We start from the raw sequence: 56327 nt of genomic DNA, 5'->3' as shown, positions 1-56327 counted from the left end.
AAATCGACACCAGCACGGGTCGTATCGTCGACCACAAAAAGACCGCCGGGCCCTACAAGGGTGTCCGTGAGGTCGCGACAAAGAAGAAGTAGCCTTGGCGCTGGTCTTCTCCCCCATTTCCGACGATGTGTTGCTGACGACCCCCCGCGCTTTGTTCCCTCAATGCGCCTTCGTCATGCGTCAACTAGGGAACCCGCCAGCGCTCGATGAAGCGATGAACAAACTGGTGGGAGAGGTTTTCGAGCATCGTGGGGTTGGTATCAAAGATGCAGATGGTTCCACCGGAGGAAAAGACTTTCTCGAACGCATCCTAGGTCTAATACGTGGCACGGCGTTTACGGTCGCCATCTTCTCAGAAGATACTCGACCAACAGCCATGGCAAATATTGCTTTGGAGCTCGGCTTCGCCTCGATGTGCGGCAAGCCGCTCATCATCGTGAAGTCCAAACTTGCGCCTCCTCCCTCAGACCTGACACGTACTGACTGGATTGAGTACGACGATGGGGACGAGGCGCGATTTCGACGGAAGCTCAATCAAGCGCTGGACGAACTGGACGCGCTCGCCGGTTTCAATGAGTCGCTCTTGGAGGTGGCGCTAGAGGCACCGGCGATGGACTGCGCTGTAGCGTTTGAGCGAGCAAGCAAAGCGTTCCTCTTGACCAAAGAACCGCGCTTTCTAGACAGCGCCGAGCAGATCGCCAGGCGTCTCGACGAGTCGGCCCGAGACGATCAAGTCGCTGACTTGGCCCGTGTGCGAGACGAAATCCTTATGTTTGTGAAGCAGGGGCGTCGCGCTTTGGCTGGCCCGGTAGGGGGAGCGGCCGCATGAAGGTCGCTACTTTAAGCTCGAGGAGATCAGGGTCTGATCGCCGAACCAGCATTGAACGGGGGTCATGATGAGCTGGAACAACGAGCAGGCCGAGCAGTATTTCCAGAGCATCCGAGTGCTAGTGACCGATCATGCGGTCGAGGTCCGCGGCGAACTGTGGGACTACGGCGCCAAAGTGCGCATGAAGGCCTTCTGGCCGGGCGGAGACTGGGAATTCGCGAAGGAGTGGTCAGTGGACACGGCACCGCCGCCAGCGGCTGTAGCTGCAGAGGTTCTTCGCGAAATCAAAGCGCGGAGCGAGCGCGCGGAATTGCTCGCTACCCTTACCGAAATTGAGCGCCGCGCCTTCGAGTTCGGCCCCTGGATCCGGCGCGTCGCCGAAGCGGAATATGCAGGCCAGCTGCCGCATGCAATCACCCACCGGAGTACCTTGGAACGTTGGGAGCAGCACTTGGCTGACCTATCTCAGATTCGCCCGCAGTATCGCCTGGCATATGTGGACGCCATCCACGCAGCTGGCGGGAGCAGTGAGGATCTTCCCGGCATTGCCTAATGGTAGAGCACCCGATCTCAACGGGTCAGAAATGCCAACCCCTTCCCCCACCGCCCCTCATCCGCTATAGCCCGCCCCACCATGACCCGTACGCCGCACCATCACGGCCGCCACCACCATCCGACCTCGCCTCGCGGGATCGGCCGGGTCCGTTCGCTCTAGCGACACCCAGCCCGAGCCCCCGCCCAAGGCGGATGGGGCTTGAGCAAAAGCGCCATCCGTCGAGACCTACGACCAGGACCCGACGCGCGCATGACCGACCAGACCGACGCTCCCGAAGCGACCACCTTCCGTCCCGAGGCCCGCGCGCCGCGCGGCTTCGCCGACAAGCGCGCCCGCGACTTGCGGGCCGAGCGGGCGATCCTGGAGGCGGTGTCGGCGGTCTATGAGCGCTACGGCTTCGAGGCGCTGGACACCGGGGCGTTCGAATATGCCGACGCCCTGGGCAAGTTCCTGCCCGACAGCGACCGTCCCAACGAGGGGGTGTTCGCCCTGCAGGACGATGACGACCAGTGGATGGCGCTGCGCTACGACCTGACCGCGCCCCTGGCCCGCTTCGCCGCCCAGAACTGGGAGACCCTGCCCAAGCCGTTCCGCCGCTACGCGTTCGGGCCGGTGTGGCGCAACGAGAAGCCGGGTCCGGGCCGGTTCCGCGAGTTCATCCAGTGCGACGCCGACACCGTCGGCTCGGCCCGTCCCGAGGCCGACGCCGAGATCATCGCCATGGCCGTGGCCGGTCTCGAGGCCGCCGGCCTGCCGCGCGGCGCGGCGGTGCTGAAGATCAACAATCGCAAGCTTCTCAACGGCCTGCTGACCGCGGCCGGGGTCGAGACCAACGGCCAGAAGCTGGGCGTGCTGCGGGCCGTCGACAAGCTGGACCGCCTGGGCGTCGAGGGCGTGCGCCTGCTGCTGGGCGAGGGCCGCCTGGACGAGAGCGGCGCCTTCACCAAGGGCGCGGGCCTGGCGGGCAAGGCGATCGACTCGGTGCTGGACTTCGTCCAGGCCGGGCCCCAAGGCGGGATTGGCGGCCGGTCCGAGACGCTGGCCAAGATCGCCAAGGTGATCGGCGGCTCGGCCGAGGGCGACGAGGGGCTGGAGGAGCTGGCCAAGATCGACGCGGCCCTGAAGAGCCTGGGCGTGGCCGACGACCAGGCGCTGTTCGAGCCGTCGATCGTCCGGGGGCTTGAGTACTACACCGGCGCGGTGTTCGAGGCCGAGCTCTTGCTGTCGACCACGGACGACAAGGGCGCCAAGGTCAGCTTCGGCTCGATCGGCGGCGGCGGGCGCTATGACGACCTAGTGGCGCGGTTCACCGGCCAGCAGACGCCGGCGACCGGCTTCTCGTTCGGCGTCTCGCGCCTGGCGGCGGCCCTGCGGGCGGCGGGGCGCGAGCCCGGCGGCCAGGCGCGCGGCCCGGTGGTGATCATCAATTTCGACCAGGCCCACATGGGCGAGTATTTCGCCGTGGTCGGCGAGCTGCGCAACGCCGGGATCGCGGCCGAGGTCTATCTGGGGACCTCGGGCATGCGGCCGCAGATGAAATACGCCGACCGCCGCATGGCGCCGGCGGCCGTCATGCTGGGCGGCGACGAGATCGCGGCCGGCACGATCACGATCAAGGACCTGGACCTGGGCCGCGAGCTGGCCGCCGGGGTGGCCGACAACGCCGCCTGGAAGGCCGAGCGTCCCGGCCAGCAGACGATCCCGCGCGGCGAGCTGGTCGCGGCGGTTAAAACGATTATTGGCCGCAAGATCATCGGGGGCTAGGTTCATGAGGCTCGAGCGTTCCATTCCGGCGGAGGCGCTCGACGCCATCCGCGCCCCGTTCCTGACGGCCGGAGCCGCCCCGACCGACGCGCCCGTGCTGCAGCCCCTGGGCCTGCTGCTGGACCTGGCCGGCGAGGCCATGCGCTCGCGGCTGTTCGTGGTCTCCGGCGACGCGGGCGAGGAGGCCTGCCTGCGCCCCGACTTCACCGTCGCCATCGCCCGCCAGCACCTGGCGGCCGGAGACGGGGAGGGCCGCTACCTCTACGAAGGCAAGGCGTTCCGCGTCGCGCCGCGCGGCAGCGACCGGGCCGAGGAGTTCCTGCAGATCGGGGTCGAGGCCTTCGAAGCCGGCGATCCCGTGGCCGCCGACGCCGAGATCGCCGCCCTGGCCTGGGCCAGCTCGGCGGCGGGCGGGCGCGACGACCTGACCCTGCTGCTGGGCGATGTGAGCCTGTTCGGGGCCTTCGTCGACAGCCTGGGCCTGACCCCGCCGCTGGGCGCGCGGCTGAAGCGGGCCTTCGCCAAGCCGCGCCAGCTGAAGATCGAGCTGGAGGGCGGCTCGTCGGCCCTCGGACAAGGCGCGGGCGAAGAGAAAAGCCGCATCGCCGCCCTGCTGGCCGGCCTGCCCGAGGCCGAGGCCTCGGCGGTGCTGCAGGAGCTGTGGTCGCTGGCCGGCATCGAGCCGGTGGGCGGCCGCCGCCCCGCCGAGATCGCCCACCGCCTGGTCGAGCGGGCCCAGGCCGCGCAGGCCGGCGCCCTGTCGGCCGGCGAGGCGCAGGCCGTGCGGGCCTTCCTGGCGGTCAGCGACCGTCCGGGCGCGGCCCTGGACGCCATCTCGGCCCTGGCCGGTCCGCGGCGCGCGACGCTGGACGCGGCCCTGGACGGCTGGCGCAAGCGCCTGGCCGGCCTGGTCGCGCGCGGCGTTCCGGAGGACCGCATGCGCCTGACCGCCGCCTTCGGGCGCGCGTTCGGCTATTACGACGGCTTCCTGTTCGAGGTGCGCAGCGCCGCCCTGGACGAGGAGCGGCCGGTGGCCGCCGGCGGCCGCTACGACGGCCTGCCCGCCCGGCTTGATACCTCAAGAGGGGGATCCGAGACGAAAACCGGCGCCGTGGGCTGCATGGTGCGCCCGGCGCGAGCCTATGCGGGGGGTGGCGAATGAGCGCTCAAATGATCTTCGCCATTCCGTCAAAGGGCCGGCTGAAGGAGCAGGTCGAGGCCTGGCTGGCCGAGTGCGGCTTCCGGCTGGAGATGTCGGGCGGCTCGCGCGGCTATAGCGCCGAACTGTCGGGCCTGCCGGGCGTGTCGGTGCGGCTGCTGTCGGCCGGCGACATCGCCGCGGGCCTGGACAGCGGCGAGCTGCACCTGGGCGTCACCGGCGAGGACCTGCTGCGCGAGCGCGGCGACGACATGGACGCGCGGGTCATGCTGCTGCGGGCCCTGGGCTTCGGCCGCGCCGACCTGGTGGTCACCGCTCCCAAGAGCTGGCTGGACGTCGACACCATGGCCGACATCGACGAGGTCGGTCACGCCCATCTCGCCAAGACCGGCCGGCGCCTGCGGGTGGCCACCAAGTACGTCACCCAGACCCGGGCCTTCTTCGCCCGCCACGGCGTGGCCGACTACCGGATCGTCGAGAGCAGCGGGGCCACCGAGGGGGCCCCGGCGGCCGGCGCGGCCGAGCTGGTGGTCGACATCACCACCACCGGGGCCACCCTGGCGGCCAACGGGCTGAAGGTGCTGAGCGACGGGGTGATCCTCAAGAGCCAGGCCCAGCTGACCGCCTCGCTGATCACGCCGTGGACGCCGGGCCAGATCGAGTCGCTGGCCCGCCTGCTGTCGGTGGTCGAGGCCAAGGGCCGGGCCCGCAACATGGCCACCCTGGTCTGGCCGGCCGAGCAGGACGCGGCGGGCCAGGCCGCCGTGGCCCCGTTCGTCGGCCAGGGCGCGCGCCGGGCCAACGGCGCCCTGCTGGCCGCCGCCGACCTGTTCGAAGCCGCCGCGGCCTTGGGCGCGGCCGGGGTCGAGCCGGTCACCGTCTCGCGTCCCGACTATGTCTTCGAGTCGCGGTCGGCGGTTCTGGACGCGCTTCGGGATCGGCTGGTTCGGTAAGTTTTGACTGACTTGTCAAAAAATCGCTAGGAGATCGGCGATAAGTTTGACCCGACGGTCCAATCTAACGGTTTTATGTCAAAAATATTCCTTGGCCGTCGTGGAATCCGGATCGTTGCCGTTGACACCATCTCGGATTTGCCGTTTCTACCCCTTGCAAGGAAGAAACGAGCCCAAAGAGAGCTCCCTTCCTTCGGCGTTTCGGGGAGGAAACGCCCACCTAGATCGAATGATCGAGAAATAGCTGGACCCGTCGCGATTATCCCCCGCGACGGGTTTGGTGTATCTGGGTCTGATTTCGGTTTTTGACAGACCCGATAAAAACGGCGGCTCCGCGATGCGGGCCGCCGTTTTTGCGTTCGGGGACATGCCCTTGCGGCGTGTCCCCACCCGACGCACGGAGGCTAAATGGCCCGCGCGGTCTGATGCTGATGGGGACACGCCGCGAGGGCGTGTCCCCGTTCGATCACCAGATTCGAACCCGGTCCTCCGGCGCCACGTACAGCTTGTCGCCGGGCTTGATGTCGAAGGCGCCGTACCAGCCGTCCTGGTTCCGGATCGTGCCGTTGACGCGGTAATAGGCCGGCGAGTGCGGGTCGCTGACCACCTGCTGGCGCAGGGCGTCGTCGCGCTGCTTGGCCCGCCAGACCTGGGCCCAGCCCAGATAGACGCGCTGGTTGCCGGTGAAGCCGTCGATCACCGGGGCCGGCTTGCCGCCCAGCGAGACGTGATAGGCCTGCAGGGCGAAGGCCAGGCCGCCCATGTCGCCGATGTTCTCGCCCATGGTCAGCTGGCCGTTGACGTGCGCGCCCGGCAGGGGTTCGAAGGCCGAATACTGGGCGCCCAGCCGGTCGGCCTGGGCCTTGAACTTGGCGGCGTCCTCGGCGGTCCACCAGTCGCGCAGCACGCCCTTGCCGTCCGACTTGCGGCCCTGGTCGTCGAAGCCGTGGCTGATCTCGTGGCCGATCACCCCGCCGATGCCGCCGTAATTGACGGCCGGGTCGGCGTCCGGATGGAAGAACGGGGCCTGCAGGATGGCGGCCGGGAAGACGATCTCGTTATTGACCGAGCTGTAGTAGGCGTTGACCGTCTGCGGGGTCATGCCCCACTCGCTCTTGTCGACCGGGCCGTTCAGGCGCTCGACGTCGTGGCGCCATTCGAAGGCGGCCGAGCGCAGGGCGTTGCCGTAGACGTCGTCGGCCTTGATCGTCAGCTTGGAATAGTCGCGCCACTTGTCGGGATAGCCGATCTTGACGGTGAACTGCGCCAGCTTCTCCTCGGCCTGGGCCTTGGTCTCCGGCGACATCCAGTCCAGCGTCTCCAGGCGGGCCTTCAGCACGCCGCGGATGTTGCCGACCAGGTCGATCATCTTGGCCTTGGATTCCGGCGGGAAGTAGCGGGCCACGTAGACGCGGCCGACCGACTCGCCCAGCTCGCCGTTGACCGCCGCGACGGCGCGCTTCCAGCGGGGCTTCTGCTCGGGCTGGCCGGCCAGGGTCTTGCTGCGGAACTCGAAGTTGGCGTCGACGAAGCGCTTGGACAGCATCGGGGCCGCGCCGTCGGCCACCTTGAACGCCTGCCAGGCCTTCAGCGTGTCCAGCGGCGTGTCGGCGTAGATCTTGGCGAACTGGGGGAAGGCGGTGTTGGTGGTCACCACCACGCGGTCGAACGGCGGCAGCTCGGTCCCGACCAGATAGCGGTTCCAGGCGAAGCCCGGGGTCAGGGCCTGAAGTTCGGCCAGGCTCATGGGGTTGTAGGTCTTGTCGCGGTCGCGGCGCGCGGCGCGGGTCCACGAGGCCTCGGCCAGCTGGGTCTCGAAGGCCACGATCGCCTTGGCGTTCTCGGCCGGCTTGTCCCAGCCGATCAGGGTCAGCATCTGGGCGACATAGGCCTCGTAGGCGGTCTTCTTCTCGGCGAACTTGGCGTCGAGATAATAGTCGCGGTCGGGCAGGCTGAGGCCGCCGGTCGAGGCGTAGACGGCGTAGCGCGTCGGGTTCTTGGCGTCGGGATTGATGCCCAGGCCCAGGATCGCCGAGAAGCCGGTGGTGGGATTGCGGCCCATCAGGGCGGTGAAGTCGTCCCTGGTCCCGACCTTGCGGATGTCGGTCAGCTCGGGGGCGATCGGCTTGGCGTCCAGCTTCTCGGCCAGGGCCTCGTCCATGAACGCCTTGTAGGCGGCGCCGATCTTGACCGTGTCGGCGTCGGGCGCGGCGCTGGCCGCGGCCTCGGTGATGATCGCCCTGGTGCGGGCTTCCGACAGTTCCGACAGCTTGTCGAAATTGCCGTAGCGCGAGCGGTCGCTGGGGATGGTGGTGTTGGCGTCCCAGGTCCCGTTGGCGAACTTATAGAAGTCGTCGCCCGGCTTGACCGAGCGGTCCATGCCCGCCGCGTCGAAGCCCCAGGTCCCGTAGCGCGGCGAGTCCAGCGACATCGTCGCCGGGCCGGCCGCCGGGGTGTCGGCGGCGACGAACAGCGATTGCAGGGTGCAGGCGTCGTTCAGGCAGGCGTGGTCGTGGTCTTCACGCGCCTGCGCGCCGAAGGCCGACAGGGACAGGGCGGCCATGGCGGCGGCGGCGAACCAGACTCGTTTCATGAAGCAGCGATCCGTTGGAAAATCCGAACCGTGACTTGGCCATCCCCGGAACGTTTTCGCCCCTTACTTTTTTGTCATGTTTGGGTGGCGGCGTTCAAACCCCTCCCTCTCTCTAAGAGAGAGGGATTCACGCCCCCCGCCCTCAGTGGTCCATGTGCATCCCGGCCATCGGGTCCGCTCCCGCCTTCGGGGCGCCGGTTTCCACCGACAGGTCGATGCGCAGCTTGCGGCCGCCGTCGAACACCAGGGTCAGCGGCACCTTGCCGCCCAGGGCCTGGGCCTTGGTCAGGCCCATCAGCATCAGGTGATAGCCGCCCGGCGCGAAGACGACGCTCGCGCCGGGCGCGATCGTCAGGCCGCCGGTCACCGGCCGCATCGAGGACACGCCGCCCGCCATGCTGGACTGGTGGATCGTCGCCGACTTGGCCGCCGGGCTCTCGACGGCGACCAGCTTGACCGGCTTGGCGCCGACATTGGCCAGGGTCAGGTAGCCGACGCCGTTCATGCCGGCCTGGGCGGGGCGGGTCCACGGGCGGCGGACCTCGATCCCGCCGGCCCGATAGTCGCCGGCGAGAGCGGGCGCGACGAAGGCGGGAAGGGCGACGGCGGCGAGGGCCGCGAGGGCGAAGCGGTTCATGGCGTTTCTCGACATCAGTGTTTCATGCCCGGCATGTCAGGCATCGGAGGCGTTTGTTCGGCGGCGGGGATCAGGCGCACGGTCGGGGCCGGGCGGGTCAGCTTCTCGCCGGGACGGTCGGGATCGGGGATCTCGGTCCACTGGCTCTCGCCCTTCTCGCAGGACTGGATGACCGGGAAGACCAAGTTTCCAGGTTGGCTCGGCAGCTTCATCAGCAAAGCGAAGTCGTCGAACTGGTCGTCGGGCAGGCGGCCGGTCCAGGTGACCGCTGTGGCCTTTTCGCCGTCCTTCTCGATGTCGATGGTCCAGCCCGGCTTGGGCTGGGGCCGGGCCGAGACCACGGTGTCGGGGATCTCGACCCGCAGCTTCAGCGTGGTGTCGCCGGCCGCGCAGGCGTGGCCCACGCGGAAGGCGATGGCGGAATAGGATCCGGCCTTGGCCTCGCCGGGCGCGGCGACCACGTGGGCCAGGGCGGGGACGGGGGCGGCCAGCAGGGCCAGCAAGATGATCAGCGGAGCTTTCATGGCTTCCTCCTCCCTCAGAAATCGACCGTGACGCCGCCGAACACCGACCGGCCGTCACCCGGCCAGAGCGTGGCGGTCGCGGGGGTCCAGGTCACGGCGGCCTGGGTGTTGGACACATAGGCCTTGTCGGCCAGGTTCCGCGCGTCGAGGAACAGCGACACCTGGTCGCTGACCTTCCAGCCGGCGTTGAAGTTCAGGATCGCATAGCCCGGCGCCTTTTTGGTGTTGGCGTAGTCGATCCACGGATCGGTGGCCGACCATTCGACCGACGGGGCGACGAACCAGCCGCGCGGATCGTCGTAGCGGACTTCCGAACGGTAGACGTTCCTGGGCACGATCGGCAGGCGGTTGTCGCCGTACTGGACGTCGCCGTCGAAGCGGAAGTCGGAATAGGTCCAGGTCTGGCGGATGCGCCAGCGCGGGGCCGCCGCCCAGTCGAGCGCCGCCTCGACGCCCTGGTGGATCGTCTTGTCGGCGTTGAAGGTCGAGGCCGGGATCGACGCGTTCACCGTGTACTGCAGCATCTCCTTGTTCAGGTCGGCGCGGTACAGGGTGACGTCGTAGGTGAACGGGCCGCGATGGCCGCGTGCGCCGACCTCGCCGGTCCAGGCGTCCTGGGCCGCGACCGGCGTGAAGCCGGTGTTGGTCGGCGACATCGAGCCCAGGTTCGGCGGCTCGACCGAGCGGGTGATGTTGGCGAACACCTGAGAGCCGTTGTCGTCCTGCCACAGCAGGCCGATGCGCGGGGAGACCCAGTTGTAGGTCTTGGAGGCGGTCAGGTTGAAGGTCGTGGAGACGCCCGGCGTCGCGAAGCTGACATAGTCGCGGTCGGCCTGGCCCCAGGTGGCGCCGGCCACCAGGGCCAGGTGCTCGGTGACGAAGACGCGGCCCTCGCCGAAGACCTCGAAAGCGTCCGCGTTCTGCTGGGTGCGCGAGGTCGGCGCGCCGCGGGCCCCGCGAACATTGACGTAGAAGTTGGAGTCCAGATCGCCGGTTCGGCGCCAGGCGCCGAAGAAGGCGTCAGCCTTCTTGCCACCGACTTGACCGTCCCAGTCGAAGCGGCCGAAGGCGCCGTAGTTACGGCTCTGCTGGTCGATGACCTGGAAGATCGGGTGGTCCAGGTCCTTCCACACCGCATAGACCGAACCCTGGAAGACGAGATCGTCGCTCAGCCGCCATGTCGCGCCCAGCGACCCGCGCACGCCGCGCTGGTTGCGGCCCTGGTCGCCGTTGGCGTTGGCGGCGGCGGTCTGGTGGGGATCGGTTTGGAACTGGGCCAGGGTCAGGGCGCCCGGGATCTCCTGGTTGATGTTGGATCCGTTGACGATGAACCGCACCTCACGGTCCTGGCCGAAGGAGCGCCCGATGTTCAGGCTTCCGAACTGGATGTTCTGCTGGCTCTGCGAGCGCCAGCCCTGGCTGGTCTGGTTGGTGGCGGCGGCGTAGACGTCCCAGTCGCCGGACCGGCGGGCCAGGGCGAGATGCTCACGCAGCAGGCCGAACGCGCCGCCGTCGATGCGGACCTGGTTCTCGAACCCGGCGTCCTTGCCCGTGGGGGTGACCATGTTGATCGCCCCGCCCAGCAGGGCCCCGCCGAAGCGCAGGGCGTTGCCGCCGCGATAGACCTCGGCGTAGCGGGTGTTCAGCGGGTCGGCGATCTGGCTGTCGCCGTAGCCGTCGGCCTCGTTCAGCGGCACGCCGTCCTGGGCCAGCAGCAGGCCGCGATTGTGGTTGGCGTTGCCGATCCCCGAGCCGCGAATGGAGATGCGCACATCCCCGCCCCACTTGCGCTGGGCGTAGACGCCCGGGGCGTCGCGCAGCATGTCGTCCAGGGCCAGGGCCTCGCGGCTGATGTAGCTCTCCTGGGAGATCACCGAGACGCCGCCGGGGGTTTCCGACAGACGCTTGCGGGCGGCCGCCACGACCGGCGGATCCTCGGGATCGGGGCGGGCGGTGACGATGACCGAGTCGACGGTGGCGCGCTGGTCGGTATCGACGGCCTCTGGCGCGGCGAAGGCGGCGGAGGACGACAGGCAGAAGGCGGCGCCGGCCATCAGGCCCCGGCGGAAGGATTTTGACATGGAGATAGCCCCGAAAGCATGACGACGCGCGTCGGCCGGCGGCCGGGCGCGCGGATGAAGGTGTCAGGCGATCAGGCGGTCGGCGGTCCCTGTCCGGGCGGGCGCGGCGGGGCGCGGGCCAGGGCGACGCCGGTCAGGGCGGCGCGGGGCGCGGTCTCGATGCGGGCGCTGTAGAGCACCGGGGCGACGGCGATGTCGGGCGGGGTGGTGACCGCCAGGCTGACGGCCACGCACTGGGCGCAGGGCAGTCCGGCGAAGCCCTTGGCGGGTTTCGGCTTGCCGATCACGTCTCCGGCCACCTGCACGGCCTTGGCGCCGTCGGCGGTGCAGATCACCACCGACTGGCCGGCGGCGTCGTGGGCCATGGCCGCGGCCGGGATCAGGGCCTGGACCAGCAGAGCCAGCATCGCCAGCAGGGCGATGGGCCAGGTCGTCCGGGTCTGGGCGCGGCGGGGGCTCATGATTTTCGGGGAGTAGGCGCTGGCGGGCGTTTGGTCAATGCGGCGCCGGGGACATGCACTTGTGCGTGTCCCCACCGAAACCTCCGTGCCTGAAATGGGGACACGCACACGTGCATGTCCCCGACCCTAGTGCACCGAAACCGCCGGCGCCGCCCGCTTCGGCGCCAGGGCCAGCATGCCGCGCGCGATCTCCTGCTCGCCGATCAGGGCGTGGGTGGCGCCCATCTGGGTCAGCAGAGCGACGTCGGCGTCGGTATAGGCGCGGGCGATGATCTTGACCGCCGGGTTGGCGGCGCGGGCCTGCTCGATGATCCGGGCGGCCTCGAACGGGCTGGGCACGGCGACGAACAGGTGGGTGGCCTCGGCCAGGCCGGCCTTGAGCAGCACCTCGGGGCGCACGGCGTTGCCTTGCAGCACGTCAAAGCCGCCGGCCCGCAGTTCGTCGGCGCGTTCGCTTTCGTCTTCGATCACGACGAGCGGCATGCGGCCTTTCAGGCCCTCGGCCACGGCCTTGCCGACCCGGCCGTAGCCGACCAGCACGCCGTGGGGCTGGGCGGCGATCGCCGGGGCCACGGGCTCGCCCGTCCGACCGATCAGCTTGGGCAGGATCTTGTCCAGCACCACGAACAGCAGCGGGTTGATCAGGATCGACAGGATGGCCCCCGCCAGGATCAGGTCCTGGCCGTCCTTGGGCAGCAGCTTCAGCGACACGCCCAGCCCCGCCAGGATGAACGAGAACTCGCCGATCTGGGCCAGGCTGGCCGAGATGGTCAGGGCCACGCTCTGCGGGCGCTTGAAGGCCACGACGATCAGCCAGGCCGCCACCGACTTGCCGATCACGATGATGGCCAGGGTGGCCAGCACGGCCAGGGGCTCGCGCAGGATCACCGACCAGTTGAACAGCATGCCGATCGACACGAAGAACAGCACGGCGAAGGCGTCGCGCAGCGGCAGGGTCTCGTTGGCGGCCTGCTGGCTGAGCTCGCTCTCGGCCATGATCATGCCGGCGAAGAAGGCCCCCAGGGCGAACGACACGCCGAACAGCGCCGCCGAGCCGAACGCGACACCCAGAGCAATGGCCAGCACCGCCAGGCGGAACAGCTCGCGCGAGCCGGTGTGGGCGATGCGGTGCAGGATCCACGGGATCACCCGCCGCCCGACGATCAGCATCAGGGCCACGAAGGCGCCGACCTTGCCGATGGTGATCGCGAAGGCGCCGGCGACGCCGCCGGGGCCGGGCGGCGGGGCCTCGCCGCCGAGCATGCCCGACAGGGCCGGCAGCAGCACCAGGGCCAGCACCATGGCCAGGTCCTCGACGATCAGCCAGCCGACGGCGATGCGGCCGCGGTCGGTCTCGATCAGCCGCCGCTCCTGCAGGGCCCGCAGCAGCACCACGGTCGAGGCCACCGACAGCGCCAGGCCGAACACGACCCCCGCCCCCAGCGTCCAGCCCAGCAGGTGGGCCAGGCCCACGCCCATGGCGGTGGCCGCCAGGATCTGGACCACGGCGCCGGGGATGGCGATCTTGCGCACCGCCAGCAGGTCCTTGACCGAGAAGTGCAGCCCCACCCCGAACATCAGCAGGATCACCCCGATCTCGGCCAGCTGCGGCGCCAGCTCCTGATCGGCCACGTAGCCGGGCGTGAACGGCCCGACGACCACGCCGGCCACCAGGTAGCCGACCAGCACGGGCAGCTTCAGGCGGTTGGCGACGGCGCCGAACACGAAGGCCAGGCCCAGGCCGGCGACGATGGTGGCGATCAACGAGGTGTGGTGCAAAGGCTCTCCTTGACGGTCAACATTTTCGGGCGTACTCAACCAATATGGGTGACGATGCCCGGGAGCGCCAGATGCCCCACGCAAAAATTCTCCTGCCGGCCCAGTGCCGGGGCGCGCGCGGCCTGCTGGGCTGGTCGCAAGGCGATTTGGCTGACCGGGCCGGGGTCTCGCGCAGCACGGTCAAGGATTTCGAGACCGAGCGCCACGCCCTGCACCATAGCACCGAACGCCTGCTGATCGACGCGCTGGAGACCGGCGGCGTGGCGTTGATCCCGCCCGGAAACGATCATGGCGCCGAGGCCGGCGCCGGTGTGAGACTGAAACAGGCCAGTTAGCCCCTTCCTGGCTGGCGTCCTTCAAAGGAGACCCGACCACGTGGACCATGCGATGTCGCCCGCGGACTACAAGGATCTGGTGCTGTTCCTGGCCACGGCGGGCATCGTCGCGCCGCTGTTCAAGCGGCTGAAGCTGAACCCCATTCTCGGCTTCCTGATCGCCGGCGTGATCCTGGGGCCGTTCGGCCTGGGCGCGCTGAGCCACAGGCTTCCCTGGCTCGACTACGTCACGGTCGACAACCCCCAGGAAATCGCCCAGCTGGCCGAGTTCGGGGTGGTGTTCCTGCTGTTCATGATCGGGCTGGAGCTGTCGTGGGAGCGGCTGCGGCTGATGCGCAAGCTGGTCTTCGGCCTGGGCGCCCTGCAGATGATCGGCTGCTCGCTGGCCCTGGGCGGCGTCGCCATGGCCCTGGGCCAGCAGCCGGTCGCGGCCCTGGCCATCGGCGCGGCCCTGACCCTGTCGTCAACCGCCATCGCCGTGCCGGTGCTGGTCGAGCGCAAGCGTCTGCACGCCGAGGGCGGGCGGGCGACCTTCTCGGTGCTGCTGTTCCAGGACCTGGCGGTGGCCCCGATCCTGATCACCCTGGCGATCCTGGGCCGGGGCGACGGGGTGTTCAACCTGAGCGACCTGCTGGCCCTGGGCCCGGCGGTGGTCGGCCTGGGGATCATCGTGCTGTTCGGCCGCCTGGCCCTGCGGCCGATGATGCGCTCGGTCGCCAAGGCCAAGAGCGAAGAGATGTTCATGGCCGCCTGCCTGCTGGTGATCATCGGCGCGGGGCTGGTGGCGTCGCTGTCGGGCCTGTCGATGGCCCTGGGCGCCTTCGTGGCCGGCATCCTGCTGGCCGAGACCGAGTATCGCCACGAGGTCGAGGTCAAGATCGAGCCGTTCAAGGGTCTGCTGCTCAGCCTGTTCTTCGTCTCGCTGGGCATCCGGCTGGATCTTTCGCTGTTGGTCGCCGCGCCGGGCCTGGTGCTGGGCGTCGCCGTCGGACTGCTGGTGGTGAAGGGCGTGATGGTCATGGGCTTGGGCCGGCTTTTCGGCCTGTCGAACCGCGCGTCGATCGAGGCCGCCCTGACCCTGGCGGCGGGCGGTGAGTTCGCCTTCGTGATCCTGGACAACGCCATGGCCGCCAGCGTGGTCTCCGACCAGATCGGCCAGGCCGTGCTGGTGGCCGCGACCCTGACCATGTTCCTGATCCCGACGCTGTCGGGGATCGGCGGGCGCCTGGCCAAGAAGGCGGCGCCGCCGCTCGAGGAAGCGCCCGATCTGGTGGGCCTCCACAGCGAGGAGCCGGCGGGCCGGGTGCTGGTGGTCGGCTACGGCCGGGTCGGCCGGCTGGTCGGCGACATGCTGGACCGCCACGATCTGCCCTGGATCGCCATCGACCGCGACCCCAGCTTCGTCCAGCAGGGCCGCCGCGCCGGCCACCGGGTCTATTTCGGCGACGCCGCGCGGGTGGAGCTGCTCGAGCGCTGCGGCCTGGATCACGCCCGCGCCGTGGTCGTGACCATGGACTCGCCGGAAGCCGCCGAGGCGGTGGTGGCCACCGCTCGCGGCCATCGTCCCGACCTGACCATCGTCGCCCGGGCCCGCGACGCCCGCCACGCCGCCCGCCTCTACGAGCTGGGCGCCACCGACGCCGTGCCCGAGACCATCGAGGCCTCGCTGCAGCTGTCGGAAGCGGTGCTGGTCGACATCGGCGTGCCCATGGGCCTGGTCATCGCCTCGATCCACGAACGCCGCGACGAATACCGCAAGGTGCTGAACCGGCCGGACGCGCTGGGCGGCAAGCGGAAGCGGCTTAGGGACGCGGGAAGGGGCTAACCCGCGAACACCTTCTCCCGGAGGGGAGAAGGAGGGGCCCGCGCCGTAGGCGTGGGAGGATGAGGGGTTACGCTCCTCGCCGTCGTGCCGGCACGCCGTTAGCCGCCTTCACCCCTCACCCTCCCAACCGCTTCGCGGTCGGGTCCCTCCCTCTCCCCTCCGGGAGAGGGTTGCGCGCTCCGTGGATAAGTATATAACTGACCCGTCAGTTATATATCGAGAGACCCCGTGCAGCCCGGCCAGCCCAAGTGGCGACGACGCAGCGAGGCCCGGCCCGGCGAGATCATCGCCGCGGCGCTGGTCGTGTTTTCCGAGAAGGGCTTCGCGGCCGCGCGGCTGGACGACATCGCCGCCCGGGCCGGGGTCTCCAAGGGCGCGCTCTATCTCTATTTCGAAACCAAGCAGGACCTGTTCCGGGCGGTGGTGCGCGAGACCATCGCCCCGAACCTGCAGGCCGTCGCCGGCTTCATCGGCCAGAGCCCGCTGCCGTTCGCCGACCTGATCCGCCTGGTCTTCGCCCGCATCGCCGAGGTGATGACCGAGGGCCGGCTAGGGGCGGTGGCCAAGATGGTGATCGGCGAGTCGCGCAACTTCCCGGAGCTGGCCAAGGTCTGGCACGAGGACGTGGTCTCGGTGATGCTGGGCGCGATGAGCGGGGCGGTGGCGGCCGCCCAGGCGCGCGGCGAGGTGCGACCCGGCGATCCCCAGCTCTATGTGTTCAGCCTGGCGGGGCCGCTGCTGCTGGGCGTGCTGTGGCGCGAGGTGTTCGTGCCGATCGGGGTCAAGCCGGTCGATCTGAAGGCCTTGCTGGCCCAACACGCCGAGGTGGCGCTCCGGGGGATGCTGGTCGAAACGGGGGAGGGGCGCGCATGAAGCCTCAGGTTCGCATCGTGCTGGCCGTCGCGGCGGCCCTTCTGGTCGGGTTCGTCGCCTGGCGGATCTGGGGGCCGGGCTCGGCCCATCCCCGGCGGCTGTCGGGCTATGTCGAGGGCGAGACGCTTTATGTCGGGGCGTCCGTGGCCGGCCCGGTCAGCACGGTGTCGGTGCGGCGCGGCCAGCGCGTGGCCGTCGGCCAGCCGCTGTTCGCCCTGGACGCCGCCCAGCTGGTGGCCGCCCGCGACCAGGCCGCGTCCCAGGCCGCCGCCGCCCAGAGCCAGGCGCGGGACGCCGCCAAGGGCCAGCGGCCGGACGAGCTGGCGGTCTACGACGCCCAGCGCGCCGCCGCCGCCGCCGCCCTGGCCGAGGCCCAGGCCGACTACAACCGCATCGCGCCCTTGGCCGCCAAGGGCATCTACGCGCCCGCCCGCCTCGACCAGGCCCGGGCCGCGCTGAAGACCGCCCAGGCCAATGTCCGGACCGTCGAGCAGCAGCGCCGGGTCGGCACGCTGGGCGCGCGGCCGGACGCGATCCGCGCCGCCGAGAGCCAGGCCGCCGCGGCCCGCGACCAGTTGACGGTCGCCCAGGACCGCCTGGATCAGATCAGCCCCAGGGCTCCGGCGGCCGCCCGGGTGCAGGACGTCTTCTACCAGCCCGGCGAATGGGTGGCGGCCAACCAGCCGGTGGTGGCCCTGCTGGCCGACGACCGGGTGCGGCTGCGCTTCTACGTGCCCCAGGCCGAGGTCGCGCTCTACCGGCCGGGCGCCCGGATCGCGTTCAGCTGCGACGGCTGCGAGAGCGGCCTCGGCGCGCGGATCAATTTCGTCAGCCCACGGGCCGAGTTCACCCCGCCGGTGATCTACAGCCGCGACGCCCGCGACCGGCTGGTGTTCCTGGTCGAGGCCCTGCCGGACCATCCGGCCGACCTGCCGCCCGGCCTGCCGGTCGACGTGGTCCCGCTGAGGGGCGCGGCCAAGTGAGCGCGGTCCTCGCCAAGCCCGTTGACGACGCGGCCGGCGAGCTGGCCGTCGACGTGCACGGCCTGAACAAGTCGTACGGCGACAAGCACGTGGTCCAGGATCTGTCGATCCAGGTGGGCGTGGGCAAGATCACCGGCTTCCTGGGCCCCAACGGCTCGGGCAAGACCACCACCCTGCGCATGCTGTGCGGCCTGTTGACCCCCGACGCCGGCGAGGGAACCGTGCTGGGGCTGGACTTCCGGCGCCACGCCAACGAGATCAAGCGCCAGACCGGCTACATGACCCAGAAGTTCTCGCTCTACGAGGACCTGTCGATCCGCGAGAATCTCGACTTCACGGCCCGGATCTACGGCCTGGACCGGCGGCGCGCGCGGGTGGACGAGGCCCTGGAGCGGCTGGGCCTGGCCAATCGCCAGAAGCAGTTGGCCGGGAGCCTCTCGGGCGGCTGGAAGCAGCGCCTGGCCCTGGCGTCCTGCGTGCTGCACGCGCCGCGCCTGCTGCTGCTGGACGAGCCCACCGCCGGGGTCGACCCCCAGGCGCGGCGCGAGTTCTGGGACGAGATCCACGCCCTGTCGGCCGAGGGCCTGACCGTGATGGTCTCGACCCACTACATGGACGAGGCCGAGCGCTGCCACGACATCGCCTACATCGCCTACGGCAAGCTGATGGCGCGCGGGACCCTGGACGCGGTGATCGGCCAGTCGGGCCTGACGACCTTCCGCGCCGAGGGGCCCGGCGCCGACCGCCTGGGCCGCGAGCTGGCCAAGGCCCCGGGCGTGGCCATGGCCGCGCCGTTCGGCGCCGCCCTGCACGTCAGCGGCCAGGACCGCGCGGCGCTGGAGGCCGCCATCGCCCCCTACCGCAAGCCGCCGTTCGTCTGGACCGAGGTCTCGCCGACCCTGGAGGACGTGTTCATCCAGCTGATGGCGACGTCGCGGGACAACTTTCAATGAGCGCCGCCTCCTCCGATCGGGGTCTGTCCCTGAACCGCATCCTGGCGGTGCTGACCAAGGAGTTCATCCAGCTCACCCGCGACCGGCTGACCTATGCGATGATCCTGGTCATGCCGATCGTCCAGCTGATGCTGTTCGGCTACGCCATCAACAGCGATCCGCGCGATCTGCCCACGGCGGTGCTGGTCCAGGATCACGGACCGATGGCCCGCTCCGCGCTCTCGGCCCTGGCGCACAACGGCTATTTCAAGATCGTCCACGAGGCCGCCTCTCCCGAGGAGCTGGACCAGGCGATCGCCCGGGGCGAGGTGCAGTTCGCCCTGACGATCCCCGCCGACTTCACCCGGCGGGTGGTGCGCGGCGACCAGGCCCAGATCCTGGTCGAGGCCGACGCCTCCGACCCGGCCGCCACCGGCGGGGCGATCGCGGCCCTGGCCAATCTTCCGCGTACGGCGCTGTCGCGCGACCTGGTCGGGGCGGTGGCCCCGTCTTCCAGCATAGGGGCCGGCCGGGATCCGTTCGAGGTGGTGATCCACCGGCGCTACAATCCCGAGGCCATCACCGCCTACAACATCGTGCCCGGCCTGCTGGGCGTGGTGCTGTCGCTGACCCTGGTGATGATGACCTCGCTGGGCATGACCCGTGAATACGAGCGCGGCACCATGGAGAGCCTGCTGGCCACCCCCGCCAAGCCGATCGAGGTGATGATCGGCAAGCTGTCGCCCTATGTGGTGGTCGGCCTGATTCAGACCCTGGTCATCCTGATTCTGGCCCGGGTGCTGTTCTCGGTGCCCATGGCCGGCGGCTGGGACGCCCTGGCGGTGGGGGTGGTGCTGTTCATCCTCGGGTCGCTGTCGCTGGGCTTCCTGATCTCGACCGTGGCCCGCAACCAGCTGCAGGCCGTGCAGATGTCGTTCTTCTACATCCTGCCGTCGATCCTGCTGTCGGGCTTCATGTTCCCGTTCCGGGGCATGCCGGCCTGGGCCCAGGCGCTGGGCAGCGTGATTCCCGTGACCCACTTCCTGCGGGTGGTGCGCGGCTCATTACTCAAAGGGCTGGGTGTTGAGGACCTGTGGGCCAGTCTTGCCGCCCTGGCGGTATTTGTCGTGGCGATCGCCGCCGCCGCTATGTCGCGCTACCGACGGACCCTGGACTGAGGTAGCCGGCGCCCGCCGCCGTTTACTGTGGAGTTCCTGCACGGCTGCGACATTTTTACACGTTCGCGGGTCGCAAAACGCTCGCAAGGCCTTGCGCCGCGCGGATTCACGTGCGAACCGGTACTATGCTGGCGCTTTTTCCGGGACAGTCAGCCGATACGCTCGGAAGTTGATTTTGCGGGGGGCGGTCATGTGTTCGCGGCGTCTTCTCTAAGGGGACGCCGAAACCTGACGGGTGTTGCTCAGCTGACACTTTCGCGGATCGTGCGCCTTGGTATAACAATGCTCGGTCGGTCTCGGCCGGTGCAGGGCAATAGAGGGCTCTTGATATGAAACTCCAACTCCTGGCGGGAGTGGCTTTGGCCGCGGTATTCGCCGCTGGCGCCGCTTCGGCCCAAGAGACCGGCTGGTACGGCGCGGTCGATCTTGGCTACCACTGGCCCGAGGGCATCACCACCGAATCGGATCTGAACGCTCCGGACGGCGCGCGCTATCACTGGACCTGGTCGACCGATGAAGACTGGGCCGGTTTCGTTCGCCTCGGCTACCAGTTCAACCCGAACTGGCGCGCCGAAGTCGAAGGCGGCTACCGCCCCGGCGACCTGACCACCGTTCGCGGCAACCCGGTTCGCCAGCAGCCGATCGCGCTCTGCACGCCCGGCGTGACCCGCACCGTGGCCGCTCCGACCTGCGGCGGCCCGTCGGGCTCGATCGACTCCTGGTCGCTGATGGTCAACGTCCTGTATGATTTCATGCCGGACTCGTGGATCAATCCGTACGTGGGCGCCGGTCTCGGCATCAACCGTCTGGACGTCAGCGCGCTGGGTCAGTTCAGCGGCGTGCCGACCAGCCCCGCCATCCAGAACCTGACCGCCGACGACGATGACATCGCCGTCGCGTGGCAAGCCATCGCCGGCGCCTCGATCAAGGCGACCGACAAGCTGAAGGTCGACGTGACCTATCGCTGGTTCGCCACCCAGGAGCACACCTGGCAGACCTCGGGTTCGTCGACGCTGAACGCCGGCGCGTTCTCCGGCCAGTACAAGGATCAATCGCTGACCGTCGGTCTGCGGTACTCCTTCGCTTCGCCGCCGCCGCCGCCGCCCCCGCCGCCGCCGCCGCCTCCTCCGCCCCCGCCGCCTCCGCCCCCGCCGCCTCCCCCGCCGCCTCCGCCGGCGTATGAGGCTCGCGAGTTCATCGTCTACTTCCCGTTCGATCAGTACGTCCTGACGCCGGAAGCCCAGTCGGTGGTTTCGGAAGCCGCGAACTACGCGACCTCGGGTCACGCCACCAAGCTGGTGGTTGTCGGTCACACCGACACCTCGGGTTCGCCGAAGTACAACGCCAAGCTCTCGGAGCGTCGTGCGAAGGCCGTGGCTGACGCCCTGGTCGGCGCCGGTGTCGCCGCCGACACCCTGGCCGTTGACTGGAAGGGTGAAAGCGCCCCCGCCGTCGCCACCGGCGATGGTGTGAAGGAACCGCTGAACCGCCGTTCCACGATCTCGATCAACTTCTAAGATCGCGATCAGGCACTAAGGTTGAGGGCCCGGCGGCGACGCCGGGCCCTTTTCTTTTCCGCCCTCGCGAAGCGGGGAGATGGCGCGCCGCGATACGCGGCGTGACGGAGGGCTGGCCGCCGGGCTCGATTCTGGGTTCGCCCACGGAGCGAAAAACGCGCCGTGGGCGTCGGATCGCCCGCCCGCTGGGAGCCTGGCGCAGGCAAGTGCTTTTCCGCGCAATCCGCTCCGCCGCCGGATCACTTCTTTGTGGCCCGCGACAGGGTGTCACGGCGGCGTTTGTCTTGGCCGTGCAACCCGTTGATGATGCGCAGCATCTTCCCGCACACCGTTGTTCGTTCACAGCTTGTTAAGAAAAAACTCGCCCGCGAGGCGCATCTCATCGTTGACGAGTCATTAGCCACTGTGGCCCCATATGTGGGCTGAGGGGGCTCCTCGGCCACAAGATGTAGCGGCTGGACGGGACGTTCCCTTTTCCGGAACACGCTGATTGATTATGGATTTTTGATCATGACCGGCAGTGAAGCGGCGAAGACGACGGCACTCCCCCAGGCTCGCACCGGAGGCATGCGGACCTCTGAACGTCCCAAGCTGGCGCTGGTGCGCAAGGTCGAGGTCGACCGCTCGCGCGACGCCCTGCTGACCGATTTCGGCAAGACCACCCTGGAAGACCGCTATCTGCTGCCGGGCGAGTCGTACCAGGACATGTTCGCCCGCGTCTCGACGGCCTTCGCCGACGACGCCGACCATGCCCAGCGCGTCTACGACTACATGAGCCAGCTGTGGTTCATGCCGTCGACCCCGGTGCTGAGCAACGGCGGCGCCGAGCGCGGCCTGCCGATCAGCTGCTTCCTGAACGCCGTCAGCGACAGCCTGGACGGCATCCTGGGCGTCTGGAACGAGAACGTCTGGCTGGCGGCCAACGGCGGCGGCATCGGCACCTACTGGGGCGGCGTCCGGTCGATCGGCGAGAAGGTCAAGGGCCAGGGCCAGACCAGCGGCATCATCCCCTTCATCCGCGTGATGGACAGCCTGACCCTGGCGATCAGCCAAGGCAGCCTGCGCCGCGGTTCGGCGGCCGTCTATCTGGACATCCACCACCCGGAAATCGAAGAGTTCCTGGAAATCCGCAAGGCGTCGGGCGATTTCAACCGCAAGTCCCTGAACCTGCACCACGGCATCTCGATCACCGACGAGTTCATGCACGCCGTGCGCGACGGCCACAAGTTCGGCCTGCGCTCGCCCAAGACCAACGAAGTCCTGCGCGAGGTCGACGCCCGCGCCCTGTGGCAGAAGGTCCTGGAGCTGCGCCTGCAGACCGGCGAGCCCTACCTGATCTTCTCCGACACCGTGAACCGCGCCATGCCCAAGCACCAGCAAGAGCTGGGCCTGAAGGTTCGCCAGTCGAACCTGTGCAGCGAGATCATGCTGCACACCGGCGTCGATCACCTGGGCAACGACCGCACCGCCGTCTGCTGCCTGTCGTCGGTGAACGCCGAGACCTTCCTGGAGTGGCGCGACCACCCGATGTTCATCGAGGACATCATGCGCTTCCTCGACAACGTCCTGCAGGACTTCATCGACCGCGCGCCGGACGCCGCCTCGACCGCCGCCTACGCCGCCATGCGCGAGCGTTCGGTGGGCCTGGGCCTGATGGGCTTCCACAGCTTCCTGCAGAGCCAGAACGTGCCGTTCGAGAGCGCCCTGGCCAAGAGCTGGAACATGCGGATGTTCAAGCACCTGCGCCGCGAGGCCGACAAGGCGTCGATCTCGATCGGCGAGGAGAAGGGGCCGTGCCCGGACGCCGCCGATCGCGGCTCGATGGAGCGCTTCTCGCACAAGCTGGCCATCGCCCCGACCGCGTCGATTTCGATCATCTGCGGCGGCACCTCGGCCGGCATCGAGCCGATCCCGGCCAACATCTACACGCACAAGACCCTGTCGGGCTCGTTCGCGGTGAAGAACCCCTACCTGGAGAAGCTGCTCGAGGAGAAGGGCCAGAACACCGACGCGGTCTGGGGTTCGATCCTGGAGAACGAGGGCTCGGTCCAGCACCTGGACTTCCTCAGCCAGGACGACAAGGACGTCTACAAGACCGCCTTCGAACTGGACCAGCGCTGGGTGGTCGAGCTGGCCGCCGACCGCACGCCGGAAGTCTGCCAGAGCCAGTCGGTGAACATCTTCCTGCCCGGCGACGTCGACAAGTGGGACCTGCACATGCTGCACTGGCAGGCCTGGGAGCGCGGCGTGAAGTCGCTGTACTACCTGCGCTCCAAGTCGGTGCAACGGGCGTCCTACGCCGGTTCCGACGTCGCGGTGGCGGGCCCGGCCAACGGCTTCGACGTCCCGACCAAGACCGACTACGACGAATGCCTGGCCTGCCAGTAGATCGACCGGCCCAAAACCTTAACAATTCCTGAAGTTAGACGGCGTCGCGGGCCTCCGCGGCGCCGTTTTCACGTCGGGAACCATACCCAGTGCGAAATGTTGATGACGTGGGGTTTTGTCCCATGGACGCCATTCGAATTCCGAGTAGGCTCTCCGTGGGGAAGGGTTCTGGGGACTGGAATGCGTGCTTGCACCGCATTTGTAACGGGAGTGGGTCTGAGCGTCCTGGCCATCGCCACGGCGCAGGCCCAGCCGACCCGGCCCGCCAAATCGTCCAGCACTCCAGATAGGGCGTCCACCGCCCCCCGCAAGGCCCCGCCCAGCTTCGTCGTCGACATGCGCGCCGCCTCGCCGCTCGACTTCGGTCTCCGCGCCCAGCGCCCCGTCCCCACCGCTTCCGTCGGCTTCGCTGGAGCCCCCGTCGCCAAGGCCGAGCGCGCCAACGATCCCAGCTTCGCGCTGTCGCCCGCCGGCGCCTACGGCGACGCCGCCCTGCTCGACACCAACCGCTATTACGAGGGCCGCGGCGCGGTCAGCTACCGGTCCAACGCCGTCGTGGTCGGCGAGGGCGAGCACGCCGTCGATTCGGTCCGCGTCTCGGTGGCCAGCGTCGCGCAGGCCGGCCAGACCCGGCCCCTGGCCCTGGTTCGACCCGACGAGGACAGTTTCGAGGACCGCGAGGTCGACGTCACCGTGACCCGCGGCTGGCCGGCCGCCGTGTCGGTGGGCGCCGGCAAATACGCTCTCGACGTCACGCCGCACGCCGGCCTGGGTTTCGGCGGAGCCGGCGGCTCGGCCGAGGCGGGCGCCACCGTGCGGTTCGGCAAGAAGATGGGCGACCAGGTCGTCGATTCGCTGGGCGTCAGCGACGGACGCCAGTTCGGCGACCGTGGACGCTGGTATCTGTTCGCCGCCGCCAGCGGCCAGGCCGTCGGCCTGAACATGCTGCACGGCAGTGAAGGCGACTGGAGCGGGGCCGGCGTCAGCTCCGACGCCAGCAGCAAGCTGGTCGGCGACGGCCAGGCCGGCGTGGCCTGGCGCAAGGGTCCGATGCAGGCCTCGTTCGGCTATGTGCACCGCAAGATCAGGGCCAAGGACCAGATCATGGGCATGGCCACCCAGAAGGACGAAATGCTGGCCTTTTCGTTCAGCCTGAGGCCGCACTGGTAGACTGTCCCCGCCGGCGCGATGTGCTCGGCGCTTGAGTTTCGGGCTCAGATCATGCAGCTAGCGCCCGTACCGCCTGCACCCGGGCCCCTCATCCGAGCCACCAAGCGCCATGAGCGATAGCGAGCCCCCTCGCCCCCGCAAGATCCTGAGCCTGAAGAGCGGCGTCGCCGCGCCGGGCGGTCCGCCGCCGCTCGAGCGCATCCCGCGTCCGGCCGGCCACAAGCGCGTGGTGGTGAAGGCGCCGGAACCGCCGCCCGCGCCGCCGGCGACCGGCGACTTCAAGTGCAAGCCGTGCGGCACGCGCTTCGATCCGCCGACCGAGTTGGCCGACGAGGACTCGGTGCGCTGCCCGTCCTGCAACGCCCGCCTGGGCCTGGCGTCGGACTTCCGCGCCGAGCCGCCGAACGTCGACAAGCTGCGGGCCCGCTACCTCAAGAAATAGGCTCTTCCAAGTCTGGCCCCTTGCTGGCCCCCACGTCCGTCGGGGCCAGCGCCGCGGCCGGCGCGAGGATGGGATCCTTGACCGTCCGGCCGCGCGTCGACGGCGGGCGCTTGAACAGGCCGCGCCACAGGGGCTCGGGCGTCGGGATGGCGCTGGACCACAGCCGGCCGCTGATCGCCAAGGCCTCGGCGTCGTCGAAGGTCCGTTTCATCAGCGCGGTCTCGAACTTCATCATGTTGAAGTTCTCGAAGTCGGTCGGGATCGAGGCCGACCAGAGCGGCAGGTTGTGGCGGGCGCAGAATCCGGCCGCGACGCTCAGGGCCTGGCGGTACGAGAACCGCAGCATAGTCTCGAAGCTGCGGCCCATGATCGAGGTCACGCCCGGCGCCGTGGTGCGGGGCGAGGGGTCGAGCACGGTGTTGAAGATCACATAGACCCGGCCGCGCCGCAGGCGCTGGCCCAGCTCGCGCCAGCGCAGCAGGGCGTCGGGCATCAGGAACAGCGGCGCGGCGATGCCGCCGTCGGCGTGCATTTCCTGATAGCGCGCCATGCCGCCTTCGCCGTCCGGAGCCTCGACGTCGATCAGCTTGGGCGGAAACAGGCCGGGCAGGGTGGCCGAGGCCACCAGCACGTCGCGGAACAGCCGCAGGGCCGCCTCGTCGCCCTGGGCGGCGATCGCCCCCATGTCCCAGATCGTCGCCTTCTGGGTGTCCAGATTGGTGGTGGCGATCAGCAGGCGACGGCCGCGGGCGTGCTCGCGGGCCACGGCCTGGATCATCTCCAGGTCGATGAACAGCGCGACCAGGCTGTCCAGGGAGTCGCCCCGGAAAAGGCTCGGGCCCAGGGTCGGGCCAAGGCGCTTGAAGCTGAGCAGGTCGGCGGCGTGGCCGCCGACATAGGCGTCGGCGAGGCGGTCGTCCCAGGCCGGGCCCAGGAAGGCGAAGGGCGCGATCAGGGCGCCGGTGCTGACCCCGGTGACGATGGCGAACTCGGGCCGCGCCCCGGCCTTGGTCAGGCCGACCAGGGCCCCGGCCCCGAAGGCGCCGCCCGCCGCGCCGCCCGACAGGGCCAGGATGTTGAAGTCGCTCGCGCCCAGCAACGGCCGCAGCGGGGCCAGGCGATCGGCGACGTTGCGCAGGGCCTCGTCGGCCTCGTCGACGCTGAGCCGCACGCCCGGAAAGCCGACCGCCTCGACCTGGCTGTCGTGCTGGCTCGGCGGCGCCGGCAAACGCTTGCCGCGCTGGCCGTTCGTCGTGCGATCCCGGAAGAAGGTCTGGACGGTCTTTTTGGAATCCGGCGGGGTGTTCAAGGCGCGTCCAACTTACACTAGGTCAGGGGTGTCCGCTCGAGGTCAGGACCACCCCGACCAGCACGGCGGCGTAGTGCAGGCCGGCGCCGCCGATCACGTGACCGTGCCAGATCGCCCGCCGGAACTTCAGCCGCTTCATCAGGTAGAACACCGTACCCGTCGAATAGATCACGCCGCCGATCGCCAAAAGCAGCAGGGCCACCCAGCCCATGCCGGCGATCATCGGCTTGACGGCCACCAGGACCAGCCAGCCCAGGGCCAGGTAGAGGCCGACCCAGAAGCGCTTGTCCAGGCCCGGCAGGAACAGCTTGGCGGCCACGCCGATCCCGGCCACCGACCAGACGGCCGTGGTCATGCCGATCGCCCACCAGCCGTGCAGGTTCTGGGTGGTGAAGGGGGTGTAGGACGCGGCGATCATGATGAAGATGCCGGCGTGGTCGAAGCGGCGCAGCAGCGGGCGCCAGCGGGCCTTGGAGAAGTTGTAGGCGGTCGACAGCGACAGCATGGTGATCAGGCCGACCGTGTAGACGCCGATGGCCGCCACCTGGCTCAGCGAGCCCAGGCCGAACGCCAGGCCCAGCAGGATCCCGCCGCCCAGCAGGGCGCAGGCTAGGCCGGCCAGGTGCACCACCAAGTCGGCGCACTTGGCGCCGGGCGTCGGATAGTGCGTGGCCGGAACGCCGGTTGGATTGGTCGCCGGAACCTGGGTCTGGGTCGCCGTCGCGACGATGCTGGAAGTCTCTGTCATGGCCCGCCCACTGTACGCGCAATTGATGACATATAAACGCCGATCATCGTGGCTGGGATAGGGCCGTCGGGCGCATATTTCGGTCAGCCCAGCAGGCCGTGCGCCCCGTCCCAGGCCAGCTTGGCGCCCACCGCGATCAGCAGCACATAGATGACCCGGTAGAAGCCCTCGGCCGGCACGCGGCGCACCAGCCACACCCCGGCCCAGGTCGAGGCCAGGGCCAGGGGCAGCAGCACGGCCGCCGTGGTCAGCACCTGGGGCGTGAACTGGCCCAGGGCGATATAGGCCGGCACCTTCATCCAGTTGACCGTGGCGAAGAAGATGGCGCTGGTGCCGATGAACACGTCGCGCGGCAGGCGGCGGGGCAGCACGTAGATCTGGAACGGCGGGCCGCCGGCGTGGGCGACCTGGCTGGTGAAGCCGGCCACCGCGCCGCACAGGGCGCCTAGCCAGGGCCGGGCCGGGCCGGCCGCGACGGCCTCCGCGACCTTGACCGCCCGCTCGGCCCACAGGCGCTGCAGCGAAAAGGCGATCGAGATCAGGCCGATCGACAGCTCGACCGCCGCGACGGAGACCCGCGCCGCCAGCAGCCAGCCCAGGAAGATACCGACCGCCGCCGCCGGCAGCATCAGGATCAGCAGGCCCTTGTCCCAGGTCTTGCGGAACGACCAGACGCTGACGACGTCCTGGGCCAGCAGGATCGGCAGGGTGATGGCCGCGGCCAGCACCGGCGAGATGACCAGGGCCATCATCGGCACCGCCACCACCCCGATCCCGGCGAACCCGCCCTTGGCCAGACCCAGCAGGATCACCGCGGGAATGGCGACGGCGTAGAACAGGGGATCGGTCAGCATGGGCGCTGCTTAGCAGGATCATGGGCGATTTCCCAAGGGGGCGGTGCGGCGACCGCTTGCCCCCTACGGACCGCTTCGCGGTCGTCTTCCCCCAGAGGGGGAAGAGGGGCCGCCCCCGGCGCGGCGCGCGCGTCCTCCGCCCCCTTTGGGGGCGGACAGACCGCGAAGCGGTCAGGTGGGGGCAAGTGTTCACCGGCATGGCTCTTCATGCTCACGCGATCTCTCGCTGAGGGATGGAAAGGGTCGCGGAGCGCCGGACATCGTCCGGAGTTTGAAAAAGAATACCGTTTCGACGAAGCCCGATCGCTCCGCGCGGTCGTTATCCGGAAGCCTGTTAGGGCCTCGCCGCCTTGAAGCCTCCGACGGGCGGGCCAGGTCAACGAAACCCGGTCCCGGACCGCGAGCCTGTCACAGCCCGCCTGCTGCTAGGTCAGCCCTCACGCCACGCCGTTTCTGTGTTCCATGCCCGGCCGGCCCTGGAGACGAGAGGTTTGACAAGATCCCTACGCACGCGGATCCCGCCGCCGACAGAGCTTCCCGCTCGATCGCCCCCCGCCGCCGCATCGGTCGCTGGCCATGCGCCCTTTCCCTGCGACGAGGTGGGACAAGGATACGGGCGGTTTGGAGGGTGAGGCGCTGGCCATGCGCCCTTTCCCTGCGACGAGGTGGGACAAGGATACGGGCGGTTTGGAGGGTGAGGACCAAATCGGGTCGAGAAAGTTCAGGGCGTTGAAATCGTGGGGGTTTGTTGGCTGAACGCCGAGCATAAACCCCTTCCCTCCCCCTCGCGGGGAGGGTGCCCTGGCAGCGCCAGGGTCGGGTGGGGGGCTGCTGAGTCGGCAGAAAAGCCCCGCGTCCGACACCCTGCACCGATCCCCCACCCGTCGGCTTCGCCGCCACCCTCCCCACAAGGGGGAGGGACTGGGCGTTTGCCGGAACCGCCCCTGACGTCCTCCGCCAGCGGCGAGGCCGCGCCTTGAAACCTTGATGGCGAGCCTGCTCTGTCGTCTGGCCGTGTCAATGACGGCCCGAAGGGCCGCCGCGGGGCGGCCGGCCGGAGGCCGGTCATTGACACGGCCAGACGACAGAGCTCCGATCCACCAAGGCTTTAAGGCGTGGCCGCATCCGGGGCGGATGCTGGCTCCCGCCTAGCGGACGTTTCAAATGTCTGAGAAGGGTGGTTGTTGGCCCTCCCCGGATATAGCGTCACCGAAACTTTTGGGGGTGGCCGTTCATGATCGGATCTTTTTTAGTCGCTACGGCCATTGTGATAACTGCCCCACAAAGCCAACCCAGCAGCTGGCAGGGCGACGCAGACGCGCCGCAAACAATCGGTCTATGGAAGCTTAGTTGTCGCCGAGACGGCAATCTTTCAGGATGGAATTACGTCGAGGCGTGCGGCGCTCACATCGATCTGGGTGGCCAGCAACTGCTAGTTTCGCGATCGGCGACCGAGGCCTATACAGGCGTTTCGGGTCATACTTGTTCGACAACAGTCCAGATTTCTCTCGAAAAGATCCGCCGGGAGGCTCCAAATCGAGCACCTGTGCTGAAGAGAGCGTTGAGAAAGGCGCTCAGCCTCTATCGTATTCAGTGTCCCCAGGCGTCCAATTTTGCTGCGCCGCGTTTGGATGATCTTGAGTTAGAGCAGCTTTTGCTGAGGTCAGACGGCTTACTGGACCTTACTAAGCCCGAAAATTAGGCCGCCTGGACAGCTCGCCGCATGTGCAGGTGTCGAACGGGCGCCGGAAGCGGACGTCGCCAAGGGCGGGGAAGGGTCGAAAGCGGAAGCTGGCCTCCGCCACACCTCCCGACGTTCGCTCCTACCCCGCCGCCCCGCGGCTCTCCCACCCGTCCACGAACGGAAACCGCTCCGCCCAGAACGCCTCCAGCCTCGGATCGGCGTCCACGCGTCGCACCACCTCGCCCATCCGCGGCGCCACCGCGTAGAACCGCTTGCGCCGCGACCCCCAGCGGCTGACCACGGCGACATAGAGGTCCAGCACCGTCAGCTCATCGCCCAGCAGATAGCGGCCAGGGTCGAGCTGGCTCTCCATCATCCCCCAGCAGTCGGCGATCCGGTCCGCCGTCGCGGCCTTGATCCGCGCGCCGAGCTCGGCGTCCGGACCCGCCAGGCGCGAGGGATCGTCGCGCACCCAGAACAGCGAGTAGATCGCGGCCGGCACGAACACCATCCAGCGCAGGAACTGGCCGCGCAGGGGCGAATCGAGCGACGGAGCCAGCCGTGCTTGCGGGAAGCGGTCGGCCAGCCAGATCAGGATGGCGGCGCTCTCGGTGATCGTCTCGCCGTCGGGGGTGACCAGGGCCGGGATCTGTTTGAGCGGATTGACGCCCGCCACCTTGGCCCGCTGCGCCTCGCCCTCCCAGGTCGGCGCCTCGACCACGCTGTAAGGCTGCCCCAGCAGGGTCAAAGTCGCCTCGACGGGCACGGACCCCGAGCCAAGCGCGCCAAAGATGGTGTAAGCTTGATTCATCTTTCGTTACCCAATTTGCCCACAACATGTTGTGTGCTGCGACGTCGTGACCACTAGATGATCCCGACAGCTGCGGTACCAAGAGAGCCTAACCGACTGTCCGATTCGCGTCCGCCTGCCCTGGAGCCGTCCTCGATGTCCGCCAAGCTGATCACCACGCCCGGCCTGCTGACCCCCTCCGGCGCCTACAAGCCCTTCCGCTATCCGTGGGCCCACGAGTTCTGGAAGAAGCAGCAGCAGGTCCACTGGATGCCCGAGGAAGTGCCCCTCGGCGAGGACCTGAAGGACTGGGCGGTCAAGCTGAACGACAAGGAACGGAACCTGCTGACGCAGATTTTCCGCTTCTTCACCCAGAGCGACATCGAGGTCGCCGACAACTACATGGAGCGCTACGGCCGGGTCTTCAAACCCACCGAAGTGAAGATGATGCTGTCGTCGTTCGCCAATATGGAGACCATCCATATCGCGGCCTACGCGCTGCTGCTCGAGACCATCGGCATGCCGGAGAGCGAATTCGGCGCGTTCATGGAATACCAGGCCATGCGCGACAAGCACGACTTCATGCAGAAGTTCGGCGTCGACTCCAACGCCGACATCGCCCGCACCCTGGCCATGTTCGGCGGCTTCACCGAAGGCCTGCAGCTGTTCGCCTCGTTCGCGATGCTGATGAACTTCCCGCGCTTCAACAAGATGAAGGGCATGGGCCAGATCGTCTCGTGGTCGATCCGCGACGAGAGCCTGCACTGCGAAGGCATCATCAAGCTGTACCACACGTTCAACAAGGAGACCGGCGCGGTCACCAAGGCCGTGGCCGACGACATCGTCGACTGCTGCAAGACCGTGGTCACCATGGAGGACGCCTTCATCGACCTGGCCTTCGAGGCCGGCGAGATCCAGGGCATGACCCCGGACGACATCAAGAAGTACATCCGCTTCATCGCCGACTGGCGCCTGCGCCAGCTGGCCTTGCCGGAAGTCTACGGCATCAAGGAAAACCCGCTGCCCTGGCTGCAGTCGCTTCTGTCGGGCGTGGAGCACGCCAACTTCTTCGAGGCCCGGGCCACGGAATATTCCAAGGCCGCCACCCGGGGCCAATGGCACGGCGCGGAAGGCGTGTGGTCGAGCTTCGACAACATGCTGACCAAGCGCTCTGAGAACACCCTGCCGGCAGAATAAGAGCAGGGACAACGGGGATAACATGCCGCCGCCCTCGAAAGGGGGCGGCGTTTCTTTGTCTGGAGTTTGGTGATGACGCGGATTGCGGTGATCGGACCGGGCGCGGTGGGCGGCGTGATCGCCGCGTGGCTGGCCCAGAACCCGGACCTGACGGTCGAGGTCTGCGCGCGCACGGCGTTCGACCGGCTGGAGGTCGAGACCCCGGGCGGACCGCTGAGCGCGAGCCCGCGCGTGCTGACCGCGCCGGACCAGGCGTCCCCCGTCGACTGGGCGATCATCACCACCAAGACCTATGACGCGGCGGCGACGGGCGGCTGGCTGGCGCGCCTGGTCGGGCCGGACACCCGCGTGGCGGTGCTGCAAAACGGCGTCGAGCATGTCGAGCGCTTCAGCGCCTACGTCGCCGCCGAGCGGATCACCCCGGCCGTCGTCGACATCCCGGCCGAACGCGGCGCGCCCGGTCGCGTGCGCCAGCGGCGCGACGGCTCGATCCTGGTTCCGGAAGGGGCGGTGGGGCAGGCCTTCGTGGCCCTGTTCGCCCACACCCCGATCGCGGTCTCCACGACGCCGGACTTCAAGACCGCGGCCTGGAAGAAGCTGGCCCTGAACTGCGCCGGGGCGGTCAACGCCCTGACCCTGCGGCCCTCGGGCGTGGCCCGGCGCGAGCCGATCGCCGACCTGATGCGGGCCCTGGTCGGCGAATGCGTGGCGGTGGGACGGGCCGAAGGGGCGGACCTGCCGCCCGACCTGCCCGACGCCGTGGTCGAAGGTTATCGCTCGGGACCGGCCGACGGGGTCAATTCCCTGCACGCCGACCGGGCGGCGGGCCGGCCCATGGAGCTGGACGCCCGCAACGGCGTGATCGTCCGCCTGGGCGCGCGGCACGGGATCGTCACGCCGGTCAATGCGATGGTCGTGGCGCTGCTGGAGGCGGCGGCGGAGGGGTAGGCGCGTGGTCCTCGTCCTTCGACAGGCTCAGGATGAGGACCAAGCGCAGGCGGCGGCGGTAGAAAACCTCATCCTGAGCCTGTCGAAGGACGAGGTTTTCGCTCCCGTGTCAGGTGGCTTTACGGCCGGTCCTTCTTGGGGATCGCGGCGACCTGTTCGGTAGAGAGCTTGGTGATGCTCTTGGCCATGATCGGCATGGCCATGCCGAAGCCGTCGGAGACCCGCAGATCGAGGTCCAGCGGACCGCAGACCGTGTCGGGGCCGCGCACGATCGACACCAGGTGCACGCCCGGCGAGGTCAGCATGCTGGTGCCGTGCGACAGGTCGACCTGATAGACGTCGCGATTGCGGACCTTCAGATAAAGAGTGTCGCGGTCGGGGGCGCTCCAGTTGTCCCAGTCGGACAGCGAGAAGCAGGTGCGGGCCGGGCGGGGTTTGGTCTGGGCGGCCGGATCGGCGAACGCCGGGGCGGCGGCCAGGAGGGCCGCCGTCAGCAGTCCGGCCTTGAGCATGGAGCGAGCGTTCATGACGGTCTTCCTCGACTGGGTCCCTCGCCACGCAGATTGGTCCCCGCCGCACGGAAGTCAATGTGTGCGGTTACACGCAGTGGGGCCGGCCGGGACTCAGAAGTCGGCCAGGCGCTCGCCGCGATACCGCCGTCCCGGCAGGTTCGCCGACCCCGCCGTCGCGACCTCCTCGGCCGACATCCGGGTCACCTTCGACACGCCCAGCGGCATGTTCATGGAGGCGGTGAGGAACAGGTTCACGTTCAGGTCCGCGGCGGCGCACACCATCCGGTTCTTCGAACCGACGTTCAGCCGCGCGGCGGGCGAATTCAGCTGCCGGATCGGACGGGCCAGGTCGATGCGATAGAAATCCGACTGTTGGGTCTTCAGCAGGATGGTGTGGTCGTCGATGGCGACCCAGTCGGCGACCTTGGTCCCCTCGAAGCAGTCGCGGGCCGCGGACGGTTCGGCGGCGAAGGCGGCCGAGGTCAAGGCGCAGGCCAGGCTGGCGGCGCCGATCGACAGGGCGCGGAGGGTCGTCTTACCGGTCATCGTCGGCTCCTTGGCGTCAGGTCCGGTTACTGTGAACCTTGGCGCCAAGGAGTCAACCTCCGGTGTTCTAGGCCTTGGCCGGCTCCTCGTCCGGGACGACGTCGTCCAGCTCGCCCTCCCACTTGGCGACCACGGCGGCGGCCACCGAATTGCCGACCACGTTGGTGGCGCTGCGGCCCATGTCCAGCAGATGGTCGACGCCCAGGACCAGGGCGATCCAGGTTTCGGGCAGGCCGAAATAGGTCAGGGTGGCCATGATCACCACCAGCGAGGCGCGCGGCACGCCGGCGATGCCCTTGGAGGTGACCATCAGCAGCAGCAGCATGAAGATCTGCTGCTGGACGGTCAGGTGCACGCCGTGGGCCTGCAGGATGAACATCGTGGCGAAGGTGCAGTAGAGCATCGAGCCGTCGAGATTGAACGAATAGCCCAGCGGCAGGACGAACGAGACGATGCGGCGGCGGATGCCCAGCTTGGGCAGGGCGTCGAGGATGCGCGGATAGGCGGCTTCCGAGCTGGCGGTCGAGAAGGCCAGCAGGGCCGGGTCGCGGATGATGCCGAACAGGGGGATGGCCCGCTTGCCCAGCACGATGAAGGCCGCGATGAACAGCAGCAGCCAGAGCGTGGCCATGGTGGCGTAGAAGCCGACCACGAACTTGCCGTAGACCACCAGCATCGAGATGCCCTGGTCGGCGATGGTCGAGGCCAGGGCGCAGAAGATCGCCAGCGGGGCCAGCTTCATCACGAAGCCGGTGACCTTGAGCATGATCTGCGCGCCCTGCTCGGCCAGCTCCAGGATGTGCGGGGCCTTGTTGTCCAGCGAGGCGACGGCGGTGCCGACGAACAGCGAGAAGACGACGATCTGCAGGATCTCGTTCTTGGCCAGGGCGTCGAAGATCGAGATCGGCACCAGGTGGGTCAGGAAGCCCTGCAGGGTGAAGGTCTCGGTCGAGGCGGCCGGCGCGTTGGCGGCGACGTTGGTCGCCTCGTTCAGCACCAGGCCCGCGCCCGGATGCAGCAGGTGCACCATGAACAGGCCCAGCAGCAGCGAGACGGCCGAGGCGCTGATGAACCAGCCCATGGTCTTGGCGCCGATCCGGCCGACGGCGGCGGCGTCCTCCATGTGGGCGATGCCGGCCACCAGGGTGGTGAAGACCAGCGGGGCGATGATCATCTTGATCAGCCGCAGGAACAGGTCGGTCCCCATCTTGAACCACTTGACCGCCTCGGCGGTCTGGGCGGCGTCGAGATACTGGTTGCAACCCCAGCCGACCAGGACCCCGAGGACCATGGCGGCGATGATCAGAAAGGCGAAACGTCTATTCATGGGCTCCCCCCTCGAGCGCGGGGCTCGAGCGAATTGGTCGAGGCGACCTTAAGCAAAGGATTGGGGGCAAGCTTTCCGCTCGCTCGCCCGTCGCCCTGGTCGTTACGACCCTTGTGGCCGACGAAATCGGCTTCGTCCATGCCCTGGAGCCCACCGACCAGCCCTGGCCTGGAAAAGCCGCCGGAACGCTGATATAGGGCGCCATGTCAAACCAAGAAAAAGCAATCGCCGTCGTTGAGCAGCTCAACGAAGAATACGAACGCGCCGTCGACGCCCTGCGGACCGCGCTTCGCGCCTATCTCGAACATGGAACCCGGCCCGACCCGCAAGCGCGGTTCGACGGCACGTTCGCCTATCCCCAGCTGCGGCTGATCTACGATCCCGAGGCCCTGCCGCCCAAGCTGGCGCGCTCCTACGCCCGGGTCAGCCGGCCCGGCGTCTACGCCACGACGATCACCAAGCCCAACCAGTTCAAGGACTACCTGGTCGAGCAGCTGACCCTGCTGCTCAACGACTTCGAGGTCGAGATCGAGATCGACCGCTCCAACCAGGAGATCCCCTATCCCTACGTGCTGGACGCCACGATCGACCTGAACCAGGCCGACGTCCGCTCCGAGGACATCGCCCGCTTCTTCCCGACCACCGACCTGGCCTTCATCGGCGACGAGATCGCCGACGGGGTGTGGAGCCCGGCGATGGAGGAGCACCGGCCGCTGGCCCTGTTCGACGGCCTGCGCACCGACTTCTCGCTGGCCCGCCTGCGCCACTACACCGGCGCCCCGGCCGAGCACGTCCAGCAGTTCATCCTGTTCACCAACTACCATCGCTATGTCGACGAGTTCGTGCGCTGGGGCATCGAGCAGCTGGCCCTGCCGGACAGTCCCTACGAGGGCCTGTCCTGCTCGGGCGGGCTGATGATCACCGCCAACACCGCCAATCCCGAACTGGCGGTGGCGGAGTCGACCTGGCGCAAGCACCAGATGCCGGCCTACCACCTGATGGGCAAGGACGGCACGGGGATCACCCTGGTCAACATCGGCGTGGGTCCATCCAACGCCAAGACCATCTGCGACCACCTGGCGGTGCTGCGCCCGCAGGCCTGGCTGATGATCGGCCACTGCGGGGGGCTGCGCGACACCCAGACCATCGGCGACTACGTGCTGGCCCACGCCTATCTGCGCGACGACCATGTGCTGGACGCCGTCCTGCCGCCGGAGATCCCGGTGCCGTCGATCGCCGAGGTCCAGCGCGCCCTCTACGACGCCTCCAAGGCGATCAGCGGCGACTCGGGTGATCAGCTCAAGAAGCGCTTGCGGACGGGCACGGTGGTCACCACCGACGACCGCAACTGGGAACTGCGCCACAGCCTCTCGGCCCTGCGCTTCAACCAGAGCCGGGCCGTGGCCATCGACATGGAAAGCGCCACCATCGCCGCCCAGGGCTACCGCTTCCGGGTGCCGTACGGGACCCTGCTGTGCGTGTCGGACAAGCCGCTGCACGGCGAGATCAAGCTGCCCGGCCAGGCCAACGCCTTCTACGAGCGGGCCATCAGCCAGCACCTGCAGATCGGCATCCTGACCTGCAAGCTGCTGCTGGAGGAAGGTCCGAACCTGCACTCGCGCAAACTGCGGGCGTTCGACGAGCCGCCGTTCCGGTGATGGATGTCGGGGGCAGGTGGCTCACCCACTTGCCCCCACCTGACGGCTTCGCCGTCTGTCCGCCCCCGTAGGGGGCGGAGGACGCGTCCGCGCCGACGTCCTCTTCCCCCTGTGGGGGAAGACGGTCGCGAAGCGACCCGTAGGGGGCAAGTGTTCGCCGCCGCTAGTCCTTCAGAAATTCCGTAATCACCTCGGCCAGCGCCGGCTCCATCACCGCGCTCAGGTGATCCCCCGGAACCCTCACGCCGCGCGCGTCAGGCATCATCCCCGCCAGCCCCTCGACCGAACCGTTGTCGTCGTCGCGCTGTCCGGCCACCACCAGGGCCGGCACGTCGATCGCCGCGATCTCCTCGGCGCTGGTCGCCGCGAACGAGGTCAGCACGCCCAGCATCGCCTCCGGCCTGAGGCCGCCGGCCGCCATCATCGCGTGGACCCGCCGGCCGGCCCTCGGGTCCTGGGCCGCGTCGCCGTGGCGGATGCTGTCCTCGAACATCGCCGCCCGGGCACCCGCCTCCATCAGGCCGCGATCGCCCATGCCGCCCAGGACCAGCCTTCTCGGCCGCGCCCCGCGCACCAGCATCCGCACGGCCGTGCGCGCGCCCAGCGAATAGCCGACCAGGTCGTAGTCCTTCAGGTTCAGGTGGGCGAGCAGCGCCTCCTGGTCCATGGCCAGCACGTCGCGCGGCCAGGCCGCCGGGGCGGTCGGGGCGTCCGAACGGCCGTGGCCGCGCAGGTCCGGGGCGATCACCCGGCGGCCGGTCGCGGCCACGGCCGCGGCGATCCCCGGCAGGAACCAGTTGGTCTCGGCGCTGGCCAGGAACCCGTGCAACATCAGGGTCGGCCAGCCCGCCCCCCCCGGAACCGCACAGGGTGCGGTACCCCAGGGAGACGCCGTCGAAGCTCTGGAAGCGGTGCAGCTCGGTCATGAGGGCAGAGTGGCGCCGTGGGGATTGTGCGGCCAGCCCCTTAGATCCGCTCATCCCGGCGAATGCCGGGCCCCAGATCCCTTGGCGGGGTGGATGACTGGAAGCGCTCGGAGCTTTTGGCGCGAGCCTCAAAGCCATTCCATCTGGGTCCCGGCATTCGCCGGGATGAGCGGTGTTTAGGATGTCTCGCTTTCGTCACCCCGTGGCGCTAACAAGCCCGCCATGACTCGTCACATCGTTCTGCAAGGCGTCGAGAACTTCCGCGATTTCGGCGACTACGCCGCCGGCGAGGGCCGGCTGAAGAAGGGCGTGCTGTTCCGCGCCGCCCACCAGGCCGAGGCCACCGACGACGATCTGGTCGCCATGGCCGGGCTGAACCTCCGCACCATCGTCGACCTGCGCCGTCCCAACGAGCGCCAGCGCGATCCGTCGCGGCGCTGGGCGGGCTTCGCCGCCGAGGTGATCGACAACGACCTGGGCGTGACCGGCGAGGATCCCTGGCACGCCTTCCTGCGCGGTTCGGACCTGTCGGTGGAGTCGATCCGCGGCTACCTGGTCGAGTATTACGGCCGGGCGCCGTTCGCGGAACGGCACCTGGACCTGTTCCGCCGCTACTTCCAGGCGCTGGCCGCCGCGCGCGGCCCCGTGCTGATCCACTGCGCGGCGGGCAAGGACCGCACCGGCTTGCTGGCCGCCCTGACCCACCACGTGGCCGGGGTGGGCGACGACGACATCGTCGACGACTACCTGCTGACCAACGACGAGGAGCGCTTCGCCCGCCGCGGGCCGAAGGTGGCCGACCGTCTCGAGGCCGAGCTCGGCCGCCGGCCGTCCGACGCGGCGATGCGCGCGGCCCTGGGCGTCGAGGCCGACTACCTGGCCACGGCGTTGGCGGCGATGAAGGCGCGCTACGGCTCGATCGACGGCTATCTGGAACAGGCGATCGGACTGGACGCGGCGGGCCGCGAGGCCGTGCGGGCGCATATCCTGCTCTGAACGGACGCGTCGTTTGAAGGGGTGACAAACGCCCGTTTCAAAGCCACGCTCCGCCCAAGCCGCCGCGCCAGACGACGGCCAGTGACGAGGGTGGAACGGCATGAGTGAGTTTTCGGCCGCCGCGGCGGCTCCGGCCAGCGGCGAGCCTGTCGCCCCGCTGAAGTCGGGCCTGCCGGGCGGCGCCCTCGCCTGGATCCTGCAGCAGGGCGCGCGCGACCCCTATGTGATCCTGATCACCATCTACATCTTCTCGCCCTACTTCTCGCGGGTGCTGGTCGGCGACCCGGTCGCGGGCCAGGCCCTGGTGGCCAACATCTCCACGACCTACGGCCTGCTGACCGCCCTGACCGCGCCGTTCCTGGGGGCGATGATCGAGCAGTACGGCCCTCGCAAGCCGATGCTGGGGATCGTGCTGGGGATCATGGTCCCGGCCCTGGTCGCCCTGTGGTGGGCGATGCCCGCCGGCGGCCTGCCGCTGATGGCGACCAGCGCCCTGCTGATCGTGCTGGGCCTGGTCTATAACTGGGGCGACGTGCTGAGCAATTCGCTGCTGGGCCGCGCCGCCGGCGCCGTCCCGGGCCGCGCCGCCCTGATCTCCGGCCTCGGCTACGCCCTGGCCAACGGCCTGTCGGTGGCCCTGCTGATCTTCATGCTCTGGGGCATGGTGCTGCCCGGCCAGGTCGACTGGCCCGGCGTGCCGCACGCCCCGCTGTTCGGCCTGGACCCGGCCAAGAACGAGCCCAGCCGGATCTCCGGCCCGATGGCGGCGGCGGTGATGCTGCTGGGCGCGATCCCGTTCTTCCTGTGGACCCCCGACGCCGTCCGCACCGGCCGCAGCTGGATGGACAGCCTGCGGGCGGGGATCGCCATGCTGCGCGACATCTTCGGCAACCTGCGCGGCCATCGCGACGTCGCCGTCTTCCTGAGCGCGCGCATGCTCTACAACGACGGCATGACGGCGCTGCTGGTGTTCGGCGGGCTGCTGGCCGCCGGCCTGATGCGGTGGGGCGCGCTGGAGATGCTGGCCTACGGCATCTCGCTGAGCATCTTCGGGGTGATCGGCGGCCTGGCCGCCCCCTGGTTCGACCGCGTGCTGGGGCCGCGCAAGGCCGTCCAGCTCGAGATCGCCGGCTGCCTGGCGGTGCTGGTCGCCACCCTGGGCATGAGCCGCGAGAAGATCCTGTACTTCTGGTCCTACGACCCGGCGGCCCACGCGCCGATCTGGGGCGGACCGCTGTTCCGCACCGCGCCGGAGCTGATCTATCTGGGCCTGGGCCTGCTGATCGCGGTGTTCGTCACCGCCCAGTACGCGTCCAGCCGCACCCTGCTGATCCGCCTGTGCCCGCCCGACAAGACCGCCGCCTTCTTCGGCCTGTACGCCCTGTCGGGCACGGCCACGGTGTGGCTGGGCTCGCTGCTGGTGGCCCTGGCCACGGCGATCTTCAAGAGCCAGGTCGGCGGCTTCCTGCCGATCGCCGTCCTGCTGGGGCTGGGATTCTGCGGCCTGTTCCTGGTGCGGGGCGGCGACCCGGAGACCTGATCCGGCGGCCCCTAAGTCGTAGCGTCTGAGGGCCAGCGGCGGTATCACCCGCCGATGCGTCATGTCGTCCTCATCAGCGCCCCCTGGCGCGACCCGGTCTGGGCCGCGGCCCCGTGGCGGGACGAGCCGTTCGCCTGCGCGATGATCTCCGGCGGCCAGGCGGGACGGTGGTCCTACCTGCTGCGCGACCCGGACGCGACCCTGACGGTGACCGCCGACGACCCTCGCGATCCCTTCGAGGCCCTGGCCCAGCTGGTCGGCCCGCCCCAGGCCATGGACCCCGACGGCCCGCCGTTCCAGGGCGGGGTGGCGGGCCTGGCCGCCTACGAGCTGGGCGACCGGGTCGAGCATCTGGATCTGCCGCGCACCGGCTGGCCCGACCTGGCCTGCGCCCGCTATCCGGCCCTGCTGGCCTTCGACCACCTGCAGCGCCGGGTGCTGGCGATCGGCCGGGGCGGATCGCAGAGCTTCGCGCGGGTCCGCGCCGAGGCAGCCCTGGGCTGGCTGAACGCCGACTCGCCGGACCTGCACGAAGGAACACTGTGCGAGGCGCTGAGCGTCAGCGCCGACGAAGCCTACGAGGCGGCGGTGGCCGACGTGGTCGAGCGCATCGTCGGCGGCGAGATCTTCCAGGCCAACATCGCCCGCGCCTGGACCGGCCGTCTGGCGGCCGGCGCCCATCCGTTCGACCTGTTCGCCCGCCTGCGCGCCGACAGCCCCGCGCCCTTCTCGGCCTATCTGCGCCTGCCGGGCCGGGCCCTGGTGTCCAATTCGCCCGAGCGGTTCCTGAAAGTGACGGCCAAGGACGGGGCGGGCGACCTGACGATCGAGACCCGGCCGATCAAGGGCACCCGCCCGCGCGGGGCCGACCAGGCCGAGGACGCCCGGCTGATGGCCGAGCTGTCGGCCAGCGCCAAGGACCGGGCCGAGAACCTGATGATCGTCGACCTGATGCGCAACGACCTGGCCCGGGTCAGCCCGCCCGGCAGCGTCGCGGTCCCCGAGCTGTTCCGGGTCGAGACCTTCGCCAACGTCCATCACCTGGTCTCGACGGTGACCGGCCGGCTGGCCCCCGGCCTGGCGGCGGCCGACCTGCTGCGCGCGGCCTTTCCGCCCGGCTCGATCACCGGCGCGCCCAAGGTCCAGGCCATGAAGGTCATCGCCCAGCTGGAGACGGCGCGCGGACCCTATTGCGGCTCGCTGTTCTGGGCCGGGGTCGACGGGGCGCTGGAGTCCAGCGTGCTGATCCGCACCGTCGGCCTTGAACAGGACCCGCCCGAACAAGAGGATGGCGGATGGCGTTTGGAGGCGAGGGCCGGAGCGGGCATCGTGGCCGACAGCGATCCCCATGCCGAGCGCCTGGAGACCGAAGCCAAGTTCGCCGCCCTGCGCCGGGCCCTGATGGAGCCGCCCCGCGGATGACAGCCTTTCCTCTAGACGCCGCCTTTCCCCTGGACGACCGGGGCCTGCTGCTGGGCGACGGCCTGTTCGAGACGATGCTGTGGACCGGCGAGGACCTGCCGCATCTCGACGCCCACCTGGCGCGCATGGCCGCCGGCTGCGAGACCCTGGGCCTGCCGGCCTTCGACCTGGACGAAGCCCGCGCGCGCTGCCTGGCCGCGCCGGGCGAGGCCGGGCTGGGCGAGATCCGCGCCGCCGTGCGCCTGACCCTGACGGCCGGCTCCGGGGGGCGGGGCCTGGATCGGCCTGCCGCGCCCGTGCTCCGCCTGGCGGCCAGGGCCGCCGCCGCGCCGCCCGTGACGACGCCGGTCGACCTGGTCCTGGCCAAGACCCGCCGCAACGAGGGCTCGCCCGCCGCCCGGCTCAAGACCCTGTCCTATCTCGACAACGTCCTGGCCCGGGCCGAGGCCAAGGCGGCCGGCGCCGACGAGGCGGTGATGCGCAACAACCACGGCGACCTGACCTGCGCGGCGGCCGCCAACCTGTTCTGGATCATCGAAGGGCGGCTGTTCACCCCCGCCCTGCATTGCGGCGTGCTGAACGGCATCGCCCGGGGGCGGGTGCTGGAGGCGGCGCGGACCCTGGACGTCGAGGTCCACGAGGTGGCGACCGGCGCCGAGGCCCTGGACGAGGCCGAGGCGGTGTTCCTGACCAACAGCCTGATCGGCGTGCGCCCGGCCCGGCGGTTCGAGGGCGAGACCTTCGGTCCGCACGCCCTGGTCGAACGCCTGGGCCAGGCCGTCACTGCTTGACGCGCGCCACCTGGTCGGAGAGCCGCGGCCGCAGATAGAAGGTGCGGCGGAAGGTCATGGTCTGGGGGATGACCAGCTTGAACACCGAGTCGTAATCGTAGCTGGCCTTGCTCATGATCACGCTCTGGCCGGCCGGCAGCACGCTGGGCGGGATGTCGACGATGGCGTTGGCCGCGGGGCAGTTGGCCGGCGCGTTCGACTTTTCCGACCAGACCACCACGTCCTTGCCGGCGGCGTCGGAGGCGATGCTGACGATGCACATCCGCAGGGTGGCGGTGGGAAAGGGCGCCATCAGCACGTTGCCGACGCTGAAGACGTCGTCGCGACGGGCGTCGGTGAACTTCTGGTCGCGGGCCACCACGTCGCCGATCGAGGCGGTCAGGTGGCTCAGGCGCCGTTGGGCCATCATCGCCTCGGTCAGCTCGGCCATGCCGAAATAGAAGATCATCAGCACGGGGAGGATCAGGGCGAATTCGACGGCCGAGACCCCTCGGCGGTCGCGCCAGAAGCTGGAGAGACGACGGGTCATGGGGGGTAGGGCTCGTTGGTGAACACCGCCGCGAACGTGACCTCGCGATCGCCGGACGAACCGGCGACGGCGTCCTCCAGCAGCGGGGTGATCAGGGGCCACTTGTAGTAGCCGCGCACCAGGACGATCGCGTTGGGGCCGCCGGGATCGAAGCTGGTGGCGCCGGGCAGGGGCTTGGGCAGGTCCTTGGTCTGGGCGAACGAGGGCAGGACGCGGACGTCCAGGGTCAGGGCCGACGCGCAGGACGCGCCCAGCCAGGACATCTCGTTGCAGACGTCCTGATGGAAGGAGGCGGCGTTGCCGCCGCTGGTCTGCAGGGTTCCGGTGCGGATCGTGCGGTCGACGTTGCTCAGCGCGTTTTCCAGGCTCATCGACACCAGGAAGGTGAGGCCCAGCTCGATGATCGCGAACACCAGGATCAGGAAGGGGATGGCGACGAAGGCGAACTCGATCGCCGCCGCGCCGTCGTCGGCGCGGGCGAAGCGGCGCAGCAGACCCAGGCGGGCCAGAAGCTGGCGATGGTGTCGGGCTCGATCGGCCATGGCGGCGTCCGCGTCAGCGCCTTCTGGGAACGTCAGGCCGGACAATCTAGGCCGGGCGTCCCTAATCGTTGGTTTAGGTCGGGGACTTTACGGGACGGCGGCGGCCGGGGCGGGCGCGGCCGGGGCGTTCGTGGCGCCCAGCAGCGAGCAGCGATCGCCGCAGGCGTAGGTCGCGGCGCTGAGGCCGCGCTGGACGACGACCGCCTGGGTCGGAACGTCGGAGACCACCACGTCGCGGTCGGCCAGGGCGCGTCCGCGCGCGTCGAAGGCCAGGATGGTGGTCGCGCCGGCCTTCTTGCCCAGCACCACCAGGGTCCGCTCGTTGACCAGGCTGACGTCGGCCACCGACGGGTCGCCCACCACGATGTCGCGCACCGGCCCGCTCAACACGATGCGCGCGGCGGCGCCGGCGCTGACCGACAACGGCGCGGCCGGGGGCGCGACCGGGCTGTCGGCGAGCGCGACCGTGGCGATCGAGAGGCTCAGACCGGCGCAGAGGGCGAGAGTCAGGCGGCGCATGAAGATGTCTTCCCAGCTTTGTGCACGACGAAAATGCCTTGGAATGGTCAATAAAGAACTAAGCGCGCCGCCCGTGTATTCTTTCCGACATTTGAGAAAACGTTGTCGCGCAAGGGGTTTTCATGCTCCGACTATCGGCATAGTTAAGAGAAGATAATGGTAAATCAAAATAAACCATCGAAAAAAAATGCGAAACCATCCGCGTTTACTGGCCATTAAGCGAACTGGGTGAAGTTGATCGTGTTTTCGGGGGTGAGCAAGTCGACACGGCTTGAAAGCCCAGATCCACTTACTGACCAGGAGATCCAACATGTCGAAGTTCGTCACCCGCTTCCTGAACGATGAATCCGGCGCGACCGCCATCGAGTATGGCCTGATCGTCGCCCTGATCGCCGTCGTGATCGCCACGATCGTCACCACGCTCGGCACCAACCTGAAGACCACCTTCACGAACGCCAACGCCAAGGTTGAAGCCGCCAACAGCGCCGCCAACTAAGGCCAAGCCGTCCCGAAAAGAGGGCCCCGGTGGAAACGCCGGGGCCTTTTTTGCGTCTGGAGCCCCGCATCGGGGCGGGCGCCCTCCGGCGGCGCGGCCGCTTCAACGTCCGCTTCGACGCCCTTTTCAACGCCCCCTTCAACGATTGCTTCACGCGATTGGCCCAGGGTGGGGCCGATCCCATCAGGCTAGGCCGCCATGCAGACCTTTCAGTTCGCCCTGCTGCTCATCTTCCCCGCGCTGGTCGTCGTGGCCGCGCTGAAGGACGTCACCAGCTACACGATCCCCAACTGGATCTCCCTGGCCCTGATCGCCGCCTTCGCGCCGGTCGCCCTGGTCAGCGGCGCCTCCCTGGCGACCCTGGGCCTGTGCCTGGCCGCCGGCCTGGTCGCCCTGCTGGCCGGCATGGGGATGTTCGCGGCCGGCTGGGTCGGCGGCGGCGACGCCAAGCTGTTCGCGGCGTCCGTCCTGTGGCTGGGCTGGCCCGCGGCCCTGCCGTTCATGTTGATCACCGGCATGGCCGGCGGCGCCCTGACCCTGGGCATTCTCAGCCTGCGGTCGGGCTGGTTCGAGCCGGTCCTGGCCGGCAGCCCCGCCTGGATCCGCAAGCTGGGCGCCAAGGACGGCGACATCCCTTACGGCGTGGCCATCGCGGTCGGCGCCCTGGCGGCCTTTCCGCAAGGCGCCCTGACCCTGGCCGTCGGCGTCTAGCGACGCCCCTGGGCGCCCCGCGTCAGCCTGTCGCGCCCCGGCCCCCGCCTTTGGAGCGCTGCCTTTAGCCGCTGTTAACCATGGCCGCGCGAGTGTGCGACGCGGCCAGAAGGGCCGTTCGACGAATCGTGCGTGATCGCCTGAAGGCGGCTCGCCCCGACCTGTATTTCCGTCGTTAGAGCCCGACCGTATGAACCCTCTTCGCGTCATGATCGTTTTGGTCGCCGCCGTCGCGGCCATCGGCCTGGCCGTGGTCATGCAGAAGGCGATGGGCGGCAAGCCCGCGCCGGCTCCGGTCGCGGAAGCCGCGCCCTCCAACAAGCCCATGACCCAGGTCCTGGTCGCCAAGCGCGACCTGGCGATCGGCGACCGCCTGGCCGCCGGCGACGTCGCCTGGCAGCCCTGGCCGTCCGACGCGGTCAACGCCGCCTTCATCACCAACGGCGCGGCCGAGCCCGTTCCGACCAAGGCCACGGCCAAGGCCGCCAAGGCGGTCGGCGAGGCGGCCGGGACCATGATCGGCGGCGTCACCCCGGAAAAGGCCGTCGAGGGCGCGATCGTGCGCGACCCGATCCTGTCCGGAGAACCCATCACCGCCCGCAAGATCGTCCGCGGCGGCGAGGGCGGCTACCTGTCGGTGGTCCTGGGCCCCGGCAAGCGCGCCATGGCCGTGCCGGTCACCTCCGAGACCGCGGTCGGCGGCTTCATCCTGCCCGGCGACCGTGTCGACGTCATCCAGACCCGCGAGGCGCAGAGCGTCGGCGAGGGCGACGGCGCCTCGGTCAAGCAGACCATCGCCGAGACCATCGTGCAGAATGTCCGCGTGCTGGCCCTCGACCAGACCACGGCGGCCGAGAAGGACGCCAAGACCATCGTCGCCTCCACCGCCACCCTCGAGGTCGGCCCGATCGAGGCCGAAGCCCTGACCCGCGCTAAGGCCGGCGGCCCGGTGACCCTGACCCTGCGGGCCTACACCGACCTGGGCGGTCCCTCCGGTCTGGCCGCCCCGTCGCAAGATTCCGCCGTCGTCCGCATCAATCGCGGCGGCCAGACCTCCAGCATCTCGGTCCGCCCATGATCCGCCGGCTCCTTTCCGCCTCGCTCGCGGCCGTCCTGGTCCTGGCGCCCTCGACCGTCGTCCTGGCCGACGGCCCGGCGGCCGGCACCCATCTGTACGGGGCGCCCGCCCGCGTCGCGCCCCGCCCCGCCCCGACGTCGGTCATGGCGCCGCCGGCCGAACAGGTGCTGCGCATCGATCTCACCGCCTCGGGCGCCCAGAGCCTGAACCTGTCGCGCGGCAAGTCGGCGATCATCGAGCTGCCGGTCGACGTGCGCGACATGCTGGTGACCAATCCGGCCGTGGCCGACGCGGTGCTGCGCGGACCGCGCCGCGTCTACGTGCTGGGCATGGCCCTGGGCGCGACCGACGCGGTGTTCTTCGACGCTTCGGGTCGGAAGATCCTCAGCCTGGCCATTCGGGTCGAGCAGGACTCCACCGCCCTGGAGGAAACCCTGCGCCGCGTGCTGCCCAACGCCCACATCCAGGTGCAGTCGATCCGCGACAGCGTGATCCTGACCGGAGCCGTGGCCAACACCGGCGAGGCGGGCATGGCCTCGCAGATCGCCAGCCGCTTCGTCGACAAGCCCGACAACGTGCTGAACATGCTGACCATCGCCGGCAAGGACCAGGTGATGCTCAAGGTCCGCATCGTCGAGGTCCAGCGCAACATCATCAAGCAGCTGGGCTTCAACACCGGCGCGGTTCTCGGCCAGCTGGGCGGGGCCCAGTACGCCTTCGGCATGAGCCCGACCTTCGGCGTCAACGGCGCCCTCGTCGGCGGCGCGATCGGCGGTTACAAGCTGGACACCACCAAGCAGCCGATCGCCTCGCCGCCCGCCGGCTGCGCGGTCAGCACCGTGATCAGCGGCGGCAACATGGCCAACTGCGTGGGCACGGACCGCGTCGGCAGCGACGGCGTCAACTCCGCGAACGCCATGATCCAGGCCTTCGAGCGGGTGGGCCTGCTGCGCACCCTGGCCGAGCCCAACCTGACCGTGGTGTCGGGCGAGGCCGGCAAGTTCCTGGTCGGCGGCGAGTTCCCGATCCCGGTCGCCCAGGACGCGCTGGGCCGCATCTCGCTGGAGTTCAAGCCGTACGGCGTGGGCCTGGGCTATACGCCGGTCGTGATGTCGGGCGGCCGCATCTCGCTGAAGCTGTCGACCGAAGTCTCGGAACTGACCAGCCTGGGCGCCTTCACCCTGGCCAGCTCCGACGGCGGCACCAATCTCAGCGTGCCGGGCCTGACCGTGCGGCGGGCCGAGACCACGGTCGAACTGCCGTCCGGCGGCTCGCTGATGATCGCCGGCCTGCTGCAACAGACCTCCAAGCAGAACATCGACTCCCTGCCGGGCATGACCAACCTGCCGATCCTGGGCTCGCTGTTCCGCTCGCGCGACTATCTCAGCGGCGAGACCGAGCTGGTGATCATCATCACCCCCTACATCGTCGACCCGACCAAGCCGCAGGAACTGCAAACCCCGGCCGACGGCCTGCAGACGGCGAGCGACATGAGCACGGTCCTGCTGGGCCGGCTGAACAAGGTGGTCAGGGCGCCGGTCGGCGCGAACAACGGGCGCGCCTATCAGGGCCCCGTCGGCTATGTGATCGAGTGAGAACGCGGACATGACGCGCCCCCATCCTTCTTCGCCCCGAACGGCCGCTCCGCTGGTCTCGAAACTGGCCGCCGCCGGCCTGGTCCTGACGCTGCTGGCCGCCTGCGCCGCGCCGGCCGCGGGCCCCGAGACGGCCGTCGCGCCGCGCACCCCTTCCGAGCAGTGGAACGACCGCGTCTATGTCGACTCCCACCCCGACGAGGTCCTGCTGGCCCTCCACGCCGAGGGGCTGTCGGTCGCTCAGAGCCAGGCCCTGGACGGTCTGCTGGACCGCTGGATGGCGGCCGAGGCGCGCGAGATCGTGGTCAGCGCCCCAATCGGCGGGACTGCCGGCGGAGCCAGTGGCGAGGTCGCCGGCCGCATGGCCGTGGCCGCCCGCCAGCGCCTGATCGCCATGGGCGCTCCGGCCGCCAAGGTCCGGGTGATGGGCTATGACGCCGCCGGCGCGCCGGCCGCGCCGCTGAAGGTCGGCTTCCTGCGCTACACCGCCCAGGTCCCGCGATGCGGCGGCTGGGAGAACATCACCGGCACGCGCAACAACACCGCCTACGAGAACTTCGGCTGCGCGGTGACCGCCAATATCGCCGCCCAGGTGGCCAATCCCGAGGACCTGCTGAGCCCGCGTCCCGAGGGTCCGATCGACTCCGGACGGCGCGCCACCGTGCTCGACAAGTACCGCAAGGGCGAGACCACCTCCTCGGCCAAGGACGAGCAGTCCAACGGCGTCGTTTCGAAGGCGGTCCACTGATGGCCCCGCGCGACGATCACGATCCTTTCGACCTGGGCTTCGAGGCCGACGACGATTTCGCGGCGCCCGGCGCGGAGTCCTGGCGAGCCGCGCCGACGGCGCGCTTGAACGACGACCCGTTCGCCGATTTTCCGCCCGTGCGTCCCCGCGAAACCGTCTCCGCGTCGTTCGCGGACCCGCCGCCGCCGGCCGCGCCCCCCACGCCCAGGCCGACGGCCCCGCCCGCCCCGGCGGCCGCGCCGGTCGCGCCGGTCGCGGCCCAGCCCGTGCCCGTCGAAGCCGCCGCGCCCGTCGCGCCGGCCGCCCATCCGGTCGGCACCACCCAGGCGCTGGTGCAGGAAGTCATCGCCGCCGCCGACGCCGACATGGGCGAGGCGGCCGTGCCGCGCATCACCATCCACGCCTTCTGCTCGCGGCCCGAGACCGTCGCCCTGGTCGAGGCCGCCGCGGCCGACCGCCGCATGCTCCGCGCCTCGACCTCGGCCCGCCCCGGCGGGCTGGAAGCCGCGGTCGACTACTACCAGAACCAGTCGACCCCCTCGCTGGTGCTGGTCGAGAGCCTGGACGCCGCGCCGCGCATGCTGGCCCTGCTGGACGGCCTGGCCCAGGTCTGCGACCCGGGCACCAAGGTCGTGGTCATCGGCCAGACCAACGACATCGCCCTCTATCGCGAACTGATGCGGCGGGGGGTCAGCGAGTACATCACCCAGCCCCAGGGCCCGCTGCAGATCATCCGCGCGGTCTCGGGCCTCTATGCCGACCCGTCCGCGCCGTTCGTCGGCCGGCAGATCGCCTTCGTCGGCGCCAAGGGCGGCGTCGGATCCTCGACCCTGGCCCACAACTTCGCCTGGTCGATGGCCGAGCGCGTCCAGGCCGCCACGGTGATGGTCGACCTGGACCTGCCGTTCGGCACCGCCGGCCTCGACTTCAACCAGGACCCGCTGCAGGGCGTGCTCGACGCGCTGAGCCAGCCCGACCGCCTGGACCCGGTGCTGATGGACCGCATGATGGTCCGCTGCGGCGACCGTCTGTCGCTGTTCGCCGCGCCCGGCACCCTGGATCAGGACTACGAGATCCCGGCCGACGCCTTCGAGGAAGTCACCCAGAAGATCCGCGGCGCCGCGCCCTTCGTGGTGCTGGACCTGCCGCACAGCTGGAGCGCCTGGACCCGGCAGGTGCTGATCGCCAGCGACGACCTGGTCGTGGTGGCCACGCCGGACCTGGCGTCCCTGCGCAACGCCAAGAACATCGTCGACCTGGTCCGCCAGGCCCGGCCCAACGACGCCCCGCCGCGCCTGGTGCTCAACCAGGTGGGCGTGCCCGGCCGCCCCGAGATCCCGGTCAAGGACTTCGGCGAGGCGCTGGGCCTGACGCCGTCCCTGGTGCTGCCCTTCGATCCCAAGCCCTTCGGCCAGGCCGCCAACAACGGCCAGATGGTCGCCGAGGTGGCGCCCAAGTCGAAGGCGGCCGAGGGCATCGACCATCTGGCGCGGCTGATCAGCCGCCGCGAACCGCCGACGCCGCAGAAGACGTCGGTCCTCTCCAGCCTGTTCAAGAAGAAGTAGGGCATGTTCGGCAAGCGCGATCAGGCCGCCGCCGTCCGCACGGAGCAGGCGCCCCCGCCCGTCTCGACGGGCGCGCCGGCCATCGCCACGCGTCCGCAACGCGTCGACCCCGCCAATGAATCGGGCGTCCCCGCCGCCTCGGCGGCGGCCCCGGGCGCCGTTCCGACCAAGGCCGTCGGTCCCAAGGCCACCAACGGCCTGGAGCAGCTGCGCGCCGCCCAAGGCGCGCCGCCGACCGCCAACGTGGTCCGCGAGCAGAGCGACTACTACCACGCCACCAAGACCACGATCTTCAACGCCCTGCTCAACACCATCGACCTTTCCCAGCTGGCCCAGCTGGACCTGAAAGCGGCGGCCGAGGAGATCCGCGACATCGTCGCCGAGCTGGTGGCGATCAAGAACGTCTCGATGTCGGTGTCCGAGCAGGAGCACCTGGTCCAGGACATCATCAACGACGTCCTCGGCTACGGCCCGCTGGAGCCCCTGCTGGCCCGCGACGACATCGCCGACATCATGGTCAACGGCGCCCACCGGGTGTTCATCGAGGTCGGCGGCAAGGTCCAGCTGACCAATGTGCGCTTCCGCGACAATCTGCAGCTGATGAACATCTGCCAGCGGATCGTCAGCCAGGTCGGCCGGCGGGTCGACGAGAGCAGCCCGATCTGCGACGCCCGCCTGCCCGACGGCAGCCGCGTCAACGTCATCGCCCCGCCCTTGGCGCTGGATGGTCCCACCCTGACCATCCGGAAGTTCAAGAAGGACAAGCTGACGATGAAGAACCTGGTCGACTACGCGTCGATCAGCCCCGAGGGGGCGCGGGTTCTGGGCGTGATCGGCGCCTGCCGCTGCAACATCGTCATCTCCGGCGGCACCGGCTCGGGCAAGACCACCCTGCTCAACACCATGACCGCCTTCATCGACCCGACCGAGCGGGTGGTGACCTGCGAGGACGCGGCCGAACTGCAGCTGCAGCAGCCGCACGTGGTGCGCCTGGAAACCCGGCCGCCCAACCTGGAAGGCCAGGGCGCGGTGACCATGCGCGACCTGGTCAAGAACTGCCTGCGCATGCGTCCCGAGCGGATCATCGTCGGCGAAGTCCGCGGCCCGGAGGCCTTCGACCTGCTGCAGGCCATGAACACCGGCCACGACGGCTCGATGGGCACGCTGCACGCCAACAGCCCGCGCGAGGCGATCAGCCGGATCGAGAGCATGATCACCATGGGCGGCTACGGCCTGCCCTCCAAGACCATCAAGGAGATGATCGTCGGTTCGGTCGACGTCATCGTCCAGGCCGCCCGCCTGCGCGACGGCTCGCGCCGGATCACCCACATCACCGAGGTGGTGGGGCTGGAAGGCGACGTGATCGTCACCCAGGACCTGTTCGTCTACGAGATCAGCGGCGAGGACGCCGACGGCAAGGTGGTGGGCAAGCACCGCTCGACCGGCATCGGCCGCCCGCGCTTCTGGGACCGCGCCCGCTATTACGGCCTCGAGCGCGAGCTGGCCGAAGCCCTCGACGCGGCGGAATAGGCGATGCTGTTCATCCTCGCCGGCGTCCTTGGCTTCATCACCATCGCGGGGCTCGGCTTCGTGCTGGCCGGCGGCGGCGACGGCGGCTCGGCCAAGACCGTCAAGCGCGCCCAGCTGATCACCGGCGGCGACCGCACCAGCGTGGCCGCCCGGGCCAAGGCGGCCGCCAACACTCCCGACGCCCGCCGAAAGCAGATCCTCAAGACGCTCAAGGAACAGGATCAGGAGAAGAAGAAGGCCTCGCTGAGCATCGCCGCGCGCCTGCGCGCCGCCGGCCTGGGCGACAACGTCCAGATGTTCTGGATCATCAGCGGGGTCGTCGGTCTGCTGGTCGGCGTGGTGCTGCTGGTGCTGCGCCAGATGCCGCTGATCGCGCTGGGCGCGGCCTTCGCCGCGGGCCTGGGCCTGCCGCGCTGGGTGGTCGGCATGCTGGCCAAGGCCCGCACCAAGAAGTTCACCGAGGCCTTTTCCGACGCCATCGACATCATCGTGCGCGGCATCAAGTCGGGCCTGCCCGTCCATGACTGCCTGAAGATCATCGGCAAGGAATGCCCCGAGCCCCTGGCCGGCGAGTTCCGCATCCTGACCGAGAACACCGGCATGGGCATGTCGATGGAGCAGGCGCTGGAGCGCATGTACGAGCGCATGCCGACCAACGAGCTGCGCTTCTTCACCATCGTCCTGACCATCCAGGCCAAGACCGGCGGCAACCTGGCCGAGGCGCTGGGCAACCTGTCGACCGTGCTGCGGGCCCGCAAGCTGATGGCCGAGAAGATCAAGGCCCTGTCGGCCGAAGCCGTGGCCTCGGCCTTCATCATCGGCAGCCTGCCGCCCGGCGTCGTCGTGATGATCTCGGTCACCGCGCCCACCTACATGGCGCCGATGTTCAGCGACCAGCGCGGCCACTTCATGCTGATGATCGCCGGCTTCTGGATGAGCGTGGGCATCTTCGTGATGCGCAAGATGATCAACTTCAAGTTCTAGGGGAGGCGACCATGATCGAGATGCTCACCAATCCCCAGAATCTGTTCAGCGCCTTCATCGCGATCGTGGTGTTCGCCACCATCGTCACCCTGGCCTCGCCGATGCTCAGCAGCAACGGCCTGGAGGGCCGGCTGAAGTCGGTGGCCAACCGCCGCGAGGAGCTGCGCCGCCGCTCGCGCGAGGCCATGTCCCAGAAGAGCGGCGGCGGCACCCTGCGCCACGCCGACGAGGGGATGTACAAGAACGTCGTCGACCGCTTGCAGCTGTCCAAGCTGCTGGAGGATCCCAAGGTCGTCGACAAGCTGGCCCAGGCCGGCTTCCGCGGCCCCAAGCCGGTCTCGACCTTCTACTTCTTCCGCTTCGTGATGCCGTTCGTGTTCGCGGTGGTGGCGGCGTTCTACCTCTATGTGATCAACGACTTCGGCCTGCTGCCGATGCAGAAGATCGCCGCCTGCGTCTTCGCCCTGGGGGCGGGCTACTACGCGCCCAACCTCTACATCTCCAACATCGCCCAGAAGCGCCGCGAGTCGATCGTCGGGGCCTTTCCCGACGCCCTGGACCTGATGCTGATCTGCGTCGAAAGCGGCATGTCGATCGAGGCGGCGATCGCCAAGGTCGGCGCCGAGGTCGGCGGGGCCTCGATCGAGCTGGCCGAGGAGCTGGGCCTGCTGACCGCCGAGCTCAGCTACCTGCCCGAACGCCGCCTGGCCTACGAGGGCCTGGCCCGGCGGACCAACCATCCCGGCATCCGCTCGGTGGTCACCGCCATGATCCAGGCCGAACGCTACGGCACCCCGCTGGGCACGGCCCTGCGGGTGATGGCCAAGGAAAACCGCGACCTGCGGCTGTCGGCCGCCGAGAAGAAGGCCGCCGCCCTGCCGGCCAAGCTGACCGTGCCGATGATCCTGTTCTTCCTGCCCGTGCTGTTCATCGTGATCATGGGTCCGGCGATCATCAAGATCCAGGACGTGATGAAGCACCGCTAGGGAGCGGACGCGGCCTGCGCCGCGCCACGCGCGCCTTGCGCTTGCGCAGCCAGATGACCACGCCGGTCACGCTGAGCGCCGCCACGACCAAGCCGGTCAGCGAGATCAGGATCCGGCCCGGCAGGCCCAGGATCCGGCCCGAATGCAGCGGAAACTGCGCCTGGACGAAGATGTCGGCCGCCGTGCCTTTCCAGGGTTGGGAAGCGCCCAGCAGGGCCCCGGTCTTGCCGTCATAATAGAGATAGGGCGGACCCACGCCGGCGGCGCCGTGGTCGCCGCCCGGCGCGTGGAAGGCCACGCCGTAAATGCCGTATTCGGGCGAGTAGAACGCCCCGCCCGCCGGCGCCCGCCAGCCGCGCTTCGCCGCCTCGATCCGGGCCGAGGCCAGCACCTGGTCATAGGTGCGCGCGGCGATGATCGGCGAATGGATGTCGGCCGGCTTGCGCAGGTCGAACGGGCTGGGCGTCACCTTCGAGACCTTCGACATCAGCGGATAGAACACCTCGCCGTAGAGGTTCAGCGAGAAGGCGGTGAACGCGACGGTGAACAGCACGCCCCACAACCACAGGCCGAAGGCCCGGTGGATGTCGAAATTGATCCGGTAGGCGCTGGCCGAGGTCTTGATCATCCAGGCCGGCTTCCAGCGGGCCCAGAAACCGCGTCCCCCCTTTTGGCGCGCGGCTTTCGGGGCGCTCTTCTGGCGCGGGGGCAGGGTCAGGTAGAAGCCCACGAAGCAGTCCAGCGTCCACAGGATCGCGACCCCGCCCAGCAGCCAGATCCCCCAGCGGTCGGTCCCCCACATCTCCGGAATGTGCAGGCTGTAGTGCAGCACGTAGAGGAACGAGACGAAGGTCTCGCCGGTGATCGGCCACACCGCGCCCCATTCGCGCCGGCCCTGCTCGGCGCCGGTCGCCGGGTCGATGAAGACCTGGTTGTAGTGGGGATCGAACAGCTTGCCGGTGGCGGGGTCGCGCCTGGGCCCGACCCCGAAGGCCAGGGTTCCGCCCGGCTCCGGGGCCAGGGGCAGATAGGTGACCTGCACGCGCGGATCGCGCGCCTCGATCTGCCGCGCCAGGTCCAGGGCCGGCAGGGCAGGGCCGTCCTTGGCCCCCGCCTGGCTGGATCGGGCGAACATCAGGTGCGGATTGAGCACGTCGTCCAGCTCGTGATCCCACGAGATCACGGCGCCGGTGACGCCCGAGACGAACAGGAACCCGGCGATGAACAACCCGACCCACCGGTGAAGGAAGGTCAGGATCGGCCGCAGCGCCGGCGGCGCGAAACGGGCCGCGCCCGAGGGTTCGGGCGCCTGGGAGGGGTTCGCGGCGAGATCGAGATCCGGGGTCTGGGCGTCCATGACCGGCCTCAGAACGCGAAGTCGAGCCGCAGCGAAGCGCTGCGCGGCGCGGCGTGGTAGGACTGGTTCCACATCAGGCTGGTCAGGTATTTCTTGTCGGCGGCGTTATCGACGTTGAGCGTGGCGCGCACCTTTTCGGTCAGGTCGATCCCGGCCATCAGGTCGACGACGGCGTAGGCGTCCTGCTCGACCGGCGCGATGTCGACCATCGAGACCTCGCTCTGCCAGCGCACCGCCGCTCCGACCTTCAGGTTGCGCGCCGAGGGGAAGGTGTAGGTCGTGGCGGCCTTGAAGGTCTTGCGCGGCAGGTAGGCGCGCGTCGGCTGCCCGTTCTCGCCCTCGACCTTCAGCCGGGTCCAGCCGGCGCTGAGCGTCCACAGGTCGGTGAGCGCGCCGCTGGCTTCCAGCTCGTAGCCGGTCACCTCGGTGTCGATGCCGGCGTAGTAGCTCTGGCCGTTCGGAAAGTCGCCGGCGTATTCGGCCAGGCCGCCCTGCTCGGACTTGAACACCGCGCCCGTCAGGTAGAGACGGTGGTCGAACCACTCGCTCTTGACCCCGGCCTCGTAGGCCTTGCCGTGCGCGGCGGACAGGGTCTGGTGGTCGATGTCGACCTCGGACTGCGGATTGAAGATGTCGGTGTAGCTGGCGTAGAGCGAAACGTTCTGGTTCAGGTCGTAGACGCCGCCGACATAGGGGCTGACCTTCTCCTCGTCGCGCGGGGTGTCCGTGCCGTAGGAATAGCCCTTCGACTTCAGCTTCAGGGCGTTGAAGCCGGCCACGATCTTGAACGGGTCGGTGACGCTGAAGTGGGCGGCGGCGTAGAAGCGCGACAGGCGGTCGGTCTGGTCGGAAGCCAGATACTCGCCCGGATAGGTCGGTTCGGCGACCTGTCGCGAGCCCCACAGGCGCACGTCGGGATAGACGATCGCATCGCCGGAGAAGTTCTCCCACTCCAGGCCGGTCGATTTGGAGGTCTGGCCGCCGACCACCAGCTGGTGGGTGCGGCCGAACAGCTGGAACGGCCCCGAGGCGTAGGCGTCCAGGATGTAGTTCCTGTACTTGGACGGGTAGATCCCGCTCATGCCCTTCACGCCCAGGCCGGTGACCGGATCGGGACTGTCGTAGGCGTAGAGCAGCTTGGCCTTCTCGTCGAAGCGCTTGTAGGTGGCCGTGGCCTTGATCTTCCAGCCGTTGTCGAACTTGTAGTCCAGCTCCGTGAAGGCCGTCTGGTCCCTGACGTTCCAGTAGGTCCAGTCGGCCGAGGTCGAGGCCGAGGACGGGTAGTCCACCGGCGTTCCGTCCGAATAGTTCAGCGGCAGGGCGCCCCACAGCACGCCGCGCGAGCGGTTGTCCTGCAGCGAATAGCCGGCGGTGGCGGTCAGCCTGGGCGTGACGTCCCAGGCCAGCAAGGCCGAATAGACGTTCCGATTGACGTGGTGGTGGTCGAGGTACGAGCCCTT

The 56327-nt window shown here is 69.2% G+C and carries 51 protein-coding genes and 2 pseudogenes (2 of these 53 only partly in view); 34 read left to right on the top strand and 19 right to left on the bottom strand.

Features of this window, described 5'->3' with window-relative positions; genetic code table 11:
* From ASD21_RS23185 to hisG, 6 genes are all read left to right on the top strand, one after another.
* Positions 1-92, top strand: partial view of a hypothetical protein gene (locus tag ASD21_RS23185; RefSeq protein ID WP_082554592.1) — the 3' portion only. It extends 88 nt beyond the left edge of the window; 92 of the gene's 180 nt are visible here — the last part of the coding sequence; its start codon lies beyond the left edge, outside the window; its stop codon occupies positions 90-92.
* Between the two features lie 2 nt (positions 93-94).
* The gene (locus ASD21_RS23735; RefSeq protein ID WP_156398257.1) at positions 95-829 is read left to right on the top strand and encodes a hypothetical protein; all 735 of its coding nucleotides are present in this window, start codon (positions 95-97) and stop codon (positions 827-829) included.
* A gap of 67 nt (positions 830-896) precedes the next feature.
* On the top strand, positions 897-1382 hold the full coding sequence (locus ASD21_RS02420) for a hypothetical protein (protein WP_156398256.1): 486 nt from the start codon (positions 897-899) through the stop codon (positions 1380-1382).
* Positions 1383-1634: 252 nt separating this feature from the next.
* On the top strand, positions 1635-3149 hold the full coding sequence (gene hisS, locus ASD21_RS02415) for a histidine--tRNA ligase (RefSeq protein ID WP_056436096.1): 1515 nt from the start codon (positions 1635-1637) through the stop codon (positions 3147-3149).
* Positions 3150-3153: 4 nt separating this feature from the next.
* Complete coding sequence (locus ASD21_RS02410; protein ID WP_056436093.1) at positions 3154-4311, top strand: ATP phosphoribosyltransferase regulatory subunit; 1158 nt, start codon at positions 3154-3156, stop codon at positions 4309-4311.
* Positions 4308-5261, top strand: a complete 954-nt coding sequence (hisG, locus tag ASD21_RS02405; protein WP_056436091.1) for an ATP phosphoribosyltransferase — start codon at positions 4308-4310, stop codon at positions 5259-5261. Before ASD21_RS02410 ends, hisG begins: the two co-directional genes overlap by 4 nt.
* A gap of 466 nt (positions 5262-5727) precedes the next feature.
* Here hisG and ASD21_RS02400 read toward each other — a convergent pair whose 3' ends face one another.
* From ASD21_RS02400 to ybaL, 6 genes are all read right to left on the bottom strand, one after another.
* Positions 5728-7854, bottom strand: a complete 2127-nt coding sequence (locus ASD21_RS02400) for a M13 family metallopeptidase (RefSeq protein ID WP_056436087.1) — start codon at positions 7852-7854, stop codon at positions 5728-5730.
* Between the two features lie 142 nt (positions 7855-7996).
* A complete protein-coding gene (locus tag ASD21_RS02395) occupies positions 7997-8491 on the bottom strand; it encodes a copper chaperone PCu(A)C (protein ID WP_056436085.1) in 495 nt (164 codons plus the stop codon).
* Positions 8492-8505: 14 nt separating this feature from the next.
* A complete protein-coding gene (locus ASD21_RS02390) occupies positions 8506-9015 on the bottom strand; it encodes a YcnI family protein (protein WP_056436082.1) in 510 nt (169 codons plus the stop codon).
* A gap of 14 nt (positions 9016-9029) precedes the next feature.
* On the bottom strand, positions 9030-11096 hold the full coding sequence (locus ASD21_RS02385) for a TonB-dependent receptor family protein (RefSeq protein WP_056436080.1): 2067 nt from the start codon (positions 11094-11096) through the stop codon (positions 9030-9032).
* Positions 11097-11167: 71 nt separating this feature from the next.
* Positions 11168-11557: a DUF2946 family protein gene (locus tag ASD21_RS02380; protein WP_056436078.1), complete on the bottom strand. Its 390-nt coding sequence runs from the start codon at positions 11555-11557 to the stop codon at positions 11168-11170.
* Positions 11558-11683: 126 nt separating this feature from the next.
* Positions 11684-13336, bottom strand: a complete 1653-nt coding sequence (gene ybaL / locus ASD21_RS02375) for a YbaL family putative K(+) efflux transporter (protein ID WP_056436075.1) — start codon at positions 13334-13336, stop codon at positions 11684-11686.
* Positions 13337-13407: 71 nt separating this feature from the next.
* Here ybaL and ASD21_RS02370 point away from each other — a divergent pair, with 71 nt between their 5' ends.
* The 10 genes from ASD21_RS02370 (at position 13408) to ASD21_RS02325 (ending at position 24979) form a co-directional block, all read left to right on the top strand.
* Complete coding sequence (locus ASD21_RS02370; RefSeq protein WP_056436322.1) at positions 13408-13671, top strand: helix-turn-helix transcriptional regulator; 264 nt, start codon at positions 13408-13410, stop codon at positions 13669-13671.
* Between the two features lie 52 nt (positions 13672-13723).
* On the top strand, positions 13724-15496 hold the full coding sequence (locus ASD21_RS02365; RefSeq protein ID WP_056436071.1) for a cation:proton antiporter domain-containing protein: 1773 nt from the start codon (positions 13724-13726) through the stop codon (positions 15494-15496).
* Positions 15497-15724: 228 nt separating this feature from the next.
* Positions 15725-16369 (top strand): TetR/AcrR family transcriptional regulator, encoded by a 645-nt coding sequence (locus ASD21_RS02360; RefSeq protein WP_056436069.1) that lies wholly within the window; start codon positions 15725-15727, stop codon positions 16367-16369.
* Entirely contained in the window at positions 16366-17352 is a 987-nt protein-coding gene (locus ASD21_RS02355) for an HlyD family secretion protein (RefSeq protein WP_056436066.1), read from the top strand. The genes ASD21_RS02360 and ASD21_RS02355 overlap by 4 nt, the downstream gene beginning before the upstream one ends.
* Positions 17349-18305, top strand: a complete 957-nt coding sequence (locus ASD21_RS02350; RefSeq protein ID WP_056436063.1) for an ABC transporter ATP-binding protein — start codon at positions 17349-17351, stop codon at positions 18303-18305. Before ASD21_RS02355 ends, ASD21_RS02350 begins: the two co-directional genes overlap by 4 nt.
* Entirely contained in the window at positions 18302-19462 is a 1161-nt protein-coding gene (locus tag ASD21_RS02345) for an ABC transporter permease (RefSeq protein WP_056436060.1), read from the top strand. Before ASD21_RS02350 ends, ASD21_RS02345 begins: the two co-directional genes overlap by 4 nt.
* A 329-nt stretch (positions 19463-19791) precedes the next feature.
* Positions 19792-20979, top strand: coding sequence for an OmpA family protein (locus ASD21_RS25000; RefSeq protein WP_056436056.1), 1188 nt, complete (start codon positions 19792-19794; stop codon positions 20977-20979).
* A 504-nt stretch (positions 20980-21483) separates the two neighbouring features.
* On the top strand, positions 21484-23367 hold the full coding sequence (locus tag ASD21_RS02335; protein ID WP_156390538.1) for a ribonucleoside-diphosphate reductase subunit alpha: 1884 nt from the start codon (positions 21484-21486) through the stop codon (positions 23365-23367).
* A 210-nt stretch (positions 23368-23577) separates the two neighbouring features.
* Positions 23578-24537, top strand: coding sequence for a lipid A-modifier LpxR family protein (locus ASD21_RS02330; RefSeq protein ID WP_235524819.1), 960 nt, complete (start codon positions 23578-23580; stop codon positions 24535-24537).
* A 109-nt stretch (positions 24538-24646) separates the two neighbouring features.
* Positions 24647-24979, top strand: coding sequence for a hypothetical protein (locus tag ASD21_RS02325; RefSeq protein WP_056436050.1), 333 nt, complete (start codon positions 24647-24649; stop codon positions 24977-24979).
* Here ASD21_RS02325 and ASD21_RS02320 read toward each other — a convergent pair.
* From ASD21_RS02320 to ASD21_RS02310, 3 genes are all read right to left on the bottom strand, one after another.
* Positions 24969-26288 (bottom strand): patatin-like phospholipase family protein, encoded by a 1320-nt coding sequence (locus tag ASD21_RS02320; protein WP_056436049.1) that lies wholly within the window; start codon positions 26286-26288, stop codon positions 24969-24971. The genes ASD21_RS02325 and ASD21_RS02320 overlap by 11 nt on opposite strands.
* 22 nt (positions 26289-26310) lie before the next feature.
* Positions 26311-27036, bottom strand: coding sequence for a PAQR family membrane homeostasis protein TrhA (gene trhA, locus ASD21_RS02315; protein WP_056436048.1), 726 nt, complete (start codon positions 27034-27036; stop codon positions 26311-26313).
* An 83-nt stretch (positions 27037-27119) separates the two neighbouring features.
* A complete protein-coding gene (locus ASD21_RS02310) occupies positions 27120-27890 on the bottom strand; it encodes a sulfite exporter TauE/SafE family protein (RefSeq protein ID WP_056436045.1) in 771 nt (256 codons plus the stop codon).
* Between the two features lie 233 nt (positions 27891-28123).
* On the opposite strand from ASD21_RS02310, the pseudogene ASD21_RS25165 reads away from it, so the two are divergent.
* Both ASD21_RS25165 and ASD21_RS25160 read left to right on the top strand, forming a co-directional pair.
* Positions 28124-28223: pseudogene (locus ASD21_RS25165) on the top strand (hypothetical protein); the annotation flags it as partial.
* A gap of 203 nt (positions 28224-28426) precedes the next feature.
* Positions 28427-28494, top strand: a pseudogene (locus ASD21_RS25160) (hypothetical protein); the annotation flags it as partial.
* A 1219-nt stretch (positions 28495-29713) separates the two neighbouring features.
* Here ASD21_RS25160 and ASD21_RS02300 read toward each other — a convergent pair.
* Positions 29714-30385: a glutathione S-transferase family protein gene (locus ASD21_RS02300; RefSeq protein ID WP_056436043.1), complete on the bottom strand. Its 672-nt coding sequence runs from the start codon at positions 30383-30385 to the stop codon at positions 29714-29716.
* Between the two features lie 135 nt (positions 30386-30520).
* Between ASD21_RS02300 and ASD21_RS02295 the strand changes: the two genes are divergently transcribed.
* Both ASD21_RS02295 and ASD21_RS02290 read left to right on the top strand, forming a co-directional pair.
* Positions 30521-31561: a ribonucleotide-diphosphate reductase subunit beta gene (locus ASD21_RS02295; RefSeq protein WP_056436041.1), complete on the top strand. Its 1041-nt coding sequence runs from the start codon at positions 30521-30523 to the stop codon at positions 31559-31561.
* Between the two features lie 72 nt (positions 31562-31633).
* Positions 31634-32509, top strand: a complete 876-nt coding sequence (locus tag ASD21_RS02290; protein WP_056436039.1) for a 2-dehydropantoate 2-reductase — start codon at positions 31634-31636, stop codon at positions 32507-32509.
* Positions 32510-32628: 119 nt separating this feature from the next.
* On the opposite strand, the gene ASD21_RS02285 is transcribed toward ASD21_RS02290, so the two are convergent.
* From ASD21_RS02285 to ASD21_RS02275, 3 genes are all read right to left on the bottom strand, one after another.
* The gene (locus ASD21_RS02285) at positions 32629-33036 is read right to left on the bottom strand and encodes a DUF6491 family protein (RefSeq protein ID WP_056436036.1); all 408 of its coding nucleotides are present in this window, start codon (positions 33034-33036) and stop codon (positions 32629-32631) included.
* A 96-nt stretch (positions 33037-33132) separates the two neighbouring features.
* Positions 33133-33567 (bottom strand): DUF6491 family protein, encoded by a 435-nt coding sequence (locus tag ASD21_RS02280; protein ID WP_056436034.1) that lies wholly within the window; start codon positions 33565-33567, stop codon positions 33133-33135.
* A 67-nt stretch (positions 33568-33634) separates the two neighbouring features.
* Positions 33635-34894, bottom strand: coding sequence for a dicarboxylate/amino acid:cation symporter (locus ASD21_RS02275; protein ID WP_056436032.1), 1260 nt, complete (start codon positions 34892-34894; stop codon positions 33635-33637).
* Positions 34895-35097: 203 nt separating this feature from the next.
* On the opposite strand from ASD21_RS02275, the gene ASD21_RS02270 reads away from it, so the two are divergent.
* On the top strand, positions 35098-36552 hold the full coding sequence (locus ASD21_RS02270; RefSeq protein ID WP_056436029.1) for an AMP nucleosidase: 1455 nt from the start codon (positions 35098-35100) through the stop codon (positions 36550-36552).
* A 163-nt stretch (positions 36553-36715) separates the two neighbouring features.
* Here ASD21_RS02270 and ASD21_RS02265 read toward each other — a convergent pair whose 3' ends face one another.
* On the bottom strand, positions 36716-37384 hold the full coding sequence (locus ASD21_RS02265; RefSeq protein ID WP_056436023.1) for an alpha/beta fold hydrolase: 669 nt from the start codon (positions 37382-37384) through the stop codon (positions 36716-36718).
* A 316-nt stretch (positions 37385-37700) separates the two neighbouring features.
* Here ASD21_RS02265 and ASD21_RS02260 point away from each other — a divergent pair, with 316 nt between their 5' ends.
* The 4 genes from ASD21_RS02260 to ASD21_RS02245 all read left to right on the top strand — a co-directional run bounded on the left by ASD21_RS02260 (position 37701) and on the right by ASD21_RS02245 (position 42227).
* Positions 37701-38474, top strand: coding sequence for a tyrosine-protein phosphatase (locus ASD21_RS02260; RefSeq protein WP_056436021.1), 774 nt, complete (start codon positions 37701-37703; stop codon positions 38472-38474).
* A 100-nt stretch (positions 38475-38574) separates the two neighbouring features.
* Positions 38575-40014, top strand: coding sequence for an MFS transporter (locus tag ASD21_RS02255; protein WP_056436018.1), 1440 nt, complete (start codon positions 38575-38577; stop codon positions 40012-40014).
* A gap of 54 nt (positions 40015-40068) precedes the next feature.
* A complete protein-coding gene (gene pabB / locus ASD21_RS02250) occupies positions 40069-41436 on the top strand; it encodes an aminodeoxychorismate synthase, component I (protein WP_056436016.1) in 1368 nt (455 codons plus the stop codon).
* Positions 41433-42227 (top strand): aminotransferase class IV, encoded by a 795-nt coding sequence (locus ASD21_RS02245; RefSeq protein ID WP_056436013.1) that lies wholly within the window; start codon positions 41433-41435, stop codon positions 42225-42227. Before pabB ends, ASD21_RS02245 begins: the two co-directional genes overlap by 4 nt.
* On the opposite strand, the gene ASD21_RS02240 is transcribed toward ASD21_RS02245, so the two are convergent.
* The 3 genes from ASD21_RS02240 to ASD21_RS02230 all read right to left on the bottom strand — a co-directional run bounded on the left by ASD21_RS02240 (position 42217) and on the right by ASD21_RS02230 (position 43817).
* Complete coding sequence (locus tag ASD21_RS02240; RefSeq protein WP_056436012.1) at positions 42217-42756, bottom strand: TadE/TadG family type IV pilus assembly protein; 540 nt, start codon at positions 42754-42756, stop codon at positions 42217-42219. The genes ASD21_RS02245 and ASD21_RS02240 overlap by 11 nt on opposite strands.
* Entirely contained in the window at positions 42753-43298 is a 546-nt protein-coding gene (locus ASD21_RS02235; RefSeq protein WP_056436011.1) for a TadE/TadG family type IV pilus assembly protein, read from the bottom strand. Before ASD21_RS02235 ends, ASD21_RS02240 begins: the two co-directional genes overlap by 4 nt.
* 87 nt (positions 43299-43385) lie before the next feature.
* Entirely contained in the window at positions 43386-43817 is a 432-nt protein-coding gene (locus ASD21_RS02230; RefSeq protein ID WP_056436010.1) for a pilus assembly protein N-terminal domain-containing protein, read from the bottom strand.
* A 310-nt stretch (positions 43818-44127) separates the two neighbouring features.
* On the opposite strand from ASD21_RS02230, the gene ASD21_RS02225 reads away from it, so the two are divergent.
* From ASD21_RS02225 to ASD21_RS02185, 9 genes are all read left to right on the top strand, one after another.
* Entirely contained in the window at positions 44128-44313 is a 186-nt protein-coding gene (locus tag ASD21_RS02225) for a Flp family type IVb pilin (protein WP_056436007.1), read from the top strand.
* A 198-nt stretch (positions 44314-44511) separates the two neighbouring features.
* Positions 44512-45024, top strand: a complete 513-nt coding sequence (locus ASD21_RS02220) for an A24 family peptidase (RefSeq protein ID WP_056436004.1) — start codon at positions 44512-44514, stop codon at positions 45022-45024.
* 190 nt (positions 45025-45214) lie between these two features.
* A complete protein-coding gene (gene cpaB / locus ASD21_RS02215) occupies positions 45215-46102 on the top strand; it encodes a Flp pilus assembly protein CpaB (RefSeq protein ID WP_056436003.1) in 888 nt (295 codons plus the stop codon).
* Positions 46099-47697 carry a type II and III secretion system protein family protein gene (locus tag ASD21_RS02210; RefSeq protein WP_056436002.1) on the top strand — a complete coding sequence of 533 codons (1599 nt, stop codon included), beginning with the start codon at positions 46099-46101 and terminating at the stop codon, positions 47695-47697. The genes cpaB and ASD21_RS02210 overlap by 4 nt, the downstream gene beginning before the upstream one ends.
* Before the next feature lie 10 nt (positions 47698-47707).
* On the top strand, positions 47708-48445 hold the full coding sequence (locus ASD21_RS02205; RefSeq protein WP_056436001.1) for a CpaD family pilus assembly protein: 738 nt from the start codon (positions 47708-47710) through the stop codon (positions 48443-48445).
* The gene (locus tag ASD21_RS02200; protein WP_056435997.1) at positions 48445-50010 is read left to right on the top strand and encodes an AAA family ATPase; all 1566 of its coding nucleotides are present in this window, start codon (positions 48445-48447) and stop codon (positions 50008-50010) included. The genes ASD21_RS02205 and ASD21_RS02200 overlap by 1 nt, the downstream gene beginning before the upstream one ends.
* A gap of 3 nt (positions 50011-50013) precedes the next feature.
* On the top strand, positions 50014-51540 hold the full coding sequence (locus ASD21_RS02195; protein ID WP_056435994.1) for a CpaF family protein: 1527 nt from the start codon (positions 50014-50016) through the stop codon (positions 51538-51540).
* A gap of 3 nt (positions 51541-51543) precedes the next feature.
* The gene (locus tag ASD21_RS02190; protein WP_056435991.1) at positions 51544-52524 is read left to right on the top strand and encodes a type II secretion system F family protein; all 981 of its coding nucleotides are present in this window, start codon (positions 51544-51546) and stop codon (positions 52522-52524) included.
* Positions 52525-52535: 11 nt separating this feature from the next.
* Positions 52536-53510, top strand: a complete 975-nt coding sequence (locus ASD21_RS02185; RefSeq protein ID WP_056435989.1) for a type II secretion system F family protein — start codon at positions 52536-52538, stop codon at positions 53508-53510.
* Here the strand turns inward: ASD21_RS02185 and ASD21_RS02180 are convergent.
* Entirely contained in the window at positions 53479-54867 is a 1389-nt protein-coding gene (locus tag ASD21_RS02180; protein ID WP_156390540.1) for a PepSY-associated TM helix domain-containing protein, read from the bottom strand. The genes ASD21_RS02185 and ASD21_RS02180 overlap by 32 nt on opposite strands.
* Positions 54868-54875: 8 nt before the next feature.
* Positions 54876-56327 carry the 3' portion of a TonB-dependent siderophore receptor gene (locus ASD21_RS02175; RefSeq protein WP_056435986.1) on the bottom strand. The gene runs 645 nt beyond the window's last position, so only the last 1452 of its 2097 coding nucleotides appear in the window; its start codon lies off the right edge, out of view — the gene reads right to left on this strand; its stop codon occupies positions 54876-54878.

The sequence above is a fragment of the Caulobacter sp. Root1455 genome (assembly GCF_001426905.1).
Lineage (GTDB): Bacteria > Pseudomonadota > Alphaproteobacteria > Caulobacterales > Caulobacteraceae > Caulobacter.
Note: the sequence above shows the minus strand (reverse complement) of the source record. Positions and strands in the feature narration are given on the sequence as shown.

Excerpts from the sequence above, each read along its gene's own strand:
- ASD21_RS02210 (WP_056436002.1), top strand. The coding sequence starts at position 46,099 with ATGATCCGCCGGCTCCTTTCCGCCTCGCTCGCGGCCGTCCTGGTCCTG.
- ASD21_RS02200 (WP_056435997.1), top strand. The coding sequence starts at position 48,445 with ATGGCCCCGCGCGACGATCACGATCCTTTCGACCTGGGCTTCGAGGCC.
- ASD21_RS02225 (WP_056436007.1), top strand. The coding sequence starts at position 44,128 with ATGTCGAAGTTCGTCACCCGCTTCCTGAACGATGAATCCGGCGCGACC.
- ASD21_RS02355 (WP_056436066.1), top strand. The coding sequence starts at position 16,366 with ATGAAGCCTCAGGTTCGCATCGTGCTGGCCGTCGCGGCGGCCCTTCTG.
- ASD21_RS02240 (WP_056436012.1), bottom strand. The coding sequence starts at position 42,756 with ATGACCCGTCGTCTCTCCAGCTTCTGGCGCGACCGCCGAGGGGTCTCG.
- ASD21_RS02285 (WP_056436036.1), bottom strand. The coding sequence starts at position 33,036 with ATGAACGCTCGCTCCATGCTCAAGGCCGGACTGCTGACGGCGGCCCTC.
- ASD21_RS02365 (WP_056436071.1), top strand. The coding sequence starts at position 13,724 with ATGTCGCCCGCGGACTACAAGGATCTGGTGCTGTTCCTGGCCACGGCG.
- ASD21_RS02410 (WP_056436093.1), top strand. The coding sequence starts at position 3,154 with ATGAGGCTCGAGCGTTCCATTCCGGCGGAGGCGCTCGACGCCATCCGC.
- ASD21_RS25000 (WP_056436056.1), top strand. The coding sequence starts at position 19,792 with ATGAAACTCCAACTCCTGGCGGGAGTGGCTTTGGCCGCGGTATTCGCC.
- ASD21_RS02345 (WP_056436060.1), top strand. The coding sequence starts at position 18,302 with ATGAGCGCCGCCTCCTCCGATCGGGGTCTGTCCCTGAACCGCATCCTG.
- ASD21_RS02180 (WP_156390540.1), bottom strand. The coding sequence starts at position 54,867 with ATGGACGCCCAGACCCCGGATCTCGATCTCGCCGCGAACCCCTCCCAG.
- ASD21_RS02255 (WP_056436018.1), top strand. The coding sequence starts at position 38,575 with ATGAGTGAGTTTTCGGCCGCCGCGGCGGCTCCGGCCAGCGGCGAGCCT.
- ASD21_RS02300 (WP_056436043.1), bottom strand. The coding sequence starts at position 30,385 with ATGAATCAAGCTTACACCATCTTTGGCGCGCTTGGCTCGGGGTCCGTG.
- ASD21_RS02325 (WP_056436050.1), top strand. The coding sequence starts at position 24,647 with ATGAGCGATAGCGAGCCCCCTCGCCCCCGCAAGATCCTGAGCCTGAAG.
- hisG (WP_056436091.1), top strand. The coding sequence starts at position 4,308 with ATGAGCGCTCAAATGATCTTCGCCATTCCGTCAAAGGGCCGGCTGAAG.
- ASD21_RS02275 (WP_056436032.1), bottom strand. The coding sequence starts at position 34,894 with ATGAATAGACGTTTCGCCTTTCTGATCATCGCCGCCATGGTCCTCGGG.
- ASD21_RS02380 (WP_056436078.1), bottom strand. The coding sequence starts at position 11,557 with ATGAGCCCCCGCCGCGCCCAGACCCGGACGACCTGGCCCATCGCCCTG.
- ASD21_RS02185 (WP_056435989.1), top strand. The coding sequence starts at position 52,536 with ATGATCGAGATGCTCACCAATCCCCAGAATCTGTTCAGCGCCTTCATC.
- ASD21_RS02205 (WP_056436001.1), top strand. The coding sequence starts at position 47,708 with ATGACGCGCCCCCATCCTTCTTCGCCCCGAACGGCCGCTCCGCTGGTC.
- cpaB (WP_056436003.1), top strand. The coding sequence starts at position 45,215 with ATGAACCCTCTTCGCGTCATGATCGTTTTGGTCGCCGCCGTCGCGGCC.
- ASD21_RS02395 (WP_056436085.1), bottom strand. The coding sequence starts at position 8,491 with ATGAACCGCTTCGCCCTCGCGGCCCTCGCCGCCGTCGCCCTTCCCGCC.
- ASD21_RS02235 (WP_056436011.1), bottom strand. The coding sequence starts at position 43,298 with ATGGCCGATCGAGCCCGACACCATCGCCAGCTTCTGGCCCGCCTGGGT.
- ASD21_RS02385 (WP_056436080.1), bottom strand. The coding sequence starts at position 11,096 with ATGTCAAAATCCTTCCGCCGGGGCCTGATGGCCGGCGCCGCCTTCTGC.
- ASD21_RS02195 (WP_056435994.1), top strand. The coding sequence starts at position 50,014 with ATGTTCGGCAAGCGCGATCAGGCCGCCGCCGTCCGCACGGAGCAGGCG.
- ASD21_RS02370 (WP_056436322.1), top strand. The coding sequence starts at position 13,408 with ATGCCCCACGCAAAAATTCTCCTGCCGGCCCAGTGCCGGGGCGCGCGC.
- ASD21_RS02295 (WP_056436041.1), top strand. The coding sequence starts at position 30,521 with ATGTCCGCCAAGCTGATCACCACGCCCGGCCTGCTGACCCCCTCCGGC.
- pabB (WP_056436016.1), top strand. The coding sequence starts at position 40,069 with ATGCGTCATGTCGTCCTCATCAGCGCCCCCTGGCGCGACCCGGTCTGG.
- ASD21_RS02290 (WP_056436039.1), top strand. The coding sequence starts at position 31,634 with ATGACGCGGATTGCGGTGATCGGACCGGGCGCGGTGGGCGGCGTGATC.
- ASD21_RS02230 (WP_056436010.1), bottom strand. The coding sequence starts at position 43,817 with ATGCGCCGCCTGACTCTCGCCCTCTGCGCCGGTCTGAGCCTCTCGATC.
- ASD21_RS02265 (WP_056436023.1), bottom strand. The coding sequence starts at position 37,384 with ATGTTGCACGGGTTCCTGGCCAGCGCCGAGACCAACTGGTTCCTGCCG.
- ASD21_RS02310 (WP_056436045.1), bottom strand. The coding sequence starts at position 27,890 with ATGCTGACCGATCCCCTGTTCTACGCCGTCGCCATTCCCGCGGTGATC.
- ASD21_RS02260 (WP_056436021.1), top strand. The coding sequence starts at position 37,701 with ATGACTCGTCACATCGTTCTGCAAGGCGTCGAGAACTTCCGCGATTTC.
- trhA (WP_056436048.1), bottom strand. The coding sequence starts at position 27,036 with ATGACAGAGACTTCCAGCATCGTCGCGACGGCGACCCAGACCCAGGTT.
- ASD21_RS02280 (WP_056436034.1), bottom strand. The coding sequence starts at position 33,567 with ATGACCGGTAAGACGACCCTCCGCGCCCTGTCGATCGGCGCCGCCAGC.
- hisS (WP_056436096.1), top strand. The coding sequence starts at position 1,635 with ATGACCGACCAGACCGACGCTCCCGAAGCGACCACCTTCCGTCCCGAG.
- ASD21_RS02270 (WP_056436029.1), top strand. The coding sequence starts at position 35,098 with ATGTCAAACCAAGAAAAAGCAATCGCCGTCGTTGAGCAGCTCAACGAA.
- ASD21_RS02390 (WP_056436082.1), bottom strand. The coding sequence starts at position 9,015 with ATGAAAGCTCCGCTGATCATCTTGCTGGCCCTGCTGGCCGCCCCCGTC.
- ASD21_RS02245 (WP_056436013.1), top strand. The coding sequence starts at position 41,433 with ATGACAGCCTTTCCTCTAGACGCCGCCTTTCCCCTGGACGACCGGGGC.
- ASD21_RS02420 (WP_156398256.1), top strand. The coding sequence starts at position 897 with ATGAGCTGGAACAACGAGCAGGCCGAGCAGTATTTCCAGAGCATCCGA.
- ASD21_RS02190 (WP_056435991.1), top strand. The coding sequence starts at position 51,544 with ATGCTGTTCATCCTCGCCGGCGTCCTTGGCTTCATCACCATCGCGGGG.
- ASD21_RS02220 (WP_056436004.1), top strand. The coding sequence starts at position 44,512 with ATGCAGACCTTTCAGTTCGCCCTGCTGCTCATCTTCCCCGCGCTGGTC.
- ASD21_RS02400 (WP_056436087.1), bottom strand. The coding sequence starts at position 7,854 with ATGAAACGAGTCTGGTTCGCCGCCGCCGCCATGGCCGCCCTGTCCCTG.